The 56,058-nt window shown below is 74.1% G+C and carries 57 protein-coding genes (1 of these 57 only partly in view); 19 read left to right on the plus strand and 38 right to left on the minus strand.

What is annotated here, in order from left to right; all coding sequences use genetic code 11:
* From VM95_RS20955 to VM95_RS20965, 3 genes are all read left to right on the plus strand, one after another.
* Positions 1-386: carboxyl transferase domain-containing protein (locus VM95_RS20955; RefSeq protein WP_045699143.1), on the plus strand; the 386-nt coding region annotated here is incomplete at its 5' end.
* Between the two features lie 73 nt (positions 387-459).
* Entirely contained in the window at positions 460-672 is a 213-nt protein-coding gene (locus tag VM95_RS20960) for an acyl-CoA carboxylase epsilon subunit (RefSeq protein ID WP_045699145.1), read from the plus strand.
* Positions 673-893: 221 nt separating this feature from the next.
* Positions 894-1,508, plus strand: a complete 615-nt coding sequence (locus tag VM95_RS20965; protein ID WP_045699147.1) for a ScbR family autoregulator-binding transcription factor — start codon at positions 894-896, stop codon at positions 1,506-1,508.
* A 16-nt stretch (positions 1,509-1,524) separates the two neighbouring features.
* Here the strand turns inward: VM95_RS20965 and VM95_RS20970 are convergent, their stop codons facing one another.
* Positions 1,525-2,184 (minus strand): ScbR family autoregulator-binding transcription factor, encoded by a 660-nt coding sequence (locus VM95_RS20970; RefSeq protein WP_052707477.1) that lies wholly within the window; start codon positions 2,182-2,184, stop codon positions 1,525-1,527.
* 368 nt (positions 2,185-2,552) lie between these two features.
* Here VM95_RS20970 and VM95_RS20975 point away from each other — a divergent pair, with 368 nt between their 5' ends.
* Complete coding sequence (locus VM95_RS20975) at positions 2,553-3,614, plus strand: ScbA/BarX family gamma-butyrolactone biosynthesis protein (RefSeq protein WP_052707478.1); 1,062 nt, start codon at positions 2,553-2,555, stop codon at positions 3,612-3,614.
* A 21-nt stretch (positions 3,615-3,635) separates the two neighbouring features.
* On the opposite strand, the gene VM95_RS20980 is transcribed toward VM95_RS20975, so the two are convergent.
* The 7 genes from VM95_RS20980 to hemL all read right to left on the minus strand — a co-directional run bounded on the left by VM95_RS20980 (position 3,636) and on the right by hemL (position 10,738).
* Complete coding sequence (locus VM95_RS20980; protein ID WP_045699149.1) at positions 3,636-4,046, minus strand: hypothetical protein; 411 nt, start codon at positions 4,044-4,046, stop codon at positions 3,636-3,638.
* Between the two features lie 120 nt (positions 4,047-4,166).
* Positions 4,167-5,297 carry a c-type cytochrome biogenesis protein CcsB gene (ccsB, locus tag VM95_RS20985; protein ID WP_045699152.1) on the minus strand — a complete coding sequence of 377 codons (1,131 nt, stop codon included), beginning with the start codon at positions 5,295-5,297 and terminating at the stop codon, positions 4,167-4,169.
* Between the two features lie 3 nt (positions 5,298-5,300).
* Positions 5,301-7,121, minus strand: coding sequence for a cytochrome c biogenesis protein ResB (gene resB, locus VM95_RS20990; RefSeq protein WP_244178869.1), 1,821 nt, complete (start codon positions 7,119-7,121; stop codon positions 5,301-5,303).
* 2 nt (positions 7,122-7,123) lie between these two features.
* Positions 7,124-7,921: a cytochrome c biogenesis CcdA family protein gene (locus VM95_RS20995; RefSeq protein ID WP_078860274.1), complete on the minus strand. Its 798-nt coding sequence runs from the start codon at positions 7,919-7,921 to the stop codon at positions 7,124-7,126.
* Positions 7,918-8,526 carry a TlpA family protein disulfide reductase gene (locus tag VM95_RS21000; protein ID WP_078860276.1) on the minus strand — a complete coding sequence of 203 codons (609 nt, stop codon included), beginning with the start codon at positions 8,524-8,526 and terminating at the stop codon, positions 7,918-7,920. Before VM95_RS21000 ends, VM95_RS20995 begins: the two co-directional genes overlap by 4 nt.
* A 164-nt stretch (positions 8,527-8,690) precedes the next feature.
* Positions 8,691-9,341 (minus strand): histidine phosphatase family protein, encoded by a 651-nt coding sequence (locus tag VM95_RS21005; protein WP_045699244.1) that lies wholly within the window; start codon positions 9,339-9,341, stop codon positions 8,691-8,693.
* A gap of 68 nt (positions 9,342-9,409) precedes the next feature.
* Entirely contained in the window at positions 9,410-10,738 is a 1,329-nt protein-coding gene (gene hemL / locus VM95_RS21010) for a glutamate-1-semialdehyde 2,1-aminomutase (protein ID WP_045699158.1), read from the minus strand.
* 466 nt (positions 10,739-11,204) lie between these two features.
* Here hemL and VM95_RS21015 point away from each other — a divergent pair, with 466 nt between their 5' ends.
* Entirely contained in the window at positions 11,205-11,687 is a 483-nt protein-coding gene (locus VM95_RS21015) for a hypothetical protein (protein ID WP_078860278.1), read from the plus strand.
* A gap of 46 nt (positions 11,688-11,733) precedes the next feature.
* Here VM95_RS21015 and VM95_RS21020 read toward each other — a convergent pair whose 3' ends face one another.
* Both VM95_RS21020 and VM95_RS21025 read right to left on the minus strand, forming a co-directional pair.
* The gene (locus VM95_RS21020; protein WP_045699162.1) at positions 11,734-12,222 is read right to left on the minus strand and encodes a MarR family winged helix-turn-helix transcriptional regulator; all 489 of its coding nucleotides are present in this window, start codon (positions 12,220-12,222) and stop codon (positions 11,734-11,736) included.
* 63 nt (positions 12,223-12,285) lie between these two features.
* Complete coding sequence (locus tag VM95_RS21025; RefSeq protein WP_045699164.1) at positions 12,286-13,557, minus strand: glycosyltransferase family protein; 1,272 nt, start codon at positions 13,555-13,557, stop codon at positions 12,286-12,288.
* Between the two features lie 152 nt (positions 13,558-13,709).
* On the opposite strand from VM95_RS21025, the gene VM95_RS21030 reads away from it, so the two are divergent.
* Positions 13,710-14,333, plus strand: coding sequence for a DUF4291 domain-containing protein (locus VM95_RS21030; protein WP_045699166.1), 624 nt, complete (start codon positions 13,710-13,712; stop codon positions 14,331-14,333).
* A gap of 12 nt (positions 14,334-14,345) precedes the next feature.
* On the opposite strand, the gene VM95_RS21035 is transcribed toward VM95_RS21030, so the two are convergent.
* Together VM95_RS21035 and VM95_RS21040 are read right to left on the minus strand one after the other, a co-directional pair.
* Complete coding sequence (locus VM95_RS21035) at positions 14,346-15,989, minus strand: RICIN domain-containing protein (RefSeq protein ID WP_244178870.1); 1,644 nt, start codon at positions 15,987-15,989, stop codon at positions 14,346-14,348.
* Positions 15,990-16,219: 230 nt separating this feature from the next.
* Positions 16,220-16,459 carry a chaplin gene (locus VM95_RS21040; protein ID WP_045699169.1) on the minus strand — a complete coding sequence of 80 codons (240 nt, stop codon included), beginning with the start codon at positions 16,457-16,459 and terminating at the stop codon, positions 16,220-16,222.
* 232 nt (positions 16,460-16,691) lie between these two features.
* On the opposite strand from VM95_RS21040, the gene VM95_RS21045 reads away from it, so the two are divergent.
* The 4 genes from VM95_RS21045 (at position 16,692) to VM95_RS21060 (ending at position 18,308) form a co-directional block, all read left to right on the plus strand.
* Positions 16,692-16,946 (plus strand): chaplin, encoded by a 255-nt coding sequence (locus tag VM95_RS21045; RefSeq protein ID WP_045699171.1) that lies wholly within the window; start codon positions 16,692-16,694, stop codon positions 16,944-16,946.
* Positions 16,947-17,180: 234 nt separating this feature from the next.
* On the plus strand, positions 17,181-17,423 hold the full coding sequence (locus tag VM95_RS21050) for a chaplin (RefSeq protein ID WP_045699173.1): 243 nt from the start codon (positions 17,181-17,183) through the stop codon (positions 17,421-17,423).
* Between the two features lie 109 nt (positions 17,424-17,532).
* Entirely contained in the window at positions 17,533-17,802 is a 270-nt protein-coding gene (locus VM95_RS21055; protein ID WP_078860280.1) for a chaplin, read from the plus strand.
* A gap of 116 nt (positions 17,803-17,918) precedes the next feature.
* The gene (locus VM95_RS21060; protein WP_052706500.1) at positions 17,919-18,308 is read left to right on the plus strand and encodes a hypothetical protein; all 390 of its coding nucleotides are present in this window, start codon (positions 17,919-17,921) and stop codon (positions 18,306-18,308) included.
* Between the two features lie 99 nt (positions 18,309-18,407).
* Here VM95_RS21060 and VM95_RS21065 read toward each other — a convergent pair whose 3' ends face one another.
* Positions 18,408-19,064, minus strand: a complete 657-nt coding sequence (locus VM95_RS21065; protein WP_045699175.1) for a hypothetical protein — start codon at positions 19,062-19,064, stop codon at positions 18,408-18,410.
* Between the two features lie 319 nt (positions 19,065-19,383).
* Here VM95_RS21065 and VM95_RS21070 point away from each other — a divergent pair, with 319 nt between their 5' ends.
* The 3 genes from VM95_RS21070 to VM95_RS21080 all read left to right on the plus strand — a co-directional run bounded on the left by VM95_RS21070 (position 19,384) and on the right by VM95_RS21080 (position 20,631).
* Positions 19,384-19,728, plus strand: coding sequence for a hypothetical protein (locus VM95_RS21070; RefSeq protein WP_031063477.1), 345 nt, complete (start codon positions 19,384-19,386; stop codon positions 19,726-19,728).
* Positions 19,729-19,806: 78 nt separating this feature from the next.
* Entirely contained in the window at positions 19,807-20,151 is a 345-nt protein-coding gene (locus tag VM95_RS21075; protein WP_031063479.1) for a hypothetical protein, read from the plus strand.
* A gap of 213 nt (positions 20,152-20,364) precedes the next feature.
* Entirely contained in the window at positions 20,365-20,631 is a 267-nt protein-coding gene (locus VM95_RS21080) for a hypothetical protein (protein WP_045699176.1), read from the plus strand.
* 93 nt (positions 20,632-20,724) lie between these two features.
* Here the strand turns inward: VM95_RS21080 and hemB are convergent, their stop codons facing one another.
* The 7 genes from hemB to VM95_RS21115 all read right to left on the minus strand — a co-directional run bounded on the left by hemB (position 20,725) and on the right by VM95_RS21115 (position 28,094).
* Complete coding sequence (hemB, locus tag VM95_RS21085; protein ID WP_045699184.1) at positions 20,725-21,705, minus strand: porphobilinogen synthase; 981 nt, start codon at positions 21,703-21,705, stop codon at positions 20,725-20,727.
* A gap of 62 nt (positions 21,706-21,767) precedes the next feature.
* Entirely contained in the window at positions 21,768-23,420 is a 1,653-nt protein-coding gene (locus VM95_RS21090; RefSeq protein WP_045699186.1) for a bifunctional uroporphyrinogen-III C-methyltransferase/uroporphyrinogen-III synthase, read from the minus strand.
* A gap of 73 nt (positions 23,421-23,493) precedes the next feature.
* On the minus strand, positions 23,494-24,501 hold the full coding sequence (gene hemC, locus VM95_RS21095; RefSeq protein ID WP_045699189.1) for a hydroxymethylbilane synthase: 1,008 nt from the start codon (positions 24,499-24,501) through the stop codon (positions 23,494-23,496).
* A 41-nt stretch (positions 24,502-24,542) separates the two neighbouring features.
* Complete coding sequence (locus tag VM95_RS21100) at positions 24,543-25,883, minus strand: glutamyl-tRNA reductase (RefSeq protein WP_045699191.1); 1,341 nt, start codon at positions 25,881-25,883, stop codon at positions 24,543-24,545.
* A 25-nt stretch (positions 25,884-25,908) separates the two neighbouring features.
* A complete protein-coding gene (locus VM95_RS21105; protein ID WP_208615499.1) occupies positions 25,909-26,808 on the minus strand; it encodes a redox-sensing transcriptional repressor Rex in 900 nt (299 codons plus the stop codon).
* Positions 26,809-26,909: 101 nt separating this feature from the next.
* Positions 26,910-27,656 carry a 3'-5' exonuclease gene (locus VM95_RS21110; protein WP_045699193.1) on the minus strand — a complete coding sequence of 249 codons (747 nt, stop codon included), beginning with the start codon at positions 27,654-27,656 and terminating at the stop codon, positions 26,910-26,912.
* 162 nt (positions 27,657-27,818) lie between these two features.
* Positions 27,819-28,094: a glutaredoxin family protein gene (locus tag VM95_RS21115; RefSeq protein WP_045699196.1), complete on the minus strand. Its 276-nt coding sequence runs from the start codon at positions 28,092-28,094 to the stop codon at positions 27,819-27,821.
* A 110-nt stretch (positions 28,095-28,204) separates the two neighbouring features.
* Here VM95_RS21115 and VM95_RS21120 point away from each other — a divergent pair, with 110 nt between their 5' ends.
* From VM95_RS21120 to VM95_RS21130, 3 genes are all read left to right on the plus strand, one after another.
* On the plus strand, positions 28,205-29,179 hold the full coding sequence (locus tag VM95_RS21120; protein ID WP_045699198.1) for an HAD family hydrolase: 975 nt from the start codon (positions 28,205-28,207) through the stop codon (positions 29,177-29,179).
* Positions 29,180-29,795: 616 nt separating this feature from the next.
* Positions 29,796-30,629, plus strand: a complete 834-nt coding sequence (locus tag VM95_RS43760) for an ECF subfamily RNA polymerase sigma factor, BldN family (RefSeq protein WP_045699253.1) — start codon at positions 29,796-29,798, stop codon at positions 30,627-30,629.
* Positions 30,630-30,899: 270 nt separating this feature from the next.
* The gene (locus tag VM95_RS21130; RefSeq protein ID WP_045699201.1) at positions 30,900-32,213 is read left to right on the plus strand and encodes a DUF5667 domain-containing protein; all 1,314 of its coding nucleotides are present in this window, start codon (positions 30,900-30,902) and stop codon (positions 32,211-32,213) included.
* Positions 32,214-32,302: 89 nt separating this feature from the next.
* On the opposite strand, the gene VM95_RS21135 is transcribed toward VM95_RS21130, so the two are convergent.
* The 7 genes from VM95_RS21135 to proC form a co-directional block, all read right to left on the minus strand.
* Positions 32,303-33,310: a lysophospholipid acyltransferase family protein gene (locus VM95_RS21135; RefSeq protein WP_045699203.1), complete on the minus strand. Its 1,008-nt coding sequence runs from the start codon at positions 33,308-33,310 to the stop codon at positions 32,303-32,305.
* A gap of 7 nt (positions 33,311-33,317) precedes the next feature.
* Positions 33,318-34,442 (minus strand): NAD-dependent epimerase/dehydratase family protein, encoded by a 1,125-nt coding sequence (locus tag VM95_RS21140; RefSeq protein ID WP_045699256.1) that lies wholly within the window; start codon positions 34,440-34,442, stop codon positions 33,318-33,320.
* A gap of 219 nt (positions 34,443-34,661) precedes the next feature.
* Complete coding sequence (locus VM95_RS40500; protein WP_425311139.1) at positions 34,662-34,778, minus strand: 30S ribosomal protein bS22; 117 nt, start codon at positions 34,776-34,778, stop codon at positions 34,662-34,664.
* 172 nt (positions 34,779-34,950) lie between these two features.
* Positions 34,951-35,160: a helix-turn-helix domain-containing protein gene (locus tag VM95_RS21145; RefSeq protein ID WP_045699258.1), complete on the minus strand. Its 210-nt coding sequence runs from the start codon at positions 35,158-35,160 to the stop codon at positions 34,951-34,953.
* A 246-nt stretch (positions 35,161-35,406) separates the two neighbouring features.
* Positions 35,407-36,603: an acetoin utilization protein AcuC gene (locus VM95_RS21150; RefSeq protein ID WP_045699204.1), complete on the minus strand. Its 1,197-nt coding sequence runs from the start codon at positions 36,601-36,603 to the stop codon at positions 35,407-35,409.
* 80 nt (positions 36,604-36,683) lie between these two features.
* Positions 36,684-37,904: an MFS transporter gene (locus VM95_RS21155; RefSeq protein ID WP_045699205.1), complete on the minus strand. Its 1,221-nt coding sequence runs from the start codon at positions 37,902-37,904 to the stop codon at positions 36,684-36,686.
* 85 nt (positions 37,905-37,989) lie between these two features.
* On the minus strand, positions 37,990-38,817 hold the full coding sequence (gene proC, locus VM95_RS21160) for a pyrroline-5-carboxylate reductase (RefSeq protein ID WP_045699206.1): 828 nt from the start codon (positions 38,815-38,817) through the stop codon (positions 37,990-37,992).
* Positions 38,818-38,973: 156 nt separating this feature from the next.
* On the opposite strand from proC, the gene VM95_RS21165 reads away from it, so the two are divergent.
* Positions 38,974-39,423: a hypothetical protein gene (locus VM95_RS21165; protein WP_157882159.1), complete on the plus strand. Its 450-nt coding sequence runs from the start codon at positions 38,974-38,976 to the stop codon at positions 39,421-39,423.
* 144 nt (positions 39,424-39,567) lie between these two features.
* Positions 39,568-40,899, plus strand: coding sequence for an SCO2583/SCO2584 N-terminal domain-containing protein (locus VM95_RS21170; RefSeq protein WP_052707479.1), 1,332 nt, complete (start codon positions 39,568-39,570; stop codon positions 40,897-40,899).
* Position 40,900: 1 nt separating this feature from the next.
* On the opposite strand, the gene VM95_RS21175 is transcribed toward VM95_RS21170, so the two are convergent.
* The 9 genes from VM95_RS21175 to VM95_RS21215 form a co-directional block, all read right to left on the minus strand.
* Positions 40,901-41,431, minus strand: a complete 531-nt coding sequence (locus tag VM95_RS21175) for a hypothetical protein (protein WP_045699208.1) — start codon at positions 41,429-41,431, stop codon at positions 40,901-40,903.
* Positions 41,432-41,539: 108 nt separating this feature from the next.
* Complete coding sequence (gene ilvD, locus VM95_RS21180) at positions 41,540-43,384, minus strand: dihydroxy-acid dehydratase (protein ID WP_045699209.1); 1,845 nt, start codon at positions 43,382-43,384, stop codon at positions 41,540-41,542.
* Positions 43,385-43,513: 129 nt separating this feature from the next.
* On the minus strand, positions 43,514-44,284 hold the full coding sequence (locus VM95_RS21185) for a class I SAM-dependent methyltransferase (protein WP_045699211.1): 771 nt from the start codon (positions 44,282-44,284) through the stop codon (positions 43,514-43,516).
* Positions 44,285-44,329: 45 nt separating this feature from the next.
* A complete protein-coding gene (locus VM95_RS21190; protein WP_107073034.1) occupies positions 44,330-45,133 on the minus strand; it encodes a sugar phosphate isomerase/epimerase family protein in 804 nt (267 codons plus the stop codon).
* A 540-nt stretch (positions 45,134-45,673) separates the two neighbouring features.
* Complete coding sequence (locus VM95_RS21195) at positions 45,674-46,636, minus strand: Ppx/GppA family phosphatase (protein WP_045699213.1); 963 nt, start codon at positions 46,634-46,636, stop codon at positions 45,674-45,676.
* A gap of 162 nt (positions 46,637-46,798) precedes the next feature.
* Positions 46,799-47,665 carry a glycerophosphodiester phosphodiesterase gene (locus tag VM95_RS21200; RefSeq protein ID WP_052706495.1) on the minus strand — a complete coding sequence of 289 codons (867 nt, stop codon included), beginning with the start codon at positions 47,663-47,665 and terminating at the stop codon, positions 46,799-46,801.
* Between the two features lie 138 nt (positions 47,666-47,803).
* On the minus strand, positions 47,804-48,991 hold the full coding sequence (locus VM95_RS21205) for an SUKH-4 family immunity protein (protein WP_052707481.1): 1,188 nt from the start codon (positions 48,989-48,991) through the stop codon (positions 47,804-47,806).
* A 1,080-nt stretch (positions 48,992-50,071) separates the two neighbouring features.
* Positions 50,072-52,621, minus strand: coding sequence for a toxin glutamine deamidase domain-containing protein (locus VM95_RS45255; protein ID WP_052707482.1), 2,550 nt, complete (start codon positions 52,619-52,621; stop codon positions 50,072-50,074).
* Between the two features lie 28 nt (positions 52,622-52,649).
* The gene (locus VM95_RS21215; RefSeq protein ID WP_045699217.1) at positions 52,650-53,051 is read right to left on the minus strand and encodes a hypothetical protein; all 402 of its coding nucleotides are present in this window, start codon (positions 53,049-53,051) and stop codon (positions 52,650-52,652) included.
* A gap of 158 nt (positions 53,052-53,209) precedes the next feature.
* Between VM95_RS21215 and VM95_RS21220 the strand changes: the two genes are divergently transcribed.
* Entirely contained in the window at positions 53,210-54,124 is a 915-nt protein-coding gene (locus VM95_RS21220) for a DUF3109 family protein (protein WP_078860284.1), read from the plus strand.
* A gap of 15 nt (positions 54,125-54,139) precedes the next feature.
* Here VM95_RS21220 and VM95_RS21225 read toward each other — a convergent pair whose 3' ends face one another.
* Entirely contained in the window at positions 54,140-55,309 is a 1,170-nt protein-coding gene (locus VM95_RS21225) for an NADH-quinone oxidoreductase subunit D (protein WP_045699221.1), read from the minus strand.
* Positions 55,306-56,058, minus strand: partial view of an SAM-dependent methyltransferase gene (locus tag VM95_RS21230; RefSeq protein ID WP_045699223.1) — the 3' portion only. 264 nt of this gene lie beyond the right edge of the window; only the last 753 of its 1,017 coding nucleotides appear in the window; its start codon lies off the right edge, out of view — the gene reads right to left on this strand; its stop codon occupies positions 55,306-55,308. Before VM95_RS21230 ends, VM95_RS21225 begins: the two co-directional genes overlap by 4 nt.

The raw sequence follows: 56,058 nt of genomic DNA on the forward strand, positions 1-56,058 counted from the left end.
GCAACGCCACCGTGCCGCGCATCTCGCTGATCCTGCGCAAGGCCTACGGCGGCGCCTACATCGTGATGGACTCCCGCTCCATCGGCGCCGACCTGTCCTACGCGTGGCCGACCAACGAGATCGCCGTGATGGGCGCCGAGGGCGCCGCCAACGTGATCTTCCGGCGCGAGATCAACGGCGCCGAGGACCCGGACGCCATGCGGGCCCAGAAGATCAAGGAATACAAGGACGAGCTGATGCACCCGTACTACGCGGCCGAGCGCGGCCTCGTGGACGACGTCATCGACCCGGCGGAGACCCGCCAGGTGATCGCCTCCGCGCTGGCCATGCTCCGCACCAAGCACGCCGACCTGCCCAGCCGCAAGCACGGCAACCCGCCGATGTAGCACGGCACTTCGCGTCCACTGGCCGCACACCCGGGCCATCACACACCACAGTCACCGGGGGAGAAACCAGAACATGACCGCTACCGCCGAACCCCTCATCCGGATCGTCCGCGGCTCGCTCAGCGACGAGGAGCTGGCCGCCCTGACCGCCGTCCTGGCGGCCCGCGCCACGGCCGCCCAGCAGGCCGCGGCCGCCGCCGCGCCGATCGAGCCGATCGCCAGCTGGCAGCGCCTGGAGCGCCGCCCGGCGTACTACTCGCCGGTCAGCTGGCAGCAGGCCGCCTGACGCACCGCGCAGCTCCCGACGGCCGGTCACCCCACGCGGGTGGCCGGCCGTCCGGCGTGCCCGGGACACCCCCCGCAGGAACCCCGCAGGGGTGCCGACCGCACCGGTCGGGCCCGACGCGGCTCGGTAGGATACCTACCGGACGGTATGCGGCCCGCCGCCCCGCCGGCCTCGTGGAACAGGCCGCCACCGGGGCGCCAGAACTATCCAGGGAGGCTGCGATGGCCAGGCAGGCCCGGGCGTTGGCGACCCGCCAGGCGGTGCTCGTCGCGGCGGCCGAGGTGTTCGACGAGCGCGGCTACGCCGCCGCCACCATGGCCGAGATCCTGGACCGCGCCGGCGTCACCAAGGGCGCCCTCTACTTCCACTTCCACTCCAAGGAAGAGCTCGCGCTCGCCGTCATCGAGGGCCAGGGCGCCTGGATCGCCACCTGGAAGCCCGCCACGGACAGCCCGGTGCAGATCCTGATCGACCTCGGCTACGCCTTCGCGCACGCCCTCCTGGACGACCCGCTGGTGCGCGGCAGCATCCGGCTCACCATCGAGCACGGCAGCTTCACCCAGCCGCAGATCGCGGCCTACCAGGGCTGGATCGACCTGGTGCGCGGCCTGCTGGAGCAGGCCCGGGAGGCCGGCGAACTGCGCCCCGGGGTCGACCCGGGCGCGGCCGCCGGGGTGATCACCGGGGCCGTCACCGGCATCCAGCTCAGCTCCCAGGTGCTCACCGACCGGCGGGACCTGGTCCGGCGGATCGGCGAGCTGTGGACGCTGCTGCTGCCCGGGCTCGTCGAGCCGCGGGCGCTGGCCCGGCTGAGCATCGCCGACCGGACCTCCTGACCGCTCCCGGAGGCCGTCAGACCTGGTAGGCGACCCGGCGCTCCACCGGCACCAGGGCGGGCAGCGCGGCCGTCCACAGCCGGCGGACGGCCTCCGGCGCGAGCCGGTCCGGCGTGCCCCCGGACAGCAGCACCTGGCCGGCCGCCAGCGCCGTGAGCAGGTCGGCGGCGGCCCGCCGGTCCAGCCCGGGGCACAGCTCCCCGGCGGCCTCGGCCCGGGCCAGCAGGCGGTGGACCACGGCGGCCAGACCGCGCCAGGTGGCATCGGTGCCGGGCCGGGCGTCCGGGCCGGGCCGGGCGTCGGTGCCGGGTGGGGCGTCCGGGCCGTCGCGGCGGACGGCCCGCCGGCCGAGCCGGACGCCCGCCCGGACCACCACGTCCTCGCGCAGCAGCCGGGCCAGCTCGTGGGTGAGGTCGATCAACCCCTGCAGCGGCCCGCCCCCGGCGCGCAGGGCGCGCAGCGCGGCCGAGCCGATCTGCCGCCCGGCGGCGGCGCGCACGCCGTCCGCGAGGGCCTGCTTGGACACGTAGTGGAAGTAGAGGGCGCCCTTGCTGACGCCGGCCCGGCGGCTGATGTCGACCAGGCTGGCGGCCTCGAATCCGACGCTGGCGAAGGTGTCCGCCGCGGCGAGCAGGACGGCGTTCCTGGTCCGTTCCGCGCGCATCTGCTTGACCACTGCCCCCGGCCCCCTCCGCTCGACCGGGCGCGGCCCCCGCCCCACCCGGGTTGCTGTCGGCACGCCCCGCCTCCCCTGCGGCGAGCGACGCCCCGCATGCGGACGGCCACCGCCGAAACCGCATGGTAGGTATCTAATCTATCGCCCCCGTCGACCCCGCCGTCCAGCGGGGACGGACCCCCGCCCAAGGTCGGAACCACCCGTCGAACCGGTGTTTCCGCAGCCCAGAGGCCCTAGGGTGAGCTCCGGGGCGGGGGCCGGCGACGGAAGCCACCCCGACCCGCCGGGACATACCGGGTGGTAGGTATGTTCTGCCCGGGGCGTCCGCAGCGGCCGCTCGACCGACACCCTGAAGCGGGGGGCCCGTCATGCCGCCGATCGTAGGGCCGGACGCCCTCGACCCCTACGCCCTCCTCCCGGCCGCCCCCGGCCCGGCCGCCCACGTCGGCCGCCCCCGCCCCGGGTACGGCTTCCACGAGCGGACCGTCTCCCGGCACCTCGTCCACCGCGCCTGCGTCTCCGAGGTCCTGCTCACCGGCTGGCAGGCCACCGGCCCGCACGAGTTCCTGCTCGGCGCCCAGTGGCCCCGGCTGCACGGCTTCTACCGGCTGCCCGGCGACCGCTACCACGACCCGGTGCTGATGGCCGAGACCGTCCGGCAGGCCGGACTGCTGATCGGCCACGCCGGATTCGGCGTCCCGCACGACCACCACCTCGCCCTCACCGACCTCTCCTACACGCTCGGTGAGCCCGGCCTGACCGGCCTCGCCGTCACCACCGGACCGGCCTCGCTGATGCTCGCCGCCCGCTGCGAGGACGTCCGGACGCGGCACGGCCGGCTCGACTCGCTGCGGGTGAGCGCCGAGATCAGCCGGGACGGCCGCCCGGTCGGCCACGGTTCCGTCCGCCTGCGCGCCGCCACCCCCGCCGGGTACGCCCGGCTGCGCGGCCCCGTCCGGCACCCCGCCGAACCGGCCCCGCCGCCGGCGCCCGCCCCGCCCGGACTCGTCGGCCGGACCCGGCCCGCCGACGTGGTGCTCAGCCCCACCCCGCGGCCGGACACCTGGCTGCTGCGCACCGACCCCGCGCACCCGGTGCTCGCCGACCCCGCACTGGACCACGTGCCCGGGATGCTGGTGCTGGAGGCCGCCCGGCAGGCCGCCCAGCGGCTGCGCCACCCCGAGCCGGTGACGCCGGTGGAGCTGGTCACGGCCTTCGAGCACTACATCGAGCTGGACCGGCCCTGCCTCGTCCGGGCCGTCCGGGAGCCGGCGCCGGGCGGGGTGCGCCGGGCGCCGGTGGTGGTCCGGCTGGTGCAGGACGGGCGGACGGCGGCCGAGTGCCGGCTGCTCACCGAGCCGGTCGGCGGGCCGGTCGCCGCGGCCCCCGGCCGCGGCGTGCCCGCCGTCCGTCTCCCGCTCGCGAGCTGAGGCCCGCCGCGCTCCTTCCGGTCACGCCGCCGCGAGCGCGGCCGCCGAGGACCGGCCGGCGTGCATCACGCTGAGGTTGGCGGCCAGCCGGACCGGGTCCTGGGCCAGCCAGAGCCGCAGCGCCGCGCCGAGCGCCGCGCTCGCCGACTCGACCCGGACGTCGGTGACCTGCGCGATCCGGGCCGCCCCCGGCACCAGCAGGTCGGCCAGCGCGGTCGGCAGCCACACCGTCAGCGCGCACGGCGCGGGCGTCGCGAGGGCGCCGAGCAGCCGGTAGGCGTCCCCCGGCGCGCTGAGCGTGGGGATGATGTCCAGCAGGGCGTCCGCGACCACCTCGGACACGTCGCTGCGGTGCCCCTGGGCGAGCCGGCGGAGCAGCAGCTGCTCGCCGGCGGTGATTCGGACGGTCAGCATGACCTCGTCGCACTCCATTGCGCGATTCCTCCTCAGTTCCCTCCCGTACCGGCCTGGCGGCCGGCACGACCTACCCCTGTCGCACGTCGGCCCGGCCAACCATGTGCGGAGAGCCGGGCCGGTGGGTGTGCGCCCCGGTCAGATCCCCGCGTAGGAGTGCTTGCCGGTGACGAAGATGTTCACGCCGTAGTAGTTGAAGAGCCAGCAGGCGAAGGCCGCCAGCGCCAGGTAGGCCGCCTTGCGCCCCTTCCAGCCGGCCGTCGCGCGGGCGTGCAGGTAGCAGGCGTAGGCGACCCAGGTGACGAACGACCAGGTCTCCTTCGGGTCCCACTCCCAGTACTTGCCCCAGGCCGCCTCGGCCCAGATCGCGCCCGCGGTGATGGTGAACGTCCACAGCGGGAAGACCAGGGCGTTGATCCGGTAGGACAGCTTGTCGAAGGTGGACGCGGCGGGCAGGCGGCGCCAGATCGACGCCGAGGTGCCCAGCGGGCCGGTGGTCAGGCCGGCCGCGATCCGCTTCTCGAAGGAGTCCTTGCCGAGGTACAGCAGGGTCGCGATGAACGCCGCGTAGAACGCGCCGCCGCAGAAGATCGCGGTGGAGACGTGGATCGCCAGCCACGGCGAGTGCAGCGCCGGGACGAGCTGGTCGGAGTCGGTGTACAGCGTGGTGGTGGCGATGCCCAGGGTCAGCAGCACGGCCACGACGACCGGCAGGCCGAGCCAGCGCACGTTCTTCCGGGCCGCCAGCAGCACCAGGTAGGCGGCCGTCATCGAGAAGGCGAACGCGCAGGAGAACTCGTACATGTTGCCCCACGGCCAGCGGGACACCGACAGGCCGCGGGAGACGATGCCGCCGCCGTGCAGCAGCAGGCCCAGCACCGTGAGCGAGACGGCGATCCGGCCGGCCAGGTCGGCCCGCTCGCTGGTGCCGGCCGCGCCCGGGCCGTCCACCTCGTCCGCGCCGCGGCCGCTGGTGACCACCGTCGCGCCCTCGCCGGCCACGGCGGTGCGGGTCAGCGTGGTGGTCCCGCCGCCGGCCCCGGCCACCGTGACGGTGACCTTCTTGACGCCCTTCGGCCCGGCCGCGGCGACGGTGTCGGCCAGGCTGCCCGCCTGCTCCTTCGAGCGGACGGCGACGGCGCCCTTGCTGCCGAAGGTCCACTCGATCATGTGGGCGAACATGGCGAGCGTGTAGACCACCATCGCCGAATAGATCAGCTTGTTGGAAAGGTCGGCCAGCTGTGGGTCGACCGCCGAAGCGAGGTGCACCGTCTACTCCTTGGAGTTCTGGTCGGCGGGGGTGGGGTCCGAGGGCGCGGACGGGGCCTCGGGATCATCGGTCTCGTCGGGCTCTACGGTGTCGTCGGGCTCTACGGTGGCGTCGGCCTCGTCGGGCTCGTCGGACTCCTCGGCGGCCGGGGCGTCGTCCTGGAGGTCCACCGCGAGTTCGGCCAGCTCCTCGGCGATCTTCGCCGACTCGCTGCGGGCCAGGCCGGCCAGCTCCACCTGGGTGCCGCCGCCCGGCAGGGCGACCGCGCGCACCCAGATCCGGCGGCGCTGCAGGAACAGCGAGCCGATCAGGCCGAGGATCGCCAGCACGCCGCCGGCCAGGGCGATCTCGTTGCCCGGGCGGTGCGAGACGTTGAAGCTGGCGAAGCGCTTGTAGCCGTCGAAGGTGAGGGTGCCGTAGCCGCTCGGCAGCTCCCAGACCTGCCCGGGCTTGAGCCGGGCGGCGGCCGGCTTGTCGTCCTGCTGCAGCTGGGTCATGTTCTTGGTGTCCAGCTGGTAGATGTTCTGCGGCCGGCCGGAGTTGTTGCCGAGGTCGCCCGCGTACACGTTGAGCACCAGCATCGGCGCGGCGTCGTCCGGGAAGAGCGAGATCGGGCCGGTGCCCGCGAAGCTGTCCGGGGCGGTCGGCAGGAAGCTGCCGCTGAAGCCGAGCTGGGTCTTCTTGCCGTCCGGGCCGATGCCGTAGTCGGAGACCTTCACCACGCCGGTGGAGGTCTGGTTGGCATCCTGCGGCAGGAACGGCGTGGCGCCCTGGTAGACGACCTCGCCCTTGCCGTTGCGGACGGTGACCACCGGCGCGAAGCCGTGGCCGATCAGGTAGATCTTGCTGCCGCCGATCTCCAGCGGGTGGTTGACCTCGATCTTGGCCGTCTTGGTCTGCGTCGGGTCGCTGCCGGCGGAGTACTCGACGTTCGCGGTGAACTGCCGGGCCGCGCCGACCTGCGCACCGGTGGACTGGAAGCGCGCGGTGAAGCTGTCCAGCTTCAGGTAGAACGGGTCGAGGTCGTCGGTGGTGTAGAACCGGGTGCCGCTGAAGTCGTCGAGCTGGGTGATCGTGTTGGAGTAGCCCTCGCCCTCGACCATCAGCTTGCCGGCCGTCCCGGAGGCCAGGCTGGCCCAGGCGAAGCCGCCGAGCAGCGCGAACAGCGACAGGTGGAAGGCCAGGTTGCCGACCTCGCGCAGGTAGCCCTTCTCGGCCGCCACCGAGCCGCCGGACAGGTGCGCCCGGAAGCCGCGCTTGCGCAGCAGCCGGTGCGCGGCGGCGTTCACCGCGTCGGCGTCCGCGTCGGTGCGCCAGGCCGCGTACACCGGCATCCGGGTCAGGTTGCTCGGCGCCGCCGGCGGCCGGGCGCGCAGCACGCCGACGAACTGCCAGGTGCGCGGGACGATGCAGCCGGCCAGCGAGACGAACAGCAGGATGTAGATCGCGGAGAACCAGACCGAGCTGTAGACGTCGAACAGCTGCAGCTTCTCGTAGACCGGCGCGAGCGTGGTGTGCTGCGCCTTCCAGGACACGACCTTCATCGCGTTCTGGCTGCCCTGGCCGTTCTGCGGGATCAGCGAGCCCGGGATCGCGGCCAGCGACAGCAGGAAGAGCAGGATCAGGGCGACCCGCATCGAGGTCAGCTGACGCCACATCCAGCGCGCCCAGCCGAGCACGCCGATGCCGGTCGGCCCGTCGGACTCGACCGGCGCGGTGCTCAGCCGCTCCGCCGCGGAGTCGGCGTCGGCCTCGGGGCCGGCCTCGGTGTCGACGTCGTCCGGTGCCGGCGGCAGGTCGGTCCCGGTCGTGGTCTTGCTCACGGTCAGATTCCGATCTGGAAGTCGGCGGTCCAGGACTGCAGGTCGCTCACCAGCACGTCCCATTCCCCGGTGACGAGCAGCAGACCGACCACGACGAGCATGCCGCCGCCGATCCGCATGACGAGCGGGTAGTGCCGCTTGACCCAGCCGAAGGCGCCCAGCGCCCGGCGGAAGGCCAGCGCGGCCACGATGAACGGTACGCCGAGGCCCAGGCAGTAGAAGGTCATCAGCAGGGCGCCGCGCGCCGCATCGGCCTGGTTCAGCGCCAGGCTCTGGACGGCGGACATGGTCGGGCCGATGCAGGGCGTCCAGCCGACGCCGAACACCACGCCCAGCAGCGGGGCGCCGAGCAGCCCGACCGCCGGGCGGCGGTGCGAGCGCACCTCACGCATGCTCAGGCCGGGGACGAGGCCCATGAAGGCCAGGCCCATCAGGACGGTCACCCCGCCGAGCACGATCGAGATGACCCGCTTGTGCTCCTGCAGGGTGTCCCCGAACTGGCCGAACAGCGCACCGCCGGAGACGAACACCGCGGTGAAGCCGAGGACGAACAGCAGCGCCCCGAGCAGCATCCGGCCGCGCCGGGTGCCGCGCGCGTCGGCGAGGTCGGCGGCGGAGAAGCCGGTCACGTACGACAGGTAGCCGGGCACCAGCGGCAGCACGCAGGGCGAGAAGAAGGACAGCAGCCCGGCCGCGAGCGCGATCGGGGCGGCGGCCAGCAGCGCCCCGCTCTGGACGGTGGTGAAGGTGTCGGCGAGGTGCAGTGCGGCGGGTTCGGCGCTCACTGCTCCGGCGCTCACTGCTTCGGCTCCGCGACCACCGGCTGCAGGATCGACTCCAGCGCGTCGTCCACCGTGCCGCCGACCGCGCGGGCGGCCAGCTTGCCGTCCCGGTCGACGATCAGCGTGGTCGGGATGGACTGCGGGTTGAGGCTGCCCTTGGGGAACTTGAGCAGCTGGGTGCCGGCCGGGTCGAAGATGCTCGGGTAGGTGACGCCCTTCTCCTGCTCGAAGCGGACGGCGTTGGTCTTCTCCGAGTCCCGGGTGTTGATCCCGAGGAACTGCACGCCCTGGTCCTTGTACTTGGTCCAGACGCGCTCCAGGTCGTCCGCCTCGCCCCGGCACGGGCCGCACCAGGAGCCCCAGACGTTCAGCACCACGACCTTGCCCCGGTAGTCGGAGAGCTTCACCTGGCCGCCCTCCAGCGTCTCGCCGGAGATGTCGGGGGCGTCCTGGCGGTGGCCGGGCTCGGCCTTGGAGACGTTGGTGCCCTTGACGGTGACGAAGCCCACCTGGTCCGCGCCGCTGCCCGAGGAGCCCGTGGAGGAGCAGCCGGTGAGGGCGAGCGCAGCGGCGGCGGCGGTGGCGGCGGCTGCGGCGGCGACACGGGGACGGGGGCGCGTCATGGCAGACATGTGAAAAGTTTCGCATGGAGCCCGGGGCGGGTTCGCCGGGGTCCTCCCTTGCGCGTCGCACCCGGCCTGACCTGCGACGGAACCGGGCCGTCCGGCGTTCACCGGACGGCCCGAGGTCATACTTACCCACCACTTACGCGGCCCCGCCGGAGGGGTCAGGCGCCGAAGCTCTTGCCCACCGGCTTGTCGCCCTTGCCGCCCTTGCCCACCAGGTGGGCCGGCAGCAGGTCGCGGGCCGGCTCGCGGTAGCCGACCGAGACGATCCGGTCGCCCTCGAAGGTGAAGCTGGTCAGCGAGGCCAGCGAGCACTGCCGGCGGCGCGGGTCGTGCCAGAGCCGCCGGCGCTCGACGAAGGAGCGCAGGATCCAGATCGGCAGCTGGTGGCTGACGCACACCGCCTCGTGCCCGCGCGCGGCGTCCCGGGCGGCGCCGATCGCGCCCATCATCCGCACCGCCTGGTCGAGGTACGGCTCGCCCCAGGACGGCTTGAGCGGGTTGACCAGGTACTTCCAGTAGGAGGGGTTGCGCAGCGAGCCGTCGCCGACGCCGAAGGTCTTGCCCTCGAAGATGTTCTCCGCCTCGATCAGCCGCCCGTCCTCGGCGACCTCCAGGCCGTGTGCCTCGGCGATCGGGGCGGCGGTCTCCTGGGCCCGCTCCAGCGGGGAGGCCACCACGTGGGTGACGTCCCGGTCGGCCAGGTCCTCGGCGACCCGCTCGGCCATCTTCCGGCCGAGCTCGGACAGGTGGTAGCCGGGCAGCCGCCCGTACAGGACGCCCTCCGGGTTGTGCACCTCACCGTGCCGCATCACGTGGACGACGGTGATCTCCTTGGCACTCACTTCTCGACTGCTCCTGGGGCTCGGGCTCGTGGGGGTCACGCCGTGGCGGCGGCAGCGGCGCGGGCGGCCGCCGGGAGGGCGGCGGCGATCCGCTCGATCGCCCGCTCGTCGTGGGCCGCCGAGACGAACCAGGACTCGAAGGCGGACGGCGGCAGGTAGACGCCCTCGGCCAGCATCGCGTGGAAGAAGGCGGTGAAACGGTACGCCTCCTGGGTCTTCGCCTCGTCGTAGTTGGTGACGGCGGCCTCGGTGAAGAACACCGAGAACATGTTCCCGGCGGTCTGCAGGCGGTGCGCGACGCCCTCCTTGGCGAGCGCCGCGGAGACCAGGCCGGAGATCTCCGCGGAGACCTTGTCGACCGTCGCGTACACCTCGTCGGTGCAGCCGCGCAGCTGGGCCAGGCCCGCCGCGGTGGCGATCGGGTTCCCGGACAGGGTGCCCGCCTGGTAGACCGGGCCGGCCGGGGCGAGGTGGGCCATCACGTCGGCGCGGCCGCCGAAGGCCGCCGCCGGGAAGCCGCCGCCCATGACCTTGCCGAAGGTCAGCAGGTCCGGCGCCCAGCCCTCGTGCGCGGCCTCCAGGCCGTACCAGCCGGCCTTGGAGACGCGGAAGCCGGTCATCACCTCGTCGGAGACGAACAGCGCGCCGTTGTCCCGGCAGAGCCGGGCCAGGCCCGCGTTGAAGCCGGGCAGCGGCGGGACGACGCCCATGTTGCCGGGCGAGGCCTCGGTGATCACGCAGGCGATCTCGCCCGGGTGCGCGGCGAAGGCCCGCTCGACGGCGGCGAGGTCGTTGTACGGCAGCACGATGGTGTCGCCGGCCTGGGCGCCGGTGACGCCCGGGGTGTCCGGCAGGCCGAAGGTGGCGACGCCGGAACCGGCGGCGGCCAGCAGCGCGTCCACGTGACCGTGGTAGCAGCCGGCGAACTTGACCACCTTCGCGCGGCCGGTGAAGCCGCGGGCCAGCCGGATCGCGGACATGGTGGCCTCGGTGCCGGAGGAGACCAGCCGGACCTGCTCGACCGGGGCGACCCGGGCGACGATCTCCTCGGCCAGCTCGACCTCGCCCTGGCCGGGCGTGCCGAAGGAGGTGCCGCGGGTGACCGCGGCCTGCACGGCGTCGATCACCGCGGGGTGCGCGTGGCCGAGGATCATCGGACCCCACGAGCACACCAGGTCGACGTACTCGCGGCCGTCGGCGTCGGTGAGGTAGGGGCCGGTGCCGGACACCATGAAGCGCGGCGTGCCGCCGACCGCGCGGAAGGCGCGCACCGGGGAGTTGACGCCGCCCGGCGTCACCACGGAGGCGCGCTCGAACAGCGACTGGGACTGGGGGGCTTCGTAGGGGTAGCTCACGCAAGACATGGTCTCAAATCGTGTCCTTGCCCTCTGCATGTCGGACCCGATCATCTGGAACGATGATCCGGGCACCGTTGTCGGTACGGTTGCCCTTACAGTCCGTACTGCCGGGGCCGCCGACTGCTCCGGAGCACGGACCAGTCAGACTGTGTACACAGAGTGCGCGAGCGCTCCGGTTGTGTGCAGGGGTGTGGAAGAGGACTGCTGTGCGCCGCGAGTGGGTAGGGCCCGCGAGTGGGCGCGACGGCGCATGACGGGTAAGGAGCACGTCCGGAGGGACGCCGGACGTGCGGGGGTCTGTCGATTCCGGCGAATTCCGGTGAGGATGGTCCGAGTGTCCGAGGCGCAGGACGGCTACGACGAGGCCGCGGGGGGCTCCCGCAGGCCGGCCGAAGCCGCACGCGGGGGTACGGGAGCGGGTACGGGACGTGGTCGCCGAGGCGGCGAGAGGCGGGGTGAAGGACGCGTGGGGGTGACGTACAAGTACTTCGGCGCACCGGACCGCGCCACCGCCGCGCGGGTCCCCACGGCGCTCGGCCCCGGCGGCCTCGGCCTGGACGCGGGCGAGCTCGGCTCGCTCGGGCGGCTCGGCGACCTGATGGAGACCAGTGGCTCCCCCAACGGCCACCTGTCCACCAAGATCAAACCGGAGACCATGAGCGCCATGGTCCTCACCGGCATCCAGGGCGTGCCGCTGCACCAGGTGCCGCCGCTGGAGCTCGTCGTCCTGCACCCCGACTACGCGGTCGTCCAGCTCCCGCACAACGTGGTCGAGCCGCTGCGCAAGGCGGACGAGACCGAGCTCGGCGCCGCCGCCTTCATCTGGTCGACCGTCCCGGACCGACGCGGGCCGCGCGACGCCTTCGTCATCTACACGATGCTGCACGAGTGGCAGGACTTCGCGAACCGGCTGCACGACGCCGGGCACCAGCTGTACTGCCTGGTCTGGCCCTGACGGTCGCCCGGCCGGGGCGAGTTGACGGGCCGTCGGCTCCTGGCGGTCAGTAGCGGGGGCGACGGGCGCGGCGGACGATCCGTTCGCTCTCGACCGGCTCCGCGAGGTACCCGTCGACCAGGCGGCTCAGGGCGGAGACGAAGACCTCCTGCTCGTGCTGCGGCAGCGCCTCCAGCACTTCGCGGTGCACCCGGTCGGCGACCTCCGTGCCCCGGGCGACGGCGCGCCCGCCCGCCTCGGTGACCGAGATGATCCGGGCCCGGCGGTCGGTGGCGGACGGGCGGCGCTCGGCCAGGCCCGCCTTCTCCAGCTCGTCGACGGTGACCACCATGGTGGTCTTGTCCAGGTCCGCCAGCTCGGCCAGCTGGATCTGGGTGCGCTCGGCCTCCTGCGCGTGGAACAGCACGCAGTACGCGCGGGGGGTGATCCCGACCTCGGTGAAGGCGGCCGCCATCCGGGTCGCCAGCACGTGGCTCGCGTGGTCCAGCAGGCCGGAGATGTCGCGGATCTGGCGCACGGGCGGGGTCGTCGTCATACGTCCGAGATTAGCAACGGCCCGTCCGCTGCCGGATGATCCCGTAGCCAACCAACGCCGGGGTTACGGGATGCCCAGCTCGAACAGCGCATAGCCCGCGTACCAGCCCGCCGCCAGCACCGGCATCGCGAACAGCCCGACCAGGGTCGAGGTGCGCACCCGGCGCAGGGCCACCGCCAGGCCGATGAACAGCGGGAAGGCCGGCAGCAGGTAGCGGGAGATGTTGTCGAAGATCTGGTTGCTGCTCAGCGCGGTCGCGATGGTCAGCGCCGTGTAGATCCACAGCACCAGCGGCGGGCGGGCCTGCCACAGCAGCACCAGCAGGCCCGGCAGGGCCATCAGCAGGGCGATCGCGATGAGGTCGGGCGCCGGGTTGGACTGCCAGAACGTCCAGTGGCCGGTGACCACGTCCATGATCGTGCGGACGGTGGAGGCGCCGAAGTCGAAGTAGCGGTTCCAGGCGCCGCGCTGGAGCTTGAAGTAGCCGCCCCAGTCGCCCATCCGCCAGCCGACCCAGGCGACGTAGCCGATCAGGCCCCACGGGGTGATCAGCATCGCGGTCAGCGGGCGGGCCACCCCGTCCGTGCGGCGGACCAGCGCGACCAGCGCGGCGATCGAGACGGCGGCGATCAGCGCGGCGGCGGTCGGCCGGTTGAGGCCCGCCACCAGCGTCAGCAGGCCGGCGGACAGCCAGCGGCGGGTCATCACGCAGTAGCAGGCCCAGGCGGACAGCGCCACGAACAGCGAGTCCGAGTAGACCGCCCACTCCACGCCCGAGCCGGGGAACAGGCCCCAGACCACCGCGGCGATCACGCCCGCCCGGAAGCCGCCGAGCCGCTCGGCGATCGCGAAGATCCCGGCCGCCGCGACCAGCGAGGCCAGCACCGAGACGACGATCCCGGAGCCGTACGGGCCGAGCCCGGTGACGGCCCCGACCAGCCGCATCAGCCACGGGTAGAGCGGGAAGAAGGCGCTGGAGTTCTCGTAGTAGCTGGCGAGCGGGAAGCCGTGCAGCGGGATCAGCTGCGGGTTGTACCCGTTCTCGGCGATCCGCTGGTACCAGACGCCGTCCCAGGTGCCCAGCACGTCCCACGGCTGGGCGCCGCCGCCGCGGCCCGGGTCCTTCTTCAGGTAGTCCCCGGTGTGCGAGAGCAGCAGCAGGAAGACCGTCAGGCCGATCGCCTTGACCACCGCGTACGCGCCGAGCGCGGGCGCGAAGCGGTCCACCAGCGCCCCGAAGCGCCCGGGCACGGCGGCCTCCGGCCCTGCCGTCGACGCCTGCGCGGGCACGTCGGACTCGGCGCCGGCCGACTCGGTGCTCGATGCCGTGCTCATCTGCTCTCGGTACTCCCCGCCCCGCTCATGGGTCCGCGCGGCTTCGGCGCAGCGACGTTCCGCAGAGCCTACGACACACCCCCGCCGCCCCCGCCCCCACCGGCCCCCGAAATCCCCTGGCGCCCCGGGCCCGCGGCCGCGACCATGCCGCCATGGAGACCACCGCCGCGCAGACCGCGGACACCGCGGCGGGCACCCCGCCGAAGCAGCAGATCCGGGCCGTCCACACCGCCGACACCGTCACCGTCTACCAGGCCTTCGGGCCCGAGATCGCCGAGCCGGCGGCGGCCGAGGGGCGGTTCCCCGAGGCGTTCGACCGGGACCGGATGACCTGGATCAAACCGTCCTTCCTCTGGATGATGCACCGCAGCGACTGGGGCCGCAGCCCCGGCCAGGAGCGGGTGCTCGCCCTGGAGATCAGCCGTGAGGGCTTCGACTGGGCGCTGGAGCGCGCGGTGCTGAGCGCCTACACCGGCCGGGTGCACGAGTCGCGGGCGGCGTGGAAGCGGGAGCTGCGGCAGAGCCCGGTGCGGGTGCAGTGGGACCCGGAGCGCGGCCTCAACCTGGAGCCGCTGGCCTGGCGGACGATCCAGATCGGGCTGCGCGGCGAGGCGGTGCGGCGCTACGCGGACGAGTGGATCCGGCGGATCACGGACGTCACCGCGCTCGCCGAGCGGGTCCGGGCGGGGCGGGATGCGGGGGTGGTGCCGGTGGAGGGGCCGTATCCGGTGCGGGGGAGTGCCGCCGCCCGGGTGGGGGCGGCGGCGGGGGTGTAGGCCGGGGCGTCGTCAGCCGTGGAGGTAGACGATGCCGAGCTTGGTCAGCTGCCAGAGCTGGTTGGGGGCGCCGGTGTCGGTGGCGAGTTGGACGTACGGGTTGCCCTTGGCGTCGAGGGTGGCGGTGGCGGCGAGCACCTTGGTCTGGTCGGCGGAGTCGGCGATCCGGTACGTGCCGTCGCCCGCCGGCTTGAACACCCAGTGCTGGTTGGCGCCGCCGTTGCAGCCCCACTGCTGGACGCGGGTGCCGGGCGCGGTGGCCGCGGCGTCGGCGTCCAGGCACATGCCGCGGTTGCCGCTGAAGTCCAGCTCGTAGCTGCCGCCGGCCTTGGCCTCCAGGACGAAGGACTGGTTGAGCCCGCCGGTGACCGGGTAGCTGATGGCGGCCCGGCCGTTGGTCGAGTCGCCGTAGGTGCCGCCGCCGGTGAGGTCGAGCGCGTTGCCGGTGGCCGCGTTGGTGAGCTGGTACCAGGCGCCGTCCTCGGGGCCGTCGCCGAACGGCTTCCCGGGGCTGAGCGGCTGGATCGACGTGGTGTTCTGCTGGTTGAGCGTGCAGTAGGCCTGGGTGAGGTCCGGCTTGGCGAAGAACTGGCTGAGGCAGACGCCCTCACCGCGGTAACCGGCCACCCGCAGGTGGTACGACTGGCGGACCATGTTCATGCACAGGCCGGGGATGCCGATCTGCGAGTCGCAGCCGTTGCGGGCCCACTCGGAGAGGTTCACCACGTCCCCGTTGCTGTACTCGTACGGGGAACTGGTCCACTCGGCGCAGACCTCGTGCCCGAAGGCGACCCGCCGCTGGTCCAGGTACCGTACGCCGGGCACCTGTTCGGCCGCGCCGCGGAGCATGTCGCTGAACGCCTGGACCACCAGGTTGTGGCCCCAGGCGAGGTCCTCGGGGAAGGCCGGGCAGCCGTCCGCGATCTTGCCGACGTAGTCGTTGCGCCGGATGTCCGGGGTGATCGGATTGAAGTACGACTGGTAGACCAGCTGGTACGAGGAGTCCTGGTAGCCCGCGTTGCGCATGGTCTGCCGGACGTTCTGCAGCGCGGCGATCACCTTGGGCTGGACGGCCTTGGCCCGCCGGCGGATCTCGTCGCTGCCGATGGTGTCCCGGCAGCCCTGGTCCTTGGGGATCGGGAAGTACTGCGCGAGGCAGTGCATCATGATGCCGGAGAAGTCGAAGTCGTCGTTGGCACCGATCGTCACGACGACCATCTTGACGTCGTAACTGCCCGCCACCTGCACGAGCTTGACGTCCTGCTTGGGCTCGCCGTAGTCGCCGCTGCCGGACCCGGTGACCTTCGCGAGCTCGGGGTCGCTGACCAGGTCGCCGGTCTGGGCACCGGAGCAGGCCAGGTCGATCGGGGTGACCCCGGGGATGTCGGTGACGAAGATCTCCGACTTGGGGTGGCGGTGGCAATAGTTGGTCGGGCTGTCGGTCTCCGGGAAGTACCCGTCACCGGTGTCGGTGCCGGCGCCCTCGCCGGAGATGGCGCTGTCGCCGAGGGCGACGATCGCGGCCGGACGGGCGCCGGCGGCCGGCGCGGGGGCGGGGGTGGTGTCGGCGAGGGCGGCGGGGGCGCCGGCCAGGCCGAGGGCGGCGACGAGGGCGCCGGCGGCGAGCAGCGCCGCCGGGGATCGGAACCTGATCACACGCGACTCCTTGCGGGGGGGGTGGGGAAGCCGCCCGGCCGGGGGGCGCCGGGCGGCTCGAAGCAGGAGGTGCAAGAAGGTGAGCAGGTCTCACATTAGGTACTGACAAGTAGTGCAACAAGGCTTGTGACAGCACCGGCTGACGCACGGGAACAGCGAGGAGCCGCCGCCCCGCGCCCCAGGAGGGAAGCGCGGAACGGCGGCTCGCACCGGCCGAACCGGGTGCTGCGTCAGCCCACGTTGGTGCAGTGGTTGCCGAACGCCGGGTTCAGCAGGCCGACGACGTCGATGGTGTTGCCGCACAGGTTGACCGGGATGTGCACCGGGATCTGAACCTGGTTGCCCGAGATGACACCGGGGGAACCGGCGGCGACACCCTCGGCGCCGGAGCTGGCCATCGCGGTGCCGGCGCCGGCGGCCACGATGCCCACCACGGCCGCGCCGACGGCGGCGGTCTTCTTGATGCTCATACGAGCCTCCTGACTGTTCAACAGAGATGCACGGGGAGTGCGACATCTAGAACGAGACCCGTCCGGGCCGGTTGCGACGGTGCGCGCAGCGTCACCCGTGTGGAGCAACGACGACGGGGTGACCGGCATTCGGGTGATCGGTGGATCGGACCGTTTCCCCTCCCCCGCTCCCTCGTTCTCCCTGGCGGAACACGATCCATCAGGCCCCTACGGACGAATCGAGAAACCGCCCATGCGCAAGCTCGCCCACGGCGTCGCCGGCACCGCGGCCACCGCCGCTCTGCTCGCCGCCGGTGCCGGCGTCGCGTCCGCCCACCACCTGCACGGCGCGTCCGCCGAGGGTGTCGCGGCCGGCTCCGCCGGCGTGGTGTCGGGCAACACGCTGCTGGACGTGCCCGTGCACGTTCCGGTGAACCTGTGCGGCAATTCGGTCGACGTCGCAGGCCTCCTGAACCCGGCGTTCGGCAATCACTGCCTGAACGCCTGACCGGGAATTCCCGGTCGCGCCGTCGCCCGAACCCCATTCCCGGCCGTGCGGGAATCGGACGCGGCGCCTGGGACGACGCGGCGGCTGCGTCACGCCCGAGCCATGGGCGGAACACACGCCGGTGTACGCCGCCGGAGTGACCATCACGGCAATCCATGAAGCCCTCGGGCGGGCATTCCTGCTCGCCCGGCTCCCGACACTTCGCATCCGTCGGGCAGAAATCGGAGGAAAGACATGCGTAACTTCAAGAAGGCCGCCGCCCTGTCCCTGGCCGCCACCGGCCTGGTCCTCGGTGCCGCCGGCGGCGCGTTCGCCAGCTCCGGCGCCCAGGGCGTGGCCGCGGGCTCCCCCGGTGTGCTCTCCGGCAACCAGATCCAGATCCCGGTGCACATCCCGGTCAACGTCTGCGGCAACTCCATCGACGTCATCGGCATCCTGAACCCGGCGTTCGGCAACCACTGCGCCAACATCGGCTGAACCGGCCGTCGCCGCACCGGCGACAGCTGATTCCCCCGAGCCCGTGCGGTGCCCCGCGCTGTGGGGCACCGCACGCTCCACCAGTATGTGATCGAGGAGATCAACCCCCATGCAGAACATGAAGAAGGCCGCCGTCCTCTCCGCCGCCGCTGCCGGCCTGGTCCTGGGCGCGGCCGGCTCCGCCGCCGCCAGCTCGGGCGCCGAGGGCGTCGCGGCCGGCTCCCCCGGTGTCGCCTCCGGCAACCAGGTCCAGGTTCCGATCCACGTCCCGATCAACCTGTGCGGCAACTCCATCAACGTGATCGGCCTGCTGAACCCGGCCTTCGGCAACAGCTGCGCCAACGTCGAGCTGCCCCCGCCGCCCGCCGACAACTGCTGATCCCCGATCGGCACGAGTTCCGGCCGAACTGCCCCCCGACCGACCGGCCGGGGGGCAGTTCGGCGTCCCCGGACGGTCAACCGTCCGCACCCCCGATCCACCGAAGGGTGATCCGCATGGTTCCGAAGATCTCGACGAAGGGCACGGCCGGCCTGGCCGCCGCCGTGGGCGCCGTGGTGCTGCTCGGTGCCGGCACCGCGCAGGCCGCCGCCGGCACCGGACCGGCCCCGGCGGGCGGCCCCGCCGCGCTGGCGAAGACGGACGTCGGCCAGGCCCTGAACGGGACGACCTCCGGCCTCGGCTACGGCATCGCGCCGATCAAGAGCCTGCGGCTGGACCCCTGGGCGAACTCCACCGCGGACGTGCTCAACAACGGCGCGACCGTCCAGCCGGACCAGGGCCTGGCCCCGGTCGGCACCGGCGCGCTGACCGGTCCGCTGAGCGCGGGCGGCGGTGTCAAGGACCTCCCGCTGGTCGGCGGGCTCACCGGCGCCCTGCCGGGCTGAGGGCCGGGCGGGCCCGGCACCGGGCCGGGGCACGCCCGAGGGCCCGGCACCCGTCCGCACGGCGGGGGTGCCGGGCCCTCGGCGTACCCGGGGCAGGGCTCAGAGCTGGGTGAGGTCGGTCAGCCCGGACTGCTGGACCACGCCGGTCGTGGTCGCGGTGGCGGTCTCGGTCAGGTCGTTCACCTTGTCGGTGACCGAGATCCGGTCGTTGTCGCTGCCCAGGCTGGCGGTGGCCCCCGGCACGGCCTGCACGGCGCCGGTGACCAGCCGCGGGTCCAGCTCGTCCACCTTGAGCCGGCCGTCGGCGAGCTGGCCGGTGCCGTCCTGGGCGAGGGCGAGCGGCTTGCCGACCGCCAGGCCGGGGGCGGTGGCGTGCAGCGGCGTGGTCGGGGCCTCCAGCAGCACCTCGCCCAGGTCGGCGCTCTTGTCGACCAGCGGGAGCGGCAGCTCGGCCTTGGCGCTCGGGCCGACCTTGCCGCTGCTCAGCTGCGGCACCAGGTGGTCCGGGATCAGCTCGTTGCTGGTGGTGCGGCCGGGCACCGGCGGCATGACCAGCGAGGTCGGGATGCCCGCCTGGAGGTGGCTGCCCAGCGGAGCCAGCGGCACGTCCGCCGGGACCTGCTGGGTGGCCAGCTTGTCCTCCAGGGCTCCGACCTGGTCGGGGCTCATCGGGGCGGCGGAGGCCGATCCCTGGGAGGCGAGCATGCCCGCACCGACCGCCAGCAGCATCGCGCCGGCCCGCTTGGAGAACTTCATGCTTTTCACCGTTCTGCCTGTCCGTACTGGAGAGCTGTTCATACCGAAGATCCGGTCATTCCGGCTGCGGGAACGTAGTCGGAACGCAAACTGCCTCAACGAGTGACCAGGAGTTCGGATTGCGGGCGTTAACCGGTTCGGCCTAATAATCCGATCGGAAACCACCCTCGGACGCGCCTCCCGGACTCTTTTCAAAAATCCCCGTAACCTTCCGTGCCGTCATTCTTTGATCTGGACGTCAGTGACTGCAGACCGGGTCTGAGCGTTCTACGCGTTGTACGCACGGAAGCCAGAGAGCATTTCAGAAAGGGATCTCCCCATGATCCAGAAGTCCTTCGCCGCCGCCGGCCTGGCCGTCGCCGCGCTGGCCGCCGCCGCCGCGCCCGCCTCGGCGATCGGTGACGCGGACGGTGCCGCCGCCTCGATCGAGGGCAACGGCGGTACCAACTTCACCGGCACGGTCGGGAACAACAGCCCGAACTTCCACTTCCTGGACAACGCGAACGTCTGCCTCCCGGAGATCCACAACATCGCCGTGGGTGTGCTCGGCGTGGCCGTCCCGGTCGAGGTCCCGATCGCCAACAGCGGCGGCAAGCAGTACTGCACCCAGGGCCAGGGCACCCAGAGCCACGGCGACGCCGGCGTGTCCCACCTGGTCGGCTGACGCTCCCCCAGCCGCACCGAACTTTCTGAACCACCTTCGAATCGCTCCCCGATTCACCCCTCGAGAGGAAAACCGGAAATGATCAAGAAGTCCCTCGCCGCCGCCGGCCTGGCCGCCGCCGCCATCGCGATGTCCGCCGGCTCGGCTTCCGCCATCATCGACTCGGACGGCGCCGCCACCTCCGTCCAGGGCAACGGCGGCACCAACCAGACCGGCACCCACGGCAACGGCAGCCCGAACTTCCACACCCTGGACAACGCGAACATCTGCCTGCCGGAGGTCCACAACATCGCCGTCGCCGTCGTCGGCGTCGCGGTTCCGGTCGAGGTGCCCGTCCTGAACAGCACCCCGAAGCAGATCTGCAACGTCGGCCAGAACACCCAGTCCTCGGGCGACGCGGGTGTCTCGCACCTGATCGGCTGATCAAGGCGCATGGCACGGACGGAGGGCCCGGGGAGACCTGTCTCCCCGGGCCCTCCGGGCTTGTGACGAGGCGTCCGGCCGGGCCGCCGAACGGGCGCGGTCCGGCCGGGTGACCGGCCGCCCGGCCGGCGCGTGGGCGCCGGGGCCGGACGACCGGGTGTGATCACGTGTCAAGAGCGCTCGTGCGGGCGCTCCGAGAGAGAGGGCAGTTCCATGAAGAGCATGCTGGCCAAGGCCGCGCTGACCGCCACCGCGGCGCTGGCGCTCGCCGGTGTCGCCACTCCGGCGTTCGCCCACGTCGGCCTGGCGGGCGGCGGCCAGTTCGTCGCCGCCGCCGACGAGCCGTTCGCGGCCGCCGAGGGCTGGGGCATCGCCCACACCTCCCACACCGCCGCCGGCGGCATGGGCGGCTTCGCGGCCGACGACGAGCACCTGGTCGGCGGCGGCGAGGGCTTCGCCCACGTCAACGGCTGGAAGTAGCCGCAGGCACCTCCGGTACGGCGGAAGGCCGGGCCCCTCGCGCTGGCGAGGGGCCCGGCCTTCCGCTTGCCCGCCCGAGCGGGCGAGCAACCGCTACTTGAGCATCCGCGCGGCCTCGACCGCCCAGTACGTCAGGATCTGCTCGGCGCCGGCCCGGCGGATCGAGGTGAGCGTCTCCATGATCATCCGCTCGCGGTCGATCCAGCCGTTCGCGGCCGCCGCCTCGACCATCGCGTACTCGCCGGACACCTGGTACGCGGAGACCGGCACCGGGGAGGCGTCGGCGATCTGGCGCACGATGTCCAGGTAGGCCATGGCCGGCTTGACCATCACCATGTCCGCGCCCTCGGCCAGGTCCTGCTCCAGCTCGCGCAGCGCCTCGCGGGCGTTCGCCGGGTCCTGCTGGTAGGCCTTGCGGTCGCCCTTGAGCGAGGAGCCGACCGCCTCCCGGAACGGGCCGAAGAACGCGGAGGCGTACTTGGCGGTGTAGGCGAGGATGCCGGTGTCCTGGTGCCCGGACTCGTCCAGCGCCTTGCGGATCACGGCGATCTGGCCGTCCATCATGCCGGACGGGCCGACCAAGTGGACGCCCGCGTCGGCCTGCACCCGGGCCATCTCGGCGTAGCGCTCCAGGGTGGCGTCGTTGTCCACGCTGCCGTCCGCGGCCAGCACGCCGCAGTGGCCGTGGTCGGTGTACTCGTCCAGGCAGAGGTCGGACATGATCACCACGGAGTCGCCGACCTCGGCGACCACGTCCCGGATCGCCTGCTGCAGGATGCCGTCCGGGTTGGTGCCCTCGCTGCCGGTCGCGTCCTGCACCTGCGGGACGCCGAACAGCATCACGCCGCCCACGCCGGCCTCGGCCGCCTCCACGACGGCCTTGCGCAGGGTGTCCCGGGTGTGCTGGACGACCCCGGGCATCGAGGTGACCGGCACCGGCTCGCGGACGCCCTCGCGGACGAACAGCGGCAGGATCAGCTCCGCCGGGTGCAGCCGGGTCTCGGCGACCAGGCGGCGCATCGCCGGGCTCTGGCGCAGCCGGCGGGGGCGAACGTACGGGAATTCAGCGGACACGGCTTCTCTCTCCGAACGGTTGTGCAGCGCCGGGGGCGGCGGGCGCCGCCCCCGGCCTTGTCTCAGCGGGCGGCCTTGCGGCGCGAACCCGGACGGCGCTCGCTGGGCCGGTAGACCGGCTCGCCCGCGGCCGTCGCGGTGTCTCGGCGCTTGGCGCCGAAGTCCGCCAGGGCCTGGGCCAGCGCGGCCGCGGACGGCGCGGGGGCCATCACGTCGACCCGCAGGCCGTGCTCCTCGGCGGTCTTGGCGGTGGCCGGGCCGATGCAGGCGATGACCGTGACGTTGTGCGGCTTGCCGGCGATGCCGACGAGGTTGCGCACCGTCGAGGACGAGGTGAACAGGACCGCGTCGAAGCCGCCGCCCTTGATCGCCTCGCGGGTCTCGGCCGGCGGCGGCGAGGCGCGCACCGTCCGGTACGCCGTCACGTCGTCGACCTCCCAGCCCAGCTCGACCAGGCCGGCCACCAGGGTCTCGGTGGCGATGTCGGCGCGCGGCAGCAGCACCCGGTCGATCGGGTCGAAGACCGGGTCGTACGGCGGCCAGTCCTCCAGCAGGCCGGCCGCGGACTGCTCGCCGGAGGGCACCAGGTCGGGCTTCACGCCGAAGTCCACCAGGGCCTGCGCGGTGGTCTCGCCGACCGCCGCGACCTTGATCCCGGCGAAGGCGCGGGCGTCCAGCCCGTACTCCTCGAACTTCTCCCGGACGGCGCGGACGGCGTTCACCGAGGTGAAGGCGATCCACTCGTAGCGACCGGTGACCAGGCCCTTGATGGCCCGCTCCATCTGCTGCGGGGTGCGCGGCGGCTCGACCGCGATGGTCGGCACCTCCTGCGGCACCGCGCCGTACGAGCGCAGCTGCTCGGACAGGCCGTGGGCCTGCTCCTTGGTGCGCGGCACCAGGACGTTCCAGCCGAACAGCGGCTTGGTCTCGAACCACGAGTGCGAGGCGCGGTGGGCGACCTGCTCGCCCACCACGGCTATCACCGCGGTGGCCGGGTCGACCGGGGCCGAGACCGGCGAGGGCAGCACCCGGGCGGCCTTCAGGTCGGCGGCGATCGCGGCCAGCGTGGAGGTGAAGGTGCGCTGGCGGGTCGTGGTGCCGGAGAGCGTGGCGCTCAGCGCCGAGTGCGCCGCACGGCCGCCCGCGACCAGCGCGTTGGCGGTGGCGGGCAGCTGGCCCAGGGTGGTGCGGACCACCAGGGTGGTCTCCGGCGCGCCCAGGTCCACCGGACCGCCGGCCAGCAGCGCGGCGGCCTCGACGAAGCGGACGTCGGCACCGGCCGCGCCGCGCAGCGGCACGCCCGCGTAGGCGGGGACGCCGACCGACTGGGCGACGCCCGGGACGACCTCGAAGGCGATCCCGTCGCTCGCGCAGTTCAGCATCTCCTCGGCGGCGCAGCCGTCCAGGCCGGGGTCGCCGTCGACGGTGCGGACCACGTGCTTGCCGGACCGGACGGCCTCGGCGACCAGCTTGGCCAGGTCGAAGTCGACGCCCTCGGCGGACGGGTGGTGCACCTGGACGCCGGACGGGCAGTGGCTGCGCACGGCGACGGCGGTCAGCGGGTCGGCGACCAGGACGTCGGCGGTGGCCAGCACCTCGACGGCACGCAGGGTCAGCAGGCCCGGGTCCCCGGGGCCCGCGCCCAGGAAGGTGCACCGCCCGGTGGCGGGCTGCCCGGCCGGGAAGAGGGCGTCGGTGGCGGCGGCGGGGCTCATGCGCCCACCTCGCTGCGCTCGGCGGTCTCTTCGCGAAACGCGCACATTTTCATGATTCGCTCGCTTCGCTCGCTCATCGGGCTCGCTCCCCCATCAGGGTGGCCGCGCCCCCGGCGAGCAGCCGGTCAGCCAGCGCGCGACCGAGGGCCCGCGCCTGCTGCTCGGCGGTCTCGTCGAGGACGATCGGACCGTTGGCGGACATCTTCAGCAGGGCGGATCCGTCGGGGTTGCCGACCACACCGTCCAGCCGCAGTTCGTTCTCCGGGCCCCAGCCGGCCAGCGCGGCCACCGGGGCCGAGCAACCGGCCTCCAGGGCGGCCAGCAGGGCGCGCTCGGCGGCCACGGCGACCCGGGTGGGGGCGTGGTCCAGGGCCGCGAGCGCGGCGGCCAGCTCCGTGTTCGCCGCGGTGCACTCGATGGCGAGCGCACCCTGGCCGGGGGCCGGGATCATCAGCTCGGGGTCGAGGTGCTGGGAGATCTCGGCGCTGCGGCCGAGCCGGTTCAGGCCGGCCGTGGCCAGCACCACCGCGTCCAGCTCGCCGGAGGCCACGTAGCCGATCCGGGTGTCCACGTTGCCGCGGATCGCGACGGTCTCCAGGCGGTCGCCGCGGGCGGCGGCCCAGGCGTTCAGCTGGGCCATCCGGCGCGGGGAGCCGGTGCCGATCCGGGCGTGGCGGCCGGCGCCCGCCAGCTTCTCCACCAGCTCGTCCAGGGTCAGGCCCTCGGCCGCGACCAGGGCGTCCCGGACGTCCTCGCGCTCGGGGACGGCGGCCAGCACCAGGCCCTCGGGGGCGGCGGTGGGCAGGTCCTTGAGGGAGTGCACGGCGAAGTCGATCCGACCCGCCAGCAGCGCCTCGCGCAGCGCGGAGACGAAGACCCCGGTGCCGCCGATCTGTGCCAGCGCCTCCCGGGAGGTGTCGCCGTAGGTCGTGATCTCGACCAGCTCGACGGGGCGGCCGGTGAGCCTGGTCACCTCGCGGGCGACCATGCCCGACTGGGCCATGGCGAGCGCGCTGCGCCGGGTGCCGAGCCGCAGGGCGCGGGCTCCCGGGGCCTGCTCGGTGAGCGGTTGACCATTCATGAGGTGATCGTCCCGGTGGTACTCGTGGGATGGCTGACGGTTCATCTGGTGCCCCCGCCGGAAGGCTGGGGCCGGCCGCCGACTGGCGTGCCCGACACGGCGTGCACGGCCGCCGGGTCGAGGTCGAACAGTTCGCGCAGGGCGTCCGCGTAGGAGGCGCCGCCGGGCTCGGCGGCCAGCTGCTTCACCCGGACGGTCGGGGCGTGCAGCAGCTTGTCGACGACGCGGCGCACGGTCTGGCCGATCTCGGCGCGGGAGCGCTCGTCCAGGTCGGGCAGCCGGGACTCCAGGCGGCCCAGCTCGGCGGCCACCACGTCGGAGGCCATCGCCCGCAGCGCGACCACGGTCGGCGCGATCCGGGCGGCGCGCTGGGCGGCGCCGAAGGCGGTCACCTCGTCGGCGACGATCCGGGTGACCTGATCGACGTCGCCGGCGCCGGGGGTGGCGGCGTGCGCGTGGGACAGGCTCTCCAGGTCGACGAGCAGGGCGCCGTCGAGCTCGTGCACCGCGTGGTCGACGTCGCGCGGCATGGCGAGGTCGAGCAGGGCGAGCGGCTCGGGGGAGGTCCGCAGGGCGACGGCGGCGGCCACGTCCTCGGCCTTGACCACCACGCCGGCCGCGCCGGTGCAGGAGATCACCAGGTCGACGTCGGCCAGGGCCTCGGGCACCTTGGCGAGGTCGAGGGTGCGGGCCACGTCCGGGCCGAGGATCTCCACCAGGCGCTCGGCGCGGGCCGCCGTCCGGTTGGCGATCAGCAGGTCGGTGACACCGGAGCGGACCAGGGTGGCGGCGGCCAGCGAGCTCATCGAGCCGGCGCCGACCACCAGCGCGCGCTTGCCCGCGATCGGGCCCGCGCCGGCCGCGACCTGCTCCAGGCCGAAGGTGACCAGCGACTGGCCGGCCTTGTCGATGCCGGTCTCGCTGTGCGCCCGCTTGCCGACCCGCAGCGCCTGCTGGAACAGCTCGTTCAGGCCGCGCCCGGCGGTGTGCTCCTCCTGGGCCTTGGCCAGGGCGTCGCGCAGCTGGCCGAGGATCTGGCCCTCGCCGACGACCATCGAGTCCAGGCCGCAGGCCACCGAGAACAGGTGGTGGACGGCGCGGTCCTCGTAGTGCACGTACAGGTGGGAGGTCAGCTCCTCCAGGTCCACCCCGCTGTGGTGGGCCAGCAGCAGCGACAGCTCGGCGACGCCGGCGTGGAACTTGTCGACGTCCGCGTACAGCTCGATCCGGTTGCAGGTGTTGAGCAGCGCCGCCTCGGCGACGGTCGCGGTCGAGGCCGCGTCGTGCAGCAGCCGGGTCGGCACCTCACCGGTGAGCGCGGCGCGCTCCAGCACGCCCACCGGTGCCGTCCGGTGGCTCAGTCCGACGACGAGAAGACTCATGCCCGCCCCCCACAGGTGTTCGTGTTCATGCGGGCATCACCGCGGAGAGGTCCCCATCGCCGCCCTTGGCGGGCTTGCCCTTGCCCTGCTCGGCCTGGTCCTTGGCCACCGCCTCGGCGGTGCCGCGGCCCTTGCCGTTGCCGCCGGCCGCGCGGCGCAGCTTGGCGGCGGCCGCCCGGACCGGGCCGGGGGCGCGGTCCAGCACCGACTCGGTGCGGTCCGGCTCCTCGCCGGCCTTGCGCTGCTCGTGGAAGGCGAGGATCTGCAGCTCGATGGAGAGGTCCACCTTGCGCACGTCCACGCCGTCCGGGACGGTCAGCACGGTCGGGGCGAAGTTCAGGATGCTGGTGACGCCGGCCTCCACCAGCCGGTCGCAGACCTGCTGGGCGGCGCCGGGCGGGGTGGTGATCACGCCGATGGAGACGTGCTGGCTCTCGACGATCGACTCCAGCTCGTCCATGTGCCGCACCGGCAGGCCGGCCGCGGTGGAACCGACCACGTTCGGGTCGGCGTCCAACAGGGCGGCGACCCGGAAGCCGCGGGAGGCGAAGCCGCCGTAGTTGGCGAGCGCGTGGCCGAGGTTCCCGATGCCGACGATGACGACCGGCCAGTCCTGGGTGAGGCCCAGCTCGCGGGAGATCTGGTAGACCAGGTACTCGACGTCGTAGCCGACGCCTCGGGTGCCGTAGGAGCCGAGGTAGGAGAAGTCCTTGCGCAGCTTGGCCGAGTTCACGCCGGCCGCGGCGGCCAGCTCCTCGGAGGAGACGGTCGGCACCGAGCGCTCGGAGAGCGCGGTGAGCGCCCGCAGGTAGAGGGGCAGGCGCGCGACGGTCGCCTCCGGGATACCCCGGGCACGCGAGGGTCGGCGCGCGGCACCCTGGTCGGGCGCCTGCGAACTGCTCTGTGGTGATCGGCCGATTGCCACGGTGCTCCTGTGGGTGAAGCTGGGCTTTGGCAGCCAGGCTATGCGTTTGTGAACGTGTGCACAAAGATGGTGTCCGATTTGTCCCCGCACAGTGACACGCATCACGCCGTGGAGCCCATAGCACCGCACTGCGTCAGCACCACCGCCGGGGCCTGGGCACCCGGCAGCCACGGCCCGTACGGCGCCTCCCGGCGCAGCAGCGGCACGGCCGCCCCGGACGGGCGGGAGCGGGCCCGGCCCAGCCGGGGCCAGGGCACCCCGGCCGCCTCGCGCAGCGGGCCCGCCCAGTCGTCCGGCGGGCAGGACGGGGCGCCGACGCAGTGCCGCAGCAGTTCCGCCGTCACCCGGGCGTCCCCCAGCGCGGTGTGCGCCGGGTACCAGCCCAGACCCGCCGCCTCCACGCAGGCCGCCAGGCCGTGGCTGCGGGCCTGCGGCAGGTGGGCGCGGGCCAGCTCCATCGTGCACAGCAGCGGGACGGGCGGCAGCGGCACCCCGATCCGGGCGAACTCGCGCTCCAGGAAGCCGTGGTCGCAGGTCACGTGGTGGCCCACCAGCACCCGGCCGGCCAGCAGCTCCAGCAGCCGGGGCGCGATCTCGCGGAAGCGCGGGGCGCCCTCGACGTCGGCCTGCCGTATCCGGTGCACATGGGTCGGGCCGACCGGGCCGAGCGGGTCCAGCAGGGTGGCGAACTCCCCCTCGGGGCACAGCCGCTCGTCCAGCAGCACCACCGCGACCTCGACCATCCGGTGCCGCCACGGGCTGCGGCCGGTCGCCTCCACGTCCACCACGGCGAAACCCCGGCCCGCGGACGGGGCTTCGGGCGGCGCGGGGGTCGGGCGGGGAAGCATGGCGGCACTCCTCGTGTGCTCAGCCCCCCACGGGCGCAAACGCGTTCGATCGTAAGCCGACCGTGGCGCCCCGAACCAAGCCCGAACGGAGTGTCTTCGGCAACGATTCGGCGAACCGCCCCCGCCGACCGGCGGGGGCGGCGGCGGCCGTACGGGCTTCCGTCAGGCGCCGAGGGCCTTGCGCAGGCGGGCCTCGTCGACCCGCCAGAAGTCGTGCTGGCGGCCGTCGATCAGGGTGACCGGGATCTGCTCGCCGTAGCGCCGGAACAGCTCCTCGTCCTGGGTGACGTCCTTCTCCTCGAAGGCCGCGCCCAGCTCGCCGGTCACCCGCAGCAGCACCTCGCGCGCGTCGTCGCACAGGTGGCAGCCGGGCTTGCCGAGCATCGTCACGGTACGGTCCGCGGGCTTCGGACTCTTGCGTCGCAGCAGTGGGCTCACCGGGACATTCTGCGCCCCGGAGCCCGGTCGGCCCCCACCCGGGAGCCGTTCACCCCGAGGGCACGCCTTCGTCACGGTCTCCGCCCTCCCGGCTGGCTATGCTCGGTGACATGGCCGTGCTCCGAAGGCTCACCCAGGCAAAGCGTTCCAGCAGCGAGCGGAGCGCCCTGGCGGGCGAAGCCGCCGCGGAGGCGGCGGAGGCCGCGCTGCGGGCCGCTCCGGAGCCCGCCGCCGCCCCCGCCACCGGGAAGACCGGCACCGGCCGCACGCCCAAGGCCCCCGCCGGCAACCACACCCCGGACCGGGACGACCCGCACGCCGCCGCCTTCTTCGACTGCGACAACACCATCCTGCGCGGCGCCGCGATCTTCTACCTCGGCGTCGGCCTCTACCGGCACGGCTTCCTCACCCGCCGCGACATCGCCCGCTTCGCCTGGCAGCAGGCGGTGTTCCGGGTGCACGGCACCGAGGACCCGGACCACATCTCGGACGCCCGCAACACCGCCCTCGGCATCGTCGCCGGAAAGCGCACCGCCGACCTGGAGGCGATCTGCGAGGAGGTCTTCGAGCACGTCGTCGCCGACAAGATCTGGCCCGGCACCCGCGCCCTGGTCCAGATGCACCTGGACGCCGGCCAGCGGGTCTGGCTGGTCACCGCGGCCCCGCTGGAGGTGGCCCGGATCATCGCCCGCCGCCTCGGCATGACCGGCGCGCTCGGCACCGTCGCCGAGGCCCGGGACGGCCACTACACCGGCCGGCTGGTCGGCGACCTGCTGCACGGCCCGGCCAAGGCGGCCGCGGTCGGCGCGCTCGCCCGGCGCGAACGCCTCGACCTCGACCGCTGCGCCGCGTACAGCGACTCGGCCAACGACATCCCGATGCTCTCGCTGGTCGGCCACCCGTACGTGGTGAACCCGGACGGCGCGCTGCGCCGGCACGCGCGGGCCCAGGGCTGGCGGGTGCGGGACTTCCGCACCGGGCGCAAGGCGGCCCGGGTCGGGCTGCCGGCGGCGGCCGCGCTCGGGGTGCTCGCCGGGGCGACGGCGGCCGCGGTCGCGCTGCAGCGCCGGCACCGCCGCGCCTGAACCCCCGCCACGCCTGAGCTCCCGCCACGCCCGAACTCCCGCCGCGGGGGCGGCGACCCGCTCCGGCCGCCGTTCACCCACCGTTCCCCCGACGCTTCCCCGCCGCTCCCCCTGGCGGGTGATTCCGACGTCAACCGGGGCCTCGATCCGCCCCCTCGTACGGGCGAACTCCCGCTCCCACCAGGCATTTCCCGCCGCGCTGTGCGAACCTGACGTCCGGTGACCGGATCTGATCGTTCGTCGAGCCGGGAAAGTCGGGGATTGCCGACCGCCGAGGCTGGGAAACCGCCCGCCACGCCCTCGAATTGGTCACCCTGGGCGCCCATTCGGTCACGTTGAGCCGGATGAAGGCTGACATCTCCGGTCAGTGTCGGCCGAATATGCACATCAAACGGATCTCAAACGACCACTTCGACCACACGGTGTAGCTGTCATTGCACAAAGCGTTATTCTCTCCTGGATGCACGTCACCCACCCGCCCCGCTCGAACGGGCGGCACGCGGCGTGCTCTCCGCGCAGGCGGAGGTGATCCGTCCACAGTTCTGCCTCTGGGAGTCCCGTGTACCCACCCGTCCGGAACGACGCGCCTGCACCCTCCCGCCCGTCGTCCGTGCCCCTGCGCCCCCGCACCGGCCTCCGCGCCCGCCCGGCCGAGCGGCAGATCGCCACCGGCCTGGACCTGCTGCGCAACCTGCTGCGCAGCCAGCTCGCCGCCGCCACGCCCCAACTCGTGCCCGCCGGGGCGCCGTTCGGCCAGCCGTACGGCCCCGAGCACGGCCCCGGAACGCTGCTGCGCACCACCGCGGCCGGCTCGACCGGCACCGGCTCGCGCGGCCGCACCGGCACCACCGGCATCGGCCGCAGCCGCTCCCGCACGGCGCCCAGCCCCGGCTACGAGACCGAGCACAACCCGATCATGGAGCTGGTCGAGCGCGCCCAGAACGGCGAGAGCGAGGCCTTCGGCCGGCTCTACGACCACTACGCGGACACCGTCTACCGGTACATCTACTACCGGGTCGGCAGCCGGGCCACCGCCGAGGACCTCACCAGCGAGACCTTCCTGCGCGCGCTGCGCCGGATCGGCACCTTCACCTGGCAGGGCCGGGACTTCGGCGCCTGGCTGGTCACCATCGCCCGCAACCTCGTCGCCGACCACTTCAAGTCCAGCCGCTTCCGGCTGGAGGTCACCACCGGCGAGATGCTCGACTCCAACGAGTGCGAGCGCAGCCCCGAGGACTCGGTGCTGGAGTCGCTCTCCAACGCCGCCCTGCTGGACGCGGTGCGCCGGCTCAACCCGCAGCAGCAGGAGTGCGTCACCCTCCGCTTCCTGCAAGGGCTTTCGGTGGCCGAGACGGCGCGGATCATGGGCAAGAACGAGGGTGCCATCAAGACCCTCCAGTACCGCGCCGTGCGCACCCTGGCCCGCCTGCTGCCGCCCGACGCGCGGTGAGGCCGCGGTGCCCGAAGGCGCGATAGCCGCGCGGGGAGCGGGCCGGTCGTCACCATCCGTGCCCGATCGACACGTCCGGGTGAACGGTCGATCCGATGATCAGCCACGCGTAACCGACCGCCCGTACCGCTCGTTGGCCAGCGTGCAAGTCTCCACCAGGCGTACGGTCAAGCCGAATTGCGACCTGTCACCCGATGGAGTGGCTTTGGCCAGCCGAGGCAACCGTCCGGCAGGCCGGGGTGTCGACAACGACGAAGGGAGGTGTGGCCCGTGACGGCAAACGTGCTGGAGCACCGACGGGCGAAGGCCTTCGCCGAGGCGCTGGAGGCCCACCAGACGGAGCAACGCCACGCGGACGGCACCGGCTCGGCCGACACCGCCGCCACCGGCGCCGGCTCGACCGCGGTGGCCGAACTGGTCTCAGTGGCCGACGCGCTGGGAGCGCTGCCCGGGCCGGAGCTGGACCGCGAGGTCCGCACGGTCCAACGCGCCCAGCTGATGGCCGCGTTCGAGCAGGCCTTCGCCGGCGGACCGGGCGCCACGGTGCCCCGCCAGCGGCGCCACCGGGCGATCCGCACCGCGCCGCGCGGCCGTTGGAGCCGCCGGTTCGCGATCGGCGGACTGGTCGCCGGACTCGCCGTGGGCAGCCTGGCCGGCGCCGCCGCCGCCAGCTCCAACGCCCTCCCGGGGGACACGCTCTACGGCATGAAGCGCGGACTGGAGGGGCTCCGGCTCGACCTCGCGGACTCCGACTCCGAGCGCGGGCAGCTGCTGCTCGACAACGCCGCCACCCGGCTCGGCGAGGCCAGGACGCTGGTCGGCCGCACCGATCCGGCCGGCGCGCTCAGCCCGGGCACCGTCGACCGGGTCCGCCGCGCCCTGGACGACATGCACGCCGACGCCCTCAAGGGCCGCGAGCTGCTGCGCTCGGTCTACCGCAGCAACGGCTCGCTCGACCCGATGCGCGCGCTGGCCGGCTTCGCCCAGGACGAGGACGGCAGCTGGACCGAGCTGGAGGGCAAGCTGCCCGTCCAACTCACCCAGCAGGCCCACCTGGTGAACCAGCTCTTCGACGACATAAGCGAGGACGTCGCGCCCCTGCGCCTGGCCCAGCCCGCCGCGAAGAGCGGCGCACCGGCCGGCACCGGAGCGGGCGGCGGACAGTCCGGCCAGGCCACCGACAGTGCCCCCGGCGACACCCCGGCGGGCGGCACCGGCACCGCGCCCGGCGCCGACCAGCCCCAGGGCGGCAGCACCGGCACGGGCGGGGCGGCTCGCCCCGGCGACACCGACCGCAGCCCGGCCGGCTCCGGCCTCGTCCTGCCCGGCACCGGCGCCAAGGGCGGCGGCCTGCCGAGCGCCGTGCCCAGCAACGGCGCGGACGCCGTCAACGGCCTGGTCGGCGACCTCACCGGCGGGCTCACCGCCGCCAAGCCCTCGCCGAGCGCCGACGCCGCCCCGCCGCAGGCCCCGCAGGCCCCCGGCACGCCCAGCGCGGCGGGCGGCGCCCCGCAGCAGGGCGTCGACGTGCCGCCGCTGATCCCGGGGCTGCTGCCCGGGCTGCGCATCCTCGGCGGCAGCTGAGCGACACCTCGCGGGGCCCCGGCGGAGCTGGTTCCGCCGGGGCCCCGCGAGGTTCCCGATCAGAGGAACACCGATCAGAAGAGCGCCGATCAGAAGAACACCGAACGCCGCTGCACCAGCAGCTCGTAGAGGGTGCGCTGGATGGTCTCCCGGACCTCGTCGGCCAGGTCGAAGACCAGCATCGGATCGTCCGCCGCCTCCGCCGGGTAGCCGTCGGTGGCGATCGGTTCGCCGAACCGGATCGTCCACTTGGTCGGCAGCGGCAGCACCCCGAGCGGCCCCAGCCACGGGAAGGTCGGCGTGATCGGCACGTACGGCAGGCCCAGCAGCCGGGCCAACGTCTTCACGTTCCCGATCATCGGGTACGTCTCCTCCGCCCCGACGATCGAGCAGGGCACGATCGGCACCTTCGCCCGCAGCGCCGAGGAGACGAAGCCGCCGCGCCCGAAGCGCTGCAGCTTGTAGCGCTCGGCGAAGGGCTTGCCGATGCCCTTGAAGCCCTCCGGCCAGACCCCGACGATCTCACCGCGCTCCAGCAGCGCCTGGGCGTCCTCGTTGCACGCCAGGGTGTGGCCGGCCTTGCGGGCCAGCTCGTTGACCCCCGGCAGCACGAAGACCAGGTCGGCGGCGAGCATCCGCAGGTGCCGGCGGTGCGGGTGGTGGTCGTGGATGACCACCTGGGTCATCAGGGCGTCCAGCGGGAGCGTGCCGGAGTGGTTGGCGACGATCAGCGCGCCGCCCTCGGCCGGGATGTTCTCGACGCCCTGGACGTCGATCCGGAAGTACTTCTCGGCCAGCGGGCGCAGCAACGAGAGCAGCACCTCCTCGGTCAGCTCCCGGTCGAAGCCGAACTCGTCGACCTCGTAGTCGCCGGTGAGCCGGCGGCGCAGGAACGCCAGCCGCTCGGTGGCCCGGCCCTCCCAGCCCTTGCCGAACAGCTTGGTGGCCGCCGGGCCGAGCTGCCCGGACAGCGCCCCGCCGACCGCCCCGGCGAGCCGGTCGGGCAGCGTGGGGCCGTCCGGCTCGTTCCAGCTCGGCGCGGACTCGATCGGGATGACCTTGGCCTCGCCCGGCGCGTTCTCGGCGGCGGCACTCATCGCGGGTTCAGCTCCTCGGGCGGCGGGGGCGGTTCGGTACGGCGGGGGTGACGGCGGGGGTGACGGCGGCCCGGTCCGGGCCGAGCAGGCCGGCCAGCCGGTCGGTGGCGGCGGCCAGCCGCTCGGGCGGCAGCAGACCGGGGCCCTGCGCGGCGGCGAAGTCCGCGAAGGCCTCCGGGGTGCTGAACGCCGGGCGGTAGCCGAAGGTCTCCCGCAGCCGCGTGGTGTCCACCACCCGCCCGTGGGTGAGCAGCCGCAGCTGCTCGGGGGAGACGTCCACCAGCCGGGTCTGCCGGGCCAGGCCGGCGATCCAGCTGACGGCGGGCAGCAGCAGCGGCAGGGTGGGGCGGCCGAGCCGGCGGGCGCACTGGGACAGCAGCAGTACGCCCTCGCCGGCCACGTTGAACGTCCCCGTGTTGGCGGTGCCCGGCTCGGGCTCGGCGGCGGCGCGGCAGAGGACGGCGACGGCGTCGTCCTCGTGCACGAACTGCAGCCGCGGGTCGTAGCCGAGGACGGTCGGCAGGACGGGCAGCGCGAAGTACTCACTGAGCGGGGTGTCGGCCTGCGGGCCGACGATGTTGGCGAAGCGCAGCACCGTCACCGCGACGTCCGGACGGCGCCGGGCGAAGCCGCGCACGTAGCCCTCGACCTCGGACGCGTCCTTGGCGAAGCCGCCGCCGGGCTGGTCCTTGGGCTGCATCCGCTCGCTGAAGACCGCCGGGTCGCGGGGCGCGGAGCCGTACACCCCGGTGGTCGACTTCACCACCAGCCGGCGCACCCCGGGCGCCTTCTGGCAGGCGCCGAGCAGCTGCATGGTGCCGATGACGTTGGACTCCTTCACCGCGGAGCGGTGGGTGGAGCCGAGGCCGGTGGCGCTGACGCTGAGGTGGATGACGGTGTCGACCCGGTGCTCGGCGATCACCCGGGCGACGGCCGGGCGGCGCAGGTCGAGCTGGTGGAAGCGGTACGGGGCGAGCGGGCCGGCCGGGCCGGCCGGCTCCCCGGCGGGCCGCTTCGGCGGCTGCACGTCCACGCCGACGACCAGGTCCACGCCCGGACGGCGGCGGAGCTCGGCGACGAAGCGGGCACCCAGATGGCGTGCCACGCCGGTGACGAGCACGACCACACCCACGGTGCTGCACCCCATTTCACTCGACCGAGCGGTCCGCGTGCACCGTACCGCGCCACCGGGGCGGGCCGTGAAACGACACCGCCCGCCCAGGCCACGAAGGCCTGGGCGGGCGGTGAAACGCCTGAACCCCGCGAGGGCGGGGGCACTATTTCTTCCTGCGCCGCTGTACGCGTGTGCGCGGATCACCCCCGCAGAGGCGGGGAGGCGCAGGCTCAGGCGTTACTTCTTGTTGCGACGCTGGACCCTGGTCCTCTTCAGAAGCTTGCGGTGCTTCTTCTTGGCCATACGCTTGCGACGCTTCTTGATGACAGAGCCCACGGAACAACCCTCGCTCACTGAGACTCTCGCCCGTGAGAGACGGAGTCCATACGACTGACGTGAGGGCCTAGCCTACCGTCCACGACGCCCGGGCCGTAATCGCACTCCCCCGGACCGGGAAACTCGTGGGAAATCAGCGGCGAACGGGCCCGGGACCACCGCTGTGGACCCGAGCCCGACCACCCGGGCCCTACGCGCTCTCAAGCCGCACGTAGGACTCCTTCAGGTACTCGTGCACCGCCTGCTGCGGCACCCGGAAGGAGCGTCCGACCCGGATGGCCGGCAGCTCTCCGCTGTGCACCAGCCGGTACACCGTCATCTTGGACACCCGCATGACCGCGGCGACCTCCGCCACGGTCAGGAAGACGACTTCCTGCAGGGGGCGCTCGACGGAACTCATGACCATCACCCGACCCTTACCCGTGTGCAAGGCACCGGCTTCCCCTCCGGTGACTCCACCGGCACACGTGTATCCCCAGAGTAGTTATGGGTGGTACCAGTGGGAAGAGGGGAGGTGCAGTCCTCGTACGGTGAGAGATAGGACCGTTGCAGTACGTAGCCGCTCGGCGGATGGCACCGGTCGGCGTACGCACGGCCCGCCCGCGGCAGGGGCGTGGAGCGCTCCGGGACGGGTGAAACGCCGGATTCAGGCCAACAGTCCGTGGTGCGGGAACACCGCTCGGCGGGCCGCGAGGATGGCCTGATCGAGTCGGTCGGCGGGGTCGTAACCCGCCTCGAAGTCGTGCCAGACCGGGCGCGCGCCGTCGGTCATCCGCAGCGGGGCGGGGCGGCGGGTGCGGCGGTGGACCTCGGCGCGCCAGGCCTCCGGGGTCTCGGTGGCCGGGTCGACGGGCCGGCCGGCGGCGGTGGCGACCAGGTGGGTCCAGGTGCGCGGGACGACGTCGACCACCGCGTATCCGCCCCCGCCGGTGGCCACCCAGCGGCCGCCGGCGTGCTCGTGGGCGAGGCCGTGCAGCTCCTCGGCGATCAGCCGCTGGGCGTCCACGGTGACGGCGAGGTGGGCGAGCGGGTCCTCCAGGTGGGTGTCGGCGCCGTGCTGGGTGACCAGGACCTGCGGCCGGAACGCGCCGATCAGTTCGGGCACCAGCGCGTGGAAGGCGCGCAGCCAGCCGGCGTCGCCGGTGCCGGCGGGCAGCGGCAGGTTGGCGGCGGAGCCGGGGGCGTCCGGGCCGCCGGTCTCGGTGGGCCAGCCGGTCTGCGGGAACAGCGTGGCCGGGTGCTCGTGCAGCGAGACCGTCAGCACCCGGGGGTCGTTCCAGAACGCCTCCTGGACGCCGTCGCCGTGGTGGACGTCCACGTCGACGTAGGCGACGCGCTCGGCGCCGAGTTCGAGCAGCCGGGCGATGGCGATGGCCGGGTCGTTGTAGACGCAGAAGCCGGAGGCCTTGCCGGGCATCGCGTGGTGCAGCCCGCCGGCGAAGTTGACGGCGTGCTGGGTCTCGCCGCGCCAGACCGCCTCGGCCGCGGCCACGGACTGGCCGGCGATCAGCGCGGCGGACGAATGGACGGCCGGGAACGACCAGTTGTCGTCGGTGCCGAGCCCGTGCGCGGGGTCGGACTCCTCGGGATGGGCGGCGGCGTGCCGGACCGCCTCGACGTACGCGCGGGTGTGCACCAGCCGCAGGGTGGAGTCCCCGGCGGCGGGCGCGGAGCGCAGCGTCACCCCGGGCCCGGCGGTCAGCCCCAGGGCCTCGACCAGGCGCATGGTGAGCGCCAGCCGGGTCGGGTCCATCGGGTGGCCGGGGCCGAAGTCGTAGGCGGTGACGGCCTCGTCCCAGAACAGGTGCAGGCCGCAGGGCAGGTCACGCTCGGCTTCGGGCATGGCCTCCACCGTAGTGGGTGGCGGTGGCCGCCAGGTTGTCAGGGCCGCGGCCGGCGGGGGCGGTGGCGCCGGTCAGCCGGTCAGCCGGCCTCCGCCAGTGCCGCGTTGGCGGGGGCCGGGGCGAAGCGGTCGGCGAGCGGCAGGACGGCGAGCACCAGCAGCATCGGGGCGAGCAGCGCCCAGCGGTACGAGCTGGCGTCCGCGACCGCGCCGACCAGCGGCGAACCCACCAGGAAACCCACGTAGTTGAACAGGTTGAGCCGGGCCACCGCGGCGTCCGAGTCGGCCGGGAAGAGCCGGCCGCCGGCCGCGAAGACCTGCGGGATGATCGCGCAGATGCCGAAGCCCAGCACGGTGAAGGCGGCGATGCCGGCCCAGGGCGCGGGCGCGACGGCGGCCAACGCGAAGCCGAGCGCGGCCAGCGCGGCGCCGGCCCGGACCACCGGCACGGCGCCGAAGCGCTGCACCGCGCGGTCGCCCAGGGCCCGGCCGAGCAGCATCGCCACCATGTAGCCGAGGTAGGAGAGTTTGGCGAGGTCGTCGCGGCTGCCGAGGCCGTCGGTGAGGTACTTGACGCTGTAGTTGGAGACCGAGGCGTCCGCGATGTACGCGAAGGCCATCGCCAGGCACAGCGGCAGCAGCGGCCGCCAGGGGATGGACCGGGCGGCGGCCTCGGCGGCCTCCCGGACGGCGTCGCCGAGCTCGGCCGGGCCGGCGAAGTACCTGCCGGTCAGCACCGCGAGCGGGGCGACCACCGCGGCGGCGGTGCCGAACAGCACCGGCAGGCCGACGTCGTCGTGCGAGCCGAGGCCGGCGATCGCCGCTCCGAGGATGCCGCCCAGGCTGAACGCGGCGTGGAAGCCGATCATGATCGAGCGGCCGTAGCGGTGCTGCAGGCCCACCCCGAGCATGTTCATGCTGGCGTCCAGGGCGCCCACCAGCAGCCCGAACGCGCCCAGGGCGAGGGCGAGTTGCCACAGCGCGTCACCGAGCCCGGCGGCCGCGAGGCTCAGGCAGACGCCGGGCTGCACCACCCGCAGCACCGCGCGGGCGCCGATCCGCTTCACCACCTGCTCGGAGGCCAGCGAGCCGGCCCCGGCCAGGATCGGCACCGCCGCCAGGAAGGCCGGCAGCAGCCCGTCGCTCAGCCCGTACCGGCGCTGGATCTCCGGGATGCTGGTAACCAGCAGGGCGAAGACGGTGCCCTGGAGCACGAAGCCGACGGCCAGCGCCGCCCGCCCGGCGCGCAGGCCGGGCGCCGTCGAGGAGGGGACGGGCTGCTCGGATGGCGCGGCACTCATGCGGGACCTCGCTACTGGCCGGTACGACGATGTAGGCCGAGAGCGTAGGGGGTGCGCCGGGTTTGCGGGAGGGGTCGCGCAGTGCTCACTTCCCGCCGGAGGCCAGCTCCCGGGAGCGGTCCCGGGCCGCCTCCAGGGCGCCCAGCAGCGCGGCCCGCACCCCGTGGTTCTCCAGCTCGCGGATGGCCGCGATGGTGGTGCCGGCCGGGGAGGTGACCGCCTCGCGCAGTTTCACCGGGTGCTCGCCGGAGTCGCGCAGCATGACCGAGGCGCCGATCGCGGACTGCACGATCAGGTCGTGCGCCACCTGCCGGGGCAGGCCGAGCAGGATGCCGGCGTCCGTCATCGCCTCCACCAGGAAGTAGAAGTAGGCCGGGCCGGAGCCGGACAGCGCGGTGGCCGCGTCCTGCTGGGACTCGGGCAGCCGCAGCGCCTTGCCGACCGAGCTGAAGATCTCCTCGGCCCGCACCAGGTGCTCCTCGGTCGCGTGCGAGCCGCCGGAGATCACGCTCATCCCCTCGTCCACCAGGACGGGCGTGTTGGGCATGACCCGCACCACCGGGGTGCCGGCCGCCAGCCGCGCCTCGAACCAGGCGGTCGGGACGCCGGCCGCGGCCGAGATCACCAGCCGGTCCGGGCTGACGTACGGGGCCAGCTCCTCCAGCAGGGTGCCCATGTCCTGCGGCTTGACCGCGAGGATCAGGGTGTCGGCGAGCTTGGCGGCCTCGGCGTTGGGGACGGCGACCACGCCGTACCGGGCGGCGAGTTCGGCCGCCCGCTCCGGGCGGCGGGCGGTCACCAGCACGTCCGCCGGGTCCTTGCCGGCCCGCAGCAGACCGGAGAGCAGGGCCTCGCCGATCTTGCCGGTGCCCAGGAAGGCGATCTTCTGCCCGTGTGCTGCGCTGCTGCCCATGGTCCGCTCCTTGCCTCGGTACTGCGGCCATCCTCGCACCGCGCCCGGGGCCCGCGCCGGACCGTCCGGTCCGTGAACCACCGAGCGGTGCACCTAGGGAGAAACTCGGGGGTTTCCCCTATGGCCCCGGGGAACGGGCGGGCGCACCGTGGAGGTATGGCACACGACGACATGTCCCGACGAGAGAACCGGCAACTCGCCGTCGCCTCGGCGACGGTGGGCCCGTGGCGGACGGCCGCGGGAGTCGGTGCGGTGGTGGGGGCGACCGTCCTGGGGATCGACCTGATCTCGGGGCACTGGTCGCTGAGCATCCTGGCCGGCCCGGCCGGCTGGGGTCTGTTCTTCTTCTTCCTGGTCGGGACGCTCGGCGGGCAGCTGCGCCGCGACACCGCCGACCGGCGGCTGCGCCGCTGGGCGGACGCGCACCCGTGGCAGGCGGGCCTCCCGGCGGCCGGCGGGCTGCTGGTGCTGAACGCCCTGGCGCAGTGGCTCCTCAGCGACGCGGGTCTGCTCTGGGCGTTCTTCGAGTCGCTCCTGCCGGCCGCCGTCCTGCTGGCCGTGGTCGGCGTGGTGGGGTCGGTGAAGCAGGCCCGCGGCAAGGGGTGAGCGACCCGGGCCGAGCGTGTGGCACCGGTCCTGACGTCGCGTTTCCGGACGAAGGCCGGTGAATCCGACCGTCTCGCACACGGGTTCACCACACGGTGCGGCCCCGGTCGACGGTTCGTCACACCCGGTCGGCATACTGGCGCGATGCCGATAGCCGAAGATCCGGAACCGCGCCCCGACGAGGGCCGCGAGGCGGGCGGGAAGGACCCGTTCGCAGACCTCGTCCTGGACGAGGAGTTCGTCAAGGGCGCCAATGTCAAGGAGCAGGCCGGGCGCACCCGCATGCTCGCCGCCCGGTGGAAGCACACCCCGCCGGTCGACCCGGGCGGCCGCCGCTCGGTCAACGACGGCCCGGCGCCCAAGCGCCGCTTCGGCCGCAAGCCGAAGGCCCTGGCCTACGACGCGTGGGGCAACCCGAGGCCGGTCCGCTCCCAGCGGTGGCAGACCCCGCTGTTCGTGGCGCTGACGATCGTCGTGCTGCTCGCCGCGCTCAACGTGGACGGGCTGCGCAACTGGTTCCACGGAGGTTCCCCGGACGCCTCCGCCCCCGTGCCGACCGTCGCGCCGGAGACCGCCAAGCCGACCACCGCGCCGCCGAAGGTCGCCGAGGACCGGCCGACCGTGGCGCGCCCGTGGGCCGGCTCCCCCGCCGAGGGCTGGCCGAACGGCGCCGAGGCGTTCGTCCTGCCCGAGGCCAAGGCCACCGGCGTGTTCTCCGCCGACCAGGTCGCGGCGCAGCTCCAGCTGGTCAAGGACTACCTGATCGCCGCCAACCTGGACCCGAAGGCCCTCGCCGGCGGCCGGCCGGAGGCCGCCCTGGCCATGCTGGACCGCGAGGAGCGCGACCACGCGGCGGCGGCGCTGGACAGCCCGTCCAAGGAGAACGACCCGACCAACTGGTTCAGCCGCTTCGACCCGCGCGAGGCGATCCCGGTCGGCGACGTGGTGAAGGTCCAGGGCCGGATCAGCTTCGAGGGCGACGGCGACAAGGGCGTCCTGGTCCACGCCGACTACAGCTACGTGTACGCGCTGCGCCCGGGCAAGGAGGCGGGCAAGCTGCCGAAGCCCTCCAAGCCCGCCCAACCCGCCCAGCCCAAGCCGAGCGGGCCCGCCGCCCCCGGCGACTCGACGGCGAAGCCCGTCGGCCTGGTGACGCCGGTGGACGACGTCTCCGGTGACACCTGGACCACCCGGACCGTGATCCGCCGGGTGGAGAACTTCCGCTTCTACGACCCGGCCCGCTACCAGGTCAACCCGAAGAAGCTGGCGTTCGGGGACGGCAGCACGTCCGAGTTCGGCAACGCGGAGTGCTTCGTCTACGACGGCTTCTACCACCCGCACTTCGACCAGTTCGACGACCGCACCCCCGGCGACCGTCCGACCGGGCCGAAGGAGGACCCGTACGACCGCAGCCGGGAGCTGAAGCCCGGCGACGGCAACGGCGACGGCGAGTGCGGCACCGTCAGCCGGTACTGAGCTACTTCTTCCGCTTGCCCCGGCCCGGCGCCTTGGCGTCGGGCCGGCCGCTGCGGCCCGCCTGGCGCTTGACGTGCTGGGCGACGGCCCGCTCGTGGGCGGCGCGCTTGACGGCCTCGCCGGGCGCCTCGACCAGGCTGCGGGCGAAGTAGGCGAGCAGGCTGCCGGCCCCGCCGATCAGCCAGACCGCGCCGAGCGACTTGTCCTCGGCCATCCAGCCGGTGAGCTGGTCCCGGCCCTCGGTGAGCAGCTTCCAGGTGCGCCGCACGCACATCATCGAGCAGACCACGATGGCGGCGGTCAGCAGCCCGTTGACGAAGCCGCCGTTGTCGGAGAGGGCGACGCCCTCGACGCCGAAGCGCAGCACCAGCACGGCGGCGGCCGCGGCGGCCAGCGAGCCGACCGACACGCCGACGCGGCGCAGCCAGTAGCCGTTGTCCCGGTCGAGCCAGGTGGTGCCGAAGAAGCGGATCGCCTCCGGCACGGGGGCTCCGGCGGGCGCGGGTGCGGTGGTGGGGGGCTGCTCGCTCACACCGTCGATTATCACCCGGGTGCCCGGGAACGCCGGAGGGGCCGTCCGACCACCCGGTTTCCGGGCGGCCGGACGGCCCCTCCGCTGCTGCTGCTGCTACTCGGCCGCTCAGCCGAGCTTGGTGACGTCCCGGACGGCGCCCTTGTCGGCCGAGGTGGCCATCGCCGCGTACGCGCGCAGCGCCTGGCTGACCTGGCGGTCGCGGTTCCTCGGCCGGTAGCCGCCCGCCGCCTCCAGCGCGCGGCGGCGCTCGGCGAGGACGTCGTCCGGCACCTCCAGGGAGATCGTCCGGCCCGGGATGTCGATGGCGATGGTGTCGCCGTCCTCGACCAGGGCGATGGTGCCGCCGGAGGCGGCCTCCGGGGAGGCGTGGCCGATGGACAGGCCGGAGGTGCCGCCGGAGAAGCGGCCGTCGGTGACCAGCGCGCAGGCCTTGCCGAGGCCGCGGCCCTTGAGGAAGGACGTCGGGTAGAGCATCTCCTGCATGCCCGGGCCGCCCTTGGGGCCCTCGTAGCGGATGACGACGACGTCGCCCTCCTTGACCCGCTTGGCGAGGATCGCCTCGACCGCGTCCTCCTGGGACTCGACCACGACGGCCGGGCCGCTGAAGGTCCAGATCGACTCGTCGACACCGGCGGTCTTCACGATGCAGCCGTCCTCGGCGAGGTTGCCGTACAGCACGGCGAGGCCGCCCTCGACGGAGTAGGCGTGCTCGACACTGCGGATGCAGCCCCTGGCCGCGTCGGTGTCCAGCGACTCCCAGCGCTCGGACTGGGAGAAGGCCTCGGCGGAGCGGACGCAGCCGGGGGCGGCGTGCCACAGTTCGACGGCCTCGGCGGAGGCCGAACCGCCGCGCACGTCCCAGGTCTTGAGCCACTCGGCGAGCGAGTCGGCGTGCACCGTGTGGACGTCCTCGTTGAGCAGCCCGCCGCGGTACAGCTCGCCGAGGATGGCGGGGATGCCGCCGGCCCGGTGGACGTCCTCCATGTAGTACGAGCCGTTGGGCGCGACCTTGGACAGGCAGGGCACCTTGCGGGAGATCGCGTCGATGGCCCGCTGGTCGAAGTCCAGCTCGGCCTCCTGGGCGGCGGCGAGCAGGTGCAGGATGGTGTTGGTCGAGCCGCCCATGGCGATGTCGAGGGCCATGGCGTTCTCGAAGGCGGCCCGGGTGGCGATCGCCCGGGGCAGCACGGAGGCGTCGTCGCCGCCGTAGTAGCGGTTCGCGATCTCGACGACCGTCCGCCCGGCGTTCTCGTACAACGCCTTGCGGGCGGTGTGGGTGGCGAGGACGGAGCCGTTGCCGGGCAGCGAGAGGCCGATCGCCTCGGTGAGGCAGTTCATCGAGTTGGCGGTGAACATGCCGGAGCACGAGCCGCAGGTGGGGCAGGCGTTCTCCTCGATGATCGCGATGTCCTCGTCGGAGACGTTCTCGTTGACGGCCTGCGAGATGGCGTCGACCAGGTCGAGCTTGCGCACGGTGCCGTCGACCAGGGTGGCCTTGCCGGCCTCCATCGGGCCGCCGGAGACGAAGACGGTCGGGATGTTCAGGCGCAGCGCGGCCATCAGCATGCCCGGGGTGATCTTGTCGCAGTTGGAGATGCAGATCAGGGCGTCGGCGCAGTGCGCGTTGACCATGTACTCGACGGAGTCGGCGATCAGGTCGCGCGAGGGCAGCGAGTAGAGCATGCCGCCGTGGCCCATCGCGATGCCGTCGTCGACGGCGATGGTGTTGAACTCGCGCGGGATGCCGCCCGCCCGCTTGATCGCCTCGGAGACGATCCGGCCGACCGGCTGCAGGTGGGTGTGGCCGGGGACGAACTCGGTGAAGGAGTTGGCGACCGCGATGATCGGCTTGCCGAAGTCCTCGCGGGCTACGCCGGCGGCCCGAAGGAGCGCGCGGGCGCCCGCCATGTTGCGACCGTGGGTGACCGTACGGGACCTCAGCTCGGGCACTGTGCTCCACTCCTTCGGGGCTCTCGCCGGCGCCCCGCCGGTGGGAGGGTGCGGGGGCCGCTGTAGGTACCGAGCCTACGCCCGCCGTCCGACCGGCGGACGGGCCGTCCGCGATGCGGGCAGGCGGCGTCAGCCCGGTTTGACGGCCACGGTGAGGTCCAGGGCGAACGGCTCGACCACGACGCCGTCCGGGAACTCGGCGAGCATGGCCTCCCGTTCGGCGGCGAGGATCGGGGCGCGCTCCCCGGGGCCGAGCGAGGCCAGGTAGGAGCGGGAGGTGAGGTCGGTGAGCACGTGCTCGACGGTGACCTGCCGCACCCAGCGCAGCACCACGCGTTCGACCCGGAGGCCGGCCGGGGCGAAGTGGCCGGTGTGGCCGCCGATCCCGCCGTAGCCGCGGTACCGGTCCGGCAGGGCGGCGGCCATCCGCTCGTCCCGGGCCCGGACCCACGGCACGGTCTCGTCGTGCACGTTCCACCAGGCGGCGAGGGCGCCGCCGGGCCGCAGGACCCGGACCGCCTCGGGGACGGAGCGCTCGGGGTAGGTCCAGTGGAAGGCCTGGGCGTAGGTGATCAGGTCGGCGGAGCCGTCGTGGAAGGGCAGGTCGTCGCCGGTGCCGCGGACCAGCGGCAGCGTCGGCGAGGAGGCCGCGAACTGGGCGGCCATGCCGCCGCTGGGCTCGACCGCGACGACCTCCGCGCCCCGGGCGGCCAGCAGCCGGGTGGCGATGCCGGTGCCGGCGCCGACGTCCAGGACCCTGGCGCCCTTGAGGCCCCGGCCCCAGAGCCGCTCGACCTCGTCGAACAGCTCGCCGGGGTAGCCGGGGCGGCCCCGGTCGTACTCGGCGGCGACCGCGCCGAAGCTCGCCGCGGCTTCGCGGTAGTCCCGATGGTCCGTCATCTCTCCCCCTCCGCCCGGCCGTTCGCGTCGGCCCGGGCCCACCGGTCAGCGTACGTGCGAGGGGGTGGCGAGGTGCAAGCGGGTGAAGGCCAGCGCCTCCGCCAGGTCGGCCTCGCGTTCGGCCGGTGAGGCGGCGCGGCGGGTGTTGACCTCCAGCACGACGTGGCCGTCGAAGCCGGTGCGGGCCAGGTGCTCCAGCAGCTCGGCGCAGGGCTGCTTGCCGCGGCCGGGGATCAGGTGTTCGTCCTTGCCCGAGCCGCTGCCGTCCGCGAGGTGGACGTGCGCCAGCCGGTCGCCCATCCGCTCGACCATGCCGAAGGCGTCGATCCGGGAGGTGGCGACGTGCGACAGGTCGATGGTGAAGTGCCGGTACTCCTCCTCGGTGACGTCCCAGCCGGGGGCGTAGGCCAGCACCTCGCGGTCGCGGTAGCGCCACGGGTACATGTTCTCGACGGCGAAGCGGACGTCGGTCTCGCCCGCCATCCGGTTCACGCCCGCCACGAACTCCCGGGCGTACTGGCGCTGCCAGCGGAACGGCGGGTGGACGACCACGGCGCTCGCGCCGAGCTTCTCGGCCGCCGCCCGGGCCCGGACCAGCTTGGTCCACGGGTCGGTCGTCCAGACCCGCTGGGTGATCAGCAGGCAGGGCGCGTGCACGGCCAGGATCGGCAGCTGGTGGGCGTCGGAGAGCCGGCGCAGGGCGTCGACGTCCTGGCTGACCGGGTCGTTCCAGACCATCACCTCGACCCCGTCGTAGCCGAGCTTGGCGGCCAGCTCGAAGGCGACGGCGGTGCTCGCCGGGTACACCGAGGCGGTGGAGAGGACCACCTTGGTGTCGGGGATGTGCAGGGCCGGGTGCTGCGGCAGGACGAGGCGGTCGGTGGTGCGCAGCAGCGGCGGGCGGGCGGCCTCGCGCTTGGCGGCCTTGACCGAGCGCACCGACTGGACGGCGGCCTTGGCGGCGCCGGCGGCCCGGGCGGTGCGGGTCTCGCGGGGGTCGCGGGGGTCCTCGGCGGACGTCTTGGCGGTCTGGGTCTTGGTGGCCGCCGCCTTCTTGTCCGCTGCCTTCTTGGGCGCGGCCTTCTTCGCGGTGCGCTGGGCCGCCTTGACGGCCTTCGCGGCCTTCCCGGCCTGCGCCGCCGTGGCGCCCTTGACCGCCTTGCCGAGCTTGCGGCGCGGGCCGTCCGGCCGCTGCTGCCCGTCCCCGGGAGCGCGGCCCTCCTGCGTCCCGTCCTCGCCCGCTGGTTGCACCACGGGAGACAGCGTATGCGGACCGCGCTGCGAACGGGGAGCCGGTGGCCGGCGGACGGCCGCGAACCGGCCGCCGCGGCCGCGGTCCGCCCGCCCGGTCGCCCGCCCGGTCGCCTGCGGCCGGTTCGCCGCTCGTGCTCAGCCGGTGAGCGCCGGGGGCTGCCGGTCGGCGGGGGTGTCCATGTGGTCCAGGCGGCGCAGGATGATGCCCTCGCGCAGCGCCCACGGGCAGACGTCCAGCTCGTCCAGGCCGAACAGGTCCATCGCGGCGTCGGCGACGATCGCGCCGGCCAGCAGCTGCTTGGCCCGGCCCTCCGAGACGCCCGGGATCTGCGCCCGCTCGGCGACGGTCATCGCGGACAGCCGGGGCAGCCACGCGGACAGCCCGACCCGGGTGAGCCGGCGGTCCGCGTACGGGCCGGCGTCGGCGGGGGCGGCGCCGGTCATCCGGGCGAGCTGCTTGAAGGTCTTGGAGGTGGCGACGGCGTGCTGCGGCGGCCCCAGCCGGGTGATCTCGCCGACCACCGTGCCGATCTCGGCCCGGACGTGCCGTCTCAGCTCGCGCAGCCCGTCCGCGTCGGCGACGTCCCCCGGCAGCCAGCGGGCGGTCAGCCGCCCGGCGCCCAGCGGCAGCGAGCAGGCGACGTCCGGCTGCTCGTCCAGGCCGGTGGCGATCTCCAGCGAGCCGCCGCCGATGTCCAGGTTGAGCAGCCGGCCGGAGGACCAGCCGAACCAGCGGCGGACGGCCAGGAAGGTGAGCCGGGCCTCGTCCTGGCCGGACAGCACCCGCAGCTCGATGCCGGTCTCGGCGGCCACCCGGCGCAGCACCTCCTCGCCGTTGGCGGCCTCGCGGACGGCGGAGGTGGCGAACGGCAGGATGTCGACGACGCCCTTGTCCTCGGCCACCCGCAGCGAGGAGGCGATGTGGCCGACCAGCCGCTCGACGCCGGTTTCGCTGATCGCGCCGTCCTCGTCGAGCAGTTCGGCCAGGCGCAGCTCGGCCTTGTGCGAGTACGCGGGCAGCGGGGCAGCGCCCGGATGGGCGTCCACCACGAGGAAGTGGACCGTGTTGGAACCTACGTCGAGCACACCGAGTCGCATAACTCTCCAAGTTACGCGATCGGGGGCGGCGGGAGATCGGTTGTGGCGGTATTCGCGCTGGTCCGGGACCGGTTCCGGTACGGGTTCCGAGCGGATTCCGATCGGGCTCCGGGCGGGTTCCGATCGGTTCGGTGGCGGCGGGCGCCCGTTGTCGTCGGGCGGTCAGTGCCCGCGCGCGGAAACCCGGCGCTCGGGCAGGCAGTTCGTGTCCGACCAGTGGCGGGCCTTGCCGGGGGTGTCGGTGATCACGCCGTCCGCGCCGCGGGCGGCCATGGTCTGCCAGGACTCCTCGTCGTCGACCGTCCAGACGTACACCTCCCGGCCGGCCCGGTGCTCGGCGGCGATCCGGGCCGCGCTCGCCAGCGGGGTCTCCAGCGCCAGGCCGTGCAGCGGCAGGTCGCCCGGGTTCTCGGCGATCGCGGAGCCCTGGATCAGCACCACCGGCAGGTTGGGGGCGGTGGCGTGGGCGCGGCGCAGGTGGTCGGCGGAGAAGGAGTACAGGATGACGTGGGCGCCGCTGGCGGCCGCGATCCGGGCGATCCGGGTGACGTCCTCCGGGGTGCGCTGCCACTTGATCTCCATCAGCAGCGTGGCGTTGCTGCCGCTCAGGCGCTTGAGCAGCTGTTCCAGGGTGGGCACCGGCTCGGGCGAGCCGGGGCCGACCGTCACCCGCAGCGCGGCGATCTGGGCGGCGGTCAGGTCGGCGACCGCGCCCTTGCCGTTGGTGGTGCGGTCCACGGTCGGGTCGTGCATCAGCACCGGCACGCCGTCCCGGGTGGTCTGGACGTCCGTCTCCAACCAGTCCGCGCCCTGGTCGAGGGCCGCCTCGAAGGACGCCATGGTGTTCTCGGGAGCGCTGCGCGGGGAGCCGCGGTGGCCCACCACCAGCGGGTTGTCGCAGGCCGGCGGGGCGGCCTGCGCGCGGTTGCGCAGCACGGGGCCGTCCACGGGGGCGGCGGCGCACCCGGCCACCAGGAACGCGAGCGCGGCGAGGGCGGCCGTCTGGGCGGCGCGGGGCGAGGCGGTCACGGCTCGGTGGCTCCAGCTCCTGCTCGGGCGGGTTCGTCGAACTGGTCTGACCGCTCGACGGCACTGTTCGGTTCCCCGGCGGTCCGTCCGGGTCCGGCTCCCTGAGGCACAACGGGCGGGGCCGGCGACCCGGATCGATCAGAGCAGCCCGTCCCACAATTGCTCGACGATGACGGCCCACCAGTTCTCCGGATCGTCGAAGACCGTACCGTCCAGCGCCGCCAAAGCACGCTGCAACCCGTCCACCGCCACTCCGGCGGCCGCCGGATCGAGCCCGCGCAGGCCGGGCAGCCGGTCGGCGAACAGCTCCAGGCAGCGGAGGAAGGAGCGCAGGTCGGCGTTGCAGTGGCGGGCCGTCGCGTCGTCCGGGTCCACGGCGCGGACGGCGCCGTCCGCCGCGTCCAGGGTCACCAGCGCCCAGCCGTCCGTCCCGAGCACCACCAGGCCGTCGAGCGCCGCCCGCTCGCGCTCGGCCGCCCGGGTGCCGCGCCCGAGCTCGGCCAGGTGGGCGGCCAGGGCGGGCAACGCGCCGGGCGGGCGGGACCCGTCCGCGATCGCGGGCACCCCCGGGTGGTACAGCGCGAAGAAGCCCGGGACGGCGACCGGCACGCCCACCGCCCGCAGCAGGGCGGCCGCCTCACCGGGCAGCCCCGCGCCGGCCACGTCCGCCGGGTCGAAACGCCGCACCCCGGCCGGGCCGAACCGCTCGGCCAGCCGGGCCGCCAGCACCGCGTCCGGCTCCGCCGGGGGCCGCGTACCGATCGGGGCGCGCGGGAACGGCACCCGGTTGCGGGCCGGGCCGCCGTCCTCCGGCGCGGGCAGCGCCCGCACGGCGGCGGCCCGGTGGTCGAAGCGCGGACCGTACGGCAGGGTGAACTCCGGCCGGACCTGCGGGAGTTCGGCAGCCAGCGCGTACGCCCAGTAGCCGCCGGGCAGGGCGCCCACCCGCAGGTCGGTCCGGACGGCCAGCACGTCCTCGGGCGCCACGCCCTGCTCGCGCAGCCACCACCAGCCGCGCAGCGCCGGATGCGGGCGGCCGGGCGCCGAGCGCAGCGCGAGCGAGCACGGCTCACCGGCGGCGTCCCGGTAGAGCAGCTCGGCCCGGGCGCCCCGGCCGGTGACCGGCGGGAGGGCCGGGTCGTAGCCGCCCGCGCCCACGAAGTCCCGGTAGAGGGCGACCACTTCGTCCACCGGCACGGACGGCCACACCGTGAACCGCCCGCTCAGCCGGTCCACCACCCCACAGGCCGCCCCCACCTCCTCGGGCGCCCGGCGCTCACCCGTCCGCAGATCGACCACCACCGGCACCGGCTCGGCCCACACCACCCAGCCGCACTCGAACTCGTACGTACGGACCCGACGCCCCTGCCCGGCCCCCTGCGGCAAACCCCCGTTGACCCACCGGTTCCCCACCTCCACCGCCTGCGCCCACGAGATCACCCCACGCACCCCCGTCCCCCAGCCCCGACCCCTCGCCGCGACCCTACGCCCCCACCGGCCCCAGCGATTTCCCGCACAACCGGAGGACACCCCCAGCACCGAAACGCCGGCCAGCCCGAGGCCCGCACGAGAAGTCGGCCCGGCCGACTTCCTGCGCGGCAGCCAGGCAGCTCCGCGCCCAGCACAGACCCACAGGCCCAAAGGCCCGCACCAAAAGTCGACCCCACCGACTTCCTGCGCGACGGCGACCAACCCGCGCCGGAAGTCCAGCCCAGCAACCTCACCCACGGCAGCTCGCCTGCACCAGAAGTCGGCCCCACCGACTTCTCGCGCGGCGGCCACGGGGCCGCGCGAAGCTCGGCCCACCCGGCCCGCGCCGCAGCAACCCACCCACGCAAGCAACCAGACCAAGCGGCATCCCGTACGGCAACTCACCCGCACAGGAAGTCGAACCGGCCGACTTTTGGCGCAGGCGAGCCCACGCGAGGCATCGGGCCGGGCCACTCCCCGCGCAGCTGAGGGCCACGGGCGCAAAGGCCCGCACGAGAAGTCGGCCGGGCCGACTTCCGGCGCGGCAGCAGCCGGCCCGCAGGGGATCTCCGGCCGAGGCACCTTCCCTGCCCGGCACCTCACCCGCACGAGAAGTCGAACCGGCCGACTTTTGGCGCAGCGGCCAGCCCCACCCGTGGTATCGGGCCGGGTGGCTTCCCGTGCAGGACGAGGCCCGCACGAGAAGTCGGCCGGGCCGACTTCCGGCGCGGCAGCAACCGGCCCACAGGGGATCCCAGGCCGAGGCACCCTCCCCGCCCCGCAGCTCACCCGCACGAGAAGTCGAACCGGCCGACTTTTGGTGCAGCGGCGAGCCCCACCCGTGACGTCGGGCCGGGTGGCTTCCCGTGCAGGACGAGGCCCGCAGCGGAAGTCGGTCCCGTCGACTTCTCGTGCGGCGGCAACCGGCTCGCTCGGTCAGCGGGGCGGGGTGAGGGCGAGGGGGTGGCCTTCGGGGGTGAGGGTGATGGACCAGAGGCCGTGGGTGGCGGGGTGGAGGGGCGTGGGGGCGCGGCGGGCGAGTTGGTGGTCGAGGTAGGTGACGGTGTCCTGGTGGTTGACGGCGTTCCACGCGTGCGGGCGGCCGAAGGCGTCCAGGGTGAGGAGGAGTGCCTGGGAGCCGTGGCCGGCGCGGCGCAGTTCTCCGGTGAGGCGGTCGAAGGCCTGGTCGCCGTCGCCGAGGTCCTGGAAGGGGGCGCCGAGTTCGCGTTCGGCGCGGTCGCGGCCGCCGCGTTCGCCCGCGTCGCCCTCGGTGGGGATGCGCGGGGCGGCGCAGGTGGGGCGGCCGGCGTAGGTGTCGACGGCGGAGAGCGCGATCTCCAGGCTGTTGTTGGCGCGCCCCGGTTCGCGGTACCCGCCGGCGTTGACGGCCTCGGCCCAGTCGCCGGGGGCGGCCGGGTCGGGGTGGGGGACGGGCAGTCCGTTCTCGTCCCGGGGCACGCGGCGTTCGAGTTCGGCCTGGTGCTGGGGGTCGACGGGCGCGAGGCCGCCGGGCAGCCCGTACGGGCGGCTGTCGGCGATGGCGCGCGGCCGGGCCGCCAGCTCGTCCGGGGCCGCGCCGTGCCGAGCGCGCAGGGCGAGTCGCAGGACCGTCGCGTGCGCGGTGGTGACGGGGACGACGCCCCAGAGGGGGCTCTGGTCGGTGGCCGGCCCGGTGCCGTCGCGGCGGCGGCCGTCGAGGTGGCGGCCGTCGAGGTGGTGGGGTTCTGGCCGCCCGACCACCGGGGTGGTACCGACCACCGGAGTCGTCCCGATGATCGGCGGCAGCGCCTGGGGCGGTACGGCACCGGCAGCGGGCGTGCGGACGGTCGGGGGCCCGGCCCCGATGCCGCTGCCGAAGGGCGCCGCGCCTGGCGGCACCGCGGGCGCGGGCCCGGCGCCCGCGAGCGGCCCGGGACCGACCGGCGGGACGACGCCGGGCACCGGATAGCCGCCGGCCACCGGCGTCCCGAACGACGCGGGCATGCCGACCTGCCGCACAGCCGCCGGGGCCTCCGGCGCCGGGCCGACCCACGGCCCGGCGGCGGGCGCGGGGGCGGGCGGTGCGGCGGGCGGTGCGGCGACCGAGTCCGTCCGTACGGTGACCGGCGTGCCGCCCCCGCCGGACGCCGGTGCGGCCAGCGGGTAGTCCCCGTCCGGCCACCCCGCCGAGCCGCCGCTCGGGTGGGCGGGCGCGGCGGGCGCGGCGGGCGCGGCGGGGGTCCGCTGGTGTCCGTCGCCCCATGCCGGTCCGTCGTCGCGCGCGGGCGGCGGCGACCAGTCGGCGGCGGCGGTCACGGCCCGGTGCCCGCCGCGCACGGCCGCGGGCGCGGCAGGCGCGCTGTCAGTGACGTCCCCGGCAACGCCCCCGGCGACCTCCCCGGCAACATCCCGGGCGGCGGCCGGCGCCGCCTCGGCCACGACGGCCGAGGCCACTGCCAACGGGCTGCCCGGCGGCCTGCCCCTCTCGTCATCCGCGCGATCGACGGCCTGCGCCCCGACGACGGGCTTGCCGTCCGGCCCGGTGAGGACCTGCAGCCCGGCGGCGTCGGCGACCGGCGTACCGTCCGCCCGCAGGATCACCGGCCTGCCGTCCGCGCCGAGCACCGGTTGCCCGTGCTCGTCGAGCTCGACGCTCAGCCCGGGCACGCCGACGACCTGCCTGCCGTCCTCGCCGGTGAGCAGGACGAGCCCGGTGCCGAGCGGGTCGACGCCTCCGCCGCGGTAGGAGGCGGCGGTGACCCGGGTGCCGTGGCCGTGCCCGTGCCCGGTGTCGGGGCCGAGCCGGAGCAGGTGGACGGCCGACGGGTCCTTGAGGGCGGTGGCCATGGCGTCCTTCATGGCGCGGCCGAGTTCGGTGAGCAGGCCGTCGATCTTCAGTCCGGCGGCCTCGACGGCGACGGCCTCCACCGCCCCGGCGACCTGCGCGGTGGCGGCGGTCCTGACCTTGCCCGCGAGGCCGGCGAAGCCGCCGAGGCCCTTCTCGCCGCCCACGACCGCGCCGCCCACGACGACGCCGTTGCCGGTGGCCGAGGCGGTGGCGACCGGCGCCGCCTCAGCCTTGGCCCCGCCCTCGGTCTCGCCCTTGGCCTCGGCCGTCGCCGCGGCTTCCTCGGCCTGCTTCAGTTCCGCGGCGAGCTGCCGCAGGGTCGTGGTGATCTCGGCCTTGCAGCCGTCCACCGCCCGGGCGGCCGTGTCGAAGGCGGTGGCGACCAGGCCGACCGCCGTGTGCGCGTCGTCCAGGTGGCCCTTGCCTCCGCCGCTGAACGCCTGCCAGTACGCGGCGAAGGCCTCGACGGCGTGGCCGGAGTTGTCGGCGGTCACCCGCCGGACGGACTCGCCGCAGCGACGGGCGGCCCCCTCCGCCTCGGCGGCGAACTCCCGCCACAGCGCGGCGGCCTTGCGCAGGCCGTCCTCGTCGGCCTGCGGCCAGTGACGGCCGGTCCTCGCCAGGGCCGGGACGAGTTCCTCGGGCAGTTTCCGGGACACGCGCGTCCTCCCGTTCGGGCCGGTGCCGTCAGACCGACATGTCCGTGAGGACGGTCGGCGCCGCCCCGGGGGTTGCCGGTCGCGGGGGAACCGCCGCCCCCGCGCCGAACCCGGTCGCCGCCGAGGTGTCCGCGTCCGCCGTCCGCCCGGCCATCGCGTGCAGCCCGGCCCCGACCTGCCCGAGCCGGGTGGACAACCCCCGCAGCCCACCGGCGAGTTCGCCGTGCGCCGGGCCCCAGGCGGCGGCGAAGGCACCGCCCGGTCCGTCCGTTCCCCAGGGGGCACCGAGTGCGGCGAGCCCCCGCTCCAGGGCGCCCACGGCCTTCGCCAGCTCGCGCCCGACCTTCTCGAACTCCCGCCCCTCGCCGTGCAGTTCCCACGGCTTGAGGACGAACTCCGGTGCGCCGGAAGCCTTGTCGCCGCTCGCCATCCCCGTACCTCCCGCTCGACCGGCCGCCATCCTAGGCACCCCGGCGCCGCGTACCGGTGGCGGCGAGGCGCCTCTTCACTCCCCCTTCACCCCGACGCCGGGCGGGACGCCACCCTCCCGTTCCGCCCGGTACGCCGGGAAAGCTCTACCCTTGCCGGGTGGCACCAGCAGAAACGTCCAAGAAGAAGGCCAAGGCGAAGCCCGAGGCCGCCTCCGCCCCCGCTTCCACCCCAGCCCCCGTCGACCTCGCGATGCCGACGCTGCGCCGCGAGATCCCGCGCGACGAGGTCCCGCTGGACTTCCCCCGCGCCTGGGTCGAGTTCGCCGACCCGGACGACTCGGAGCAGGTCTTCCGCTGCGACCTGACCTGGCTGACCTCCCGCTGGTCCTGCGTGTTCGGCCAGGGCTGCCACGGCATCCGCGAGGGCCGCGGCGCCTCGGACGGCTGCTGCACGCTGGGCGCGCACTACTCGGACGAGGACGACGAGAAGCGCGTCCTGAAGCACGCGGCCCGGCTGACGCCCGAGCTGTGGGAGAACTTCGCCGAGGGCACCGACGCCAAGGGCCGGCTGAAGTCGGACGGCGGCATCACCATGCTGGACGAGGACGGTGACCGCCAGACCCGCCGGGTCAACGGCGCCTGCATCTTCGTGAACAGCCCCGGCTTCGCGGGCGGCGCCGGCTGCGCGCTGCACGCGCTCGCCCTCAAGGAGGGCCACGAGCCGCTGGAGTTCAAGCCGGACGTCTGCTGGCAGCTGCCGATCCGCCGCACCTACGACTGGATCGACCGCCCGGACGACACCCGCTACCTGCAGGTCTCGATCGGCGAGTACGACCGCCGCGGCTGGGGGCCGGGCGGCCACGACCTGCACTGGTGGTGCACCGGCGCCCCGGCCGCGCACCAGGGCGCCGAGCCGGTGTACGTCAGCTACCGCCCGGAGCTCACCGAGCTGATGGGCAAGGCGGCGTACGGCGTGCTGGCGCGGCTGTGCGAGGAGCGGATCGCCACCAAGGGCGACCGCAAGGTGGCCCCGCACCCGGCCGACCCCGCCCGGAAGAAGAACAACAAGTAGCGCCCCCGCGCCGGCCTACTTGTCGATGTCCCCGACCACGAAGAACATCGACCCGAGGATCGCCACCATGTCCGCGACCAGCGTGCCCGGCAGCAGTTCGGTCAGCGCCTGGACGTTGTTGAACGACGCCGAGCGCAGCTTGAGCCGCCACGGCGTCTTGTCGCCGCGCGAGACCAGGTAGTAGCCGTTGATCCCGAGCGGGTTCTCGGTCCAGGTGTAGGTGCTGCCCTCGGGCGCCTTGAGCACCTTGGGCAGCCGCTGGTTGACCGGGCCGGGCGGCAGGGTGGCGAGCTTGTCGAGGCAGGCGTCGGCGAGGTCCAGCGAGTTGACGGTCTGCTCCAGCAGGCACTCGAAGCGGGCCAGGCAGTCGCCCTCCTCGCGGGTGACCACGGTGAGCACCTGCCGCAGCTCCTCGGAGCCGTACGCGAGGTAGGGCTCGTCGCGGCGCAGGTCGAAGTCGAGGCCGCTGGCCCGGGCGATCGGGCCGCTGACGCCGTACGCCTCGGCCTGCGCCCGGGTGAGGACGCCGACGCCGGCGGTGCGGGCGCGGAAGATCTCGCTGCCGAGGACGAGGTCCTCGATGGCCGGCAGCTGCGCGCGGACGGCGGTCATGGCGGCGCGGACCCGGCCGAGCCAGCCCGCCGGGACGTCCTCCTTGAGGCCGCCGACCCGGTTGAACATGTAGTGCATCCGCCCGCCGGAGGCCTCCTCCAGCACGTGCTGGAGCTCCTCGCGGCCGTTGAAGGCGTGGAAGATCGGGGTGATCCCGCCGAGCTCCAGCGGGTAGGAGCCGAGGAACATCAGGTGGTTGAGCACCCGGTTCAGCTCGGCGAGCAGGGTGCGCAGCCACACCGCCCGCTCGGGGACCTCCATGCCGAGCATCCGCTCGACGCCGAGCACGACGCCGAGTTCGTTGGAGAAGGCGGAGAGCCAGTCGTGCCGGTTGGCCAGCATGATGATCTGCCGGTAGTCCCGGGCCTCGAACAGCTTCTCCGCGCCGCGGTGCATGTAGCCGATCACCGGCTCGGCGGTGACGATCCGCTCACCGTCCAGCAGCAGGCGCAGCCGCAGCACGCCGTGCGTGGCGGGGTGCTGCGGGCCGATGTTGAGCACCATGTCGGTGGTGCCCGCCTCGCCCGTGACGTTCTCGGCTCCCGCCCCGATGCCGACCGTGGTCTCCCTCATGCCCCCAGAGTCTGCCATCCCGGCAGGGCCTCCAGGGTCAGAGGTACCGGCATGCGGACGGCCTGCAGGACCCACCCGAAGCCGCCCAGCCCGGCCGGGTCGGTGAGTTCGGCCCCCTCCCCCGCGCCGCCGAGCGCCCGCAGGTAGGCCGCCGGGTCGGTGGAGGCGAGGGCCAGCGGCGGGCGTTCGCCGCTCACGCCGAGGGCGCGCAGGGCCTCGCGCTGGGTCGTCCACAGGCTGTGGAGACCGGGGACGGCGATCGAGTCCAGCGCGACGTGCGCCGTCACGTCGCAGGAGCCGTCCGGCACCGGCGCCACCTCGCGGCCGTCCCGGAACCCGGCGAACGTCCCGGCGAACGGCCGCCGCCGCGCCGTGTGCCCGTAGTCGACGGCGACGGCCAGGCCGCGCTCCAGCCCGGCGACGGCCCGCGCCCAGGCGGCGTCCCGGGGGCCGCCGAACTCCACGACGTCCCCGGGGTGTTCGACCGGCCACCAGCGCTCGGCCCAGGCCGCGTCGGCCGCCGACACCGGCTCGCCGGAGCGCTCCTCACCGGTGGCAGTGTCCACCTCGACGTAGCGCAGCACCCCGTCCTCGTCCACTTCCCCGGCGTCCAGCGGCACGTTGTCCAGCCACTCGTTGGCGAACAGCAGCCCGGTGACACCGCGCGGCGGCTCGTCCGTCCACAGGGCTGTGGACGGCAGTGCGGCGGGGCGCCCGGCGATCTCCACGCCGTACGGGCGCAGCCGCGC

The sequence above is a fragment of the Streptomyces rubellomurinus genome, from assembly GCF_000961885.1.
Lineage (GTDB): Bacteria > Actinomycetota > Actinomycetes > Streptomycetales > Streptomycetaceae > Kitasatospora > Kitasatospora rubellomurina.

Bases quoted from the DNA above. Each gene is read 5' to 3' on its own strand.
- VM95_RS20960 (WP_045699145.1), top strand. From the start codon at position 460: ATGACCGCTACCGCCGAACCCCTCATCCGGATCGTCCGCGGCTCGCTC.
- VM95_RS20965 (WP_045699147.1), top strand. From the start codon at position 894: ATGGCCAGGCAGGCCCGGGCGTTGGCGACCCGCCAGGCGGTGCTCGTC.
- VM95_RS20975 (WP_052707478.1), top strand. From the start codon at position 2,553: ATGCCGCCGATCGTAGGGCCGGACGCCCTCGACCCCTACGCCCTCCTC.
- VM95_RS20980 (WP_045699149.1), bottom strand. From the start codon at position 4,046: ATGGAGTGCGACGAGGTCATGCTGACCGTCCGAATCACCGCCGGCGAG.
- VM95_RS21000 (WP_078860276.1), bottom strand. From the start codon at position 8,526: ATGACGCGCCCCCGTCCCCGTGTCGCCGCCGCAGCCGCCGCCACCGCC.
- VM95_RS21005 (WP_045699244.1), bottom strand. From the start codon at position 9,341: ATGCGGCACGGTGAGGTGCACAACCCGGAGGGCGTCCTGTACGGGCGG.
- hemL (WP_045699158.1), bottom strand. From the start codon at position 10,738: ATGTCTTGCGTGAGCTACCCCTACGAAGCCCCCCAGTCCCAGTCGCTG.
- VM95_RS21020 (WP_045699162.1), bottom strand. From the start codon at position 12,222: ATGACGACGACCCCGCCCGTGCGCCAGATCCGCGACATCTCCGGCCTG.
- VM95_RS21025 (WP_045699164.1), bottom strand. From the start codon at position 13,557: ATGAGCACGGCATCGAGCACCGAGTCGGCCGGCGCCGAGTCCGACGTG.
- VM95_RS21030 (WP_045699166.1), top strand. From the start codon at position 13,710: ATGGAGACCACCGCCGCGCAGACCGCGGACACCGCGGCGGGCACCCCG.
- VM95_RS21040 (WP_045699169.1), bottom strand. From the start codon at position 16,459: ATGAGCATCAAGAAGACCGCCGCCGTCGGCGCGGCCGTGGTGGGCATC.
- VM95_RS21045 (WP_045699171.1), top strand. From the start codon at position 16,692: ATGCGCAAGCTCGCCCACGGCGTCGCCGGCACCGCGGCCACCGCCGCT.
- VM95_RS21050 (WP_045699173.1), top strand. From the start codon at position 17,181: ATGCGTAACTTCAAGAAGGCCGCCGCCCTGTCCCTGGCCGCCACCGGC.
- VM95_RS21055 (WP_078860280.1), top strand. From the start codon at position 17,533: ATGCAGAACATGAAGAAGGCCGCCGTCCTCTCCGCCGCCGCTGCCGGC.
- VM95_RS21060 (WP_052706500.1), top strand. From the start codon at position 17,919: ATGGTTCCGAAGATCTCGACGAAGGGCACGGCCGGCCTGGCCGCCGCC.
- VM95_RS21065 (WP_045699175.1), bottom strand. From the start codon at position 19,064: ATGAAGTTCTCCAAGCGGGCCGGCGCGATGCTGCTGGCGGTCGGTGCG.
- VM95_RS21070 (WP_031063477.1), top strand. From the start codon at position 19,384: ATGATCCAGAAGTCCTTCGCCGCCGCCGGCCTGGCCGTCGCCGCGCTG.
- VM95_RS21075 (WP_031063479.1), top strand. From the start codon at position 19,807: ATGATCAAGAAGTCCCTCGCCGCCGCCGGCCTGGCCGCCGCCGCCATC.
- VM95_RS21080 (WP_045699176.1), top strand. From the start codon at position 20,365: ATGAAGAGCATGCTGGCCAAGGCCGCGCTGACCGCCACCGCGGCGCTG.
- VM95_RS21090 (WP_045699186.1), bottom strand. From the start codon at position 23,420: ATGAGCCCCGCCGCCGCCACCGACGCCCTCTTCCCGGCCGGGCAGCCC.
- hemC (WP_045699189.1), bottom strand. From the start codon at position 24,501: ATGAATGGTCAACCGCTCACCGAGCAGGCCCCGGGAGCCCGCGCCCTG.
- VM95_RS21100 (WP_045699191.1), bottom strand. From the start codon at position 25,883: ATGAGTCTTCTCGTCGTCGGACTGAGCCACCGGACGGCACCGGTGGGC.
- VM95_RS21110 (WP_045699193.1), bottom strand. From the start codon at position 27,656: ATGCTTCCCCGCCCGACCCCCGCGCCGCCCGAAGCCCCGTCCGCGGGC.
- VM95_RS21120 (WP_045699198.1), top strand. From the start codon at position 28,205: ATGGCCGTGCTCCGAAGGCTCACCCAGGCAAAGCGTTCCAGCAGCGAG.
- VM95_RS21135 (WP_045699203.1), bottom strand. From the start codon at position 33,310: ATGAGTGCCGCCGCCGAGAACGCGCCGGGCGAGGCCAAGGTCATCCCG.
- VM95_RS21145 (WP_045699258.1), bottom strand. From the start codon at position 35,160: ATGAGTTCCGTCGAGCGCCCCCTGCAGGAAGTCGTCTTCCTGACCGTG.
- VM95_RS21150 (WP_045699204.1), bottom strand. From the start codon at position 36,603: ATGCCCGAAGCCGAGCGTGACCTGCCCTGCGGCCTGCACCTGTTCTGG.
- VM95_RS21155 (WP_045699205.1), bottom strand. From the start codon at position 37,904: ATGAGTGCCGCGCCATCCGAGCAGCCCGTCCCCTCCTCGACGGCGCCC.
- proC (WP_045699206.1), bottom strand. From the start codon at position 38,817: ATGGGCAGCAGCGCAGCACACGGGCAGAAGATCGCCTTCCTGGGCACC.
- VM95_RS21165 (WP_157882159.1), top strand. From the start codon at position 38,974: ATGGCACACGACGACATGTCCCGACGAGAGAACCGGCAACTCGCCGTC.
- VM95_RS21170 (WP_052707479.1), top strand. From the start codon at position 39,568: ATGCCGATAGCCGAAGATCCGGAACCGCGCCCCGACGAGGGCCGCGAG.
- VM95_RS21185 (WP_045699211.1), bottom strand. From the start codon at position 44,284: ATGACGGACCATCGGGACTACCGCGAAGCCGCGGCGAGCTTCGGCGCG.
- VM95_RS21195 (WP_045699213.1), bottom strand. From the start codon at position 46,636: ATGCGACTCGGTGTGCTCGACGTAGGTTCCAACACGGTCCACTTCCTC.
- VM95_RS21215 (WP_045699217.1), bottom strand. From the start codon at position 53,051: ATGGCGAGCGGCGACAAGGCTTCCGGCGCACCGGAGTTCGTCCTCAAG.
- VM95_RS21225 (WP_045699221.1), bottom strand. From the start codon at position 55,309: ATGAGGGAGACCACGGTCGGCATCGGGGCGGGAGCCGAGAACGTCACG.